Source organism: Shewanella indica, assembly GCF_033842865.1.
Classification (GTDB): domain Bacteria; phylum Pseudomonadota; class Gammaproteobacteria; order Enterobacterales; family Shewanellaceae; genus Shewanella; species Shewanella indica.
Map to the genome: position 1 here is coordinate 1 of NZ_JAWXXR010000002.1, position 49438 is coordinate 49438.

The 49438-nt window shown below is 56.3% G+C and carries 55 protein-coding genes; 33 read left to right on the plus strand and 22 right to left on the minus strand.

Annotated elements, in window-relative coordinates; translation table 11 throughout:
- Nucleotides 1–96: 96 nt before the first annotated feature.
- The 15 genes from SIL79_RS20385 to SIL79_RS20455 all read right to left on the minus strand — a co-directional run bounded on the left by SIL79_RS20385 (nucleotide 97) and on the right by SIL79_RS20455 (nucleotide 13201).
- Entirely contained in the window at nucleotides 97–531 is a 435-nt protein-coding gene (locus tag SIL79_RS20385; protein ID WP_319619980.1) for an OmpA family protein, read from the minus strand.
- A gap of 1 nt (nucleotide 532) precedes the next feature.
- Entirely contained in the window at nucleotides 533–856 is a 324-nt protein-coding gene (locus tag SIL79_RS20390; protein WP_319619981.1) for a hypothetical protein, read from the minus strand.
- Complete coding sequence (locus SIL79_RS20395; protein ID WP_319619982.1) at nucleotides 856–1389, minus strand: lysozyme family protein; 534 nt, start codon at nucleotides 1387–1389, stop codon at nucleotides 856–858. Before SIL79_RS20395 ends, SIL79_RS20390 begins: the two co-directional genes overlap by 1 nt.
- A 511-nt stretch (nucleotides 1390–1900) precedes the next feature.
- Nucleotides 1901–3730, minus strand: coding sequence for a P-type conjugative transfer protein TrbL (trbL, locus tag SIL79_RS20400; RefSeq protein ID WP_319619983.1), 1830 nt, complete (start codon nucleotides 3728–3730; stop codon nucleotides 1901–1903).
- 12 nt (nucleotides 3731–3742) lie between these two features.
- A complete protein-coding gene (trbK, locus tag SIL79_RS20405) occupies nucleotides 3743–3997 on the minus strand; it encodes an entry exclusion lipoprotein TrbK (RefSeq protein ID WP_319619984.1) in 255 nt (84 codons plus the stop codon).
- Between the two features lie 10 nt (nucleotides 3998–4007).
- Complete coding sequence (gene trbJ / locus SIL79_RS20410; RefSeq protein WP_319619985.1) at nucleotides 4008–4802, minus strand: P-type conjugative transfer protein TrbJ; 795 nt, start codon at nucleotides 4800–4802, stop codon at nucleotides 4008–4010.
- Between the two features lie 18 nt (nucleotides 4803–4820).
- Nucleotides 4821–6194, minus strand: a complete 1374-nt coding sequence (locus SIL79_RS20415; RefSeq protein ID WP_319619986.1) for a TrbI/VirB10 family protein — start codon at nucleotides 6192–6194, stop codon at nucleotides 4821–4823.
- A 4-nt stretch (nucleotides 6195–6198) separates the two neighbouring features.
- Entirely contained in the window at nucleotides 6199–6663 is a 465-nt protein-coding gene (locus tag SIL79_RS20420; RefSeq protein WP_319619987.1) for a conjugal transfer protein TrbH, read from the minus strand.
- Nucleotides 6644–7579, minus strand: coding sequence for a P-type conjugative transfer protein TrbG (gene trbG / locus SIL79_RS20425; RefSeq protein WP_319619988.1), 936 nt, complete (start codon nucleotides 7577–7579; stop codon nucleotides 6644–6646). Before trbG ends, SIL79_RS20420 begins: the two co-directional genes overlap by 20 nt.
- A gap of 17 nt (nucleotides 7580–7596) precedes the next feature.
- Nucleotides 7597–8367 carry a conjugal transfer protein TrbF gene (locus SIL79_RS20430; RefSeq protein WP_319619989.1) on the minus strand — a complete coding sequence of 257 codons (771 nt, stop codon included), beginning with the start codon at nucleotides 8365–8367 and terminating at the stop codon, nucleotides 7597–7599.
- Nucleotides 8364–10907, minus strand: coding sequence for a VirB4 family type IV secretion/conjugal transfer ATPase (locus SIL79_RS20435; protein WP_319619990.1), 2544 nt, complete (start codon nucleotides 10905–10907; stop codon nucleotides 8364–8366). The genes SIL79_RS20430 and SIL79_RS20435 overlap by 4 nt, the downstream gene beginning before the upstream one ends.
- Nucleotides 10904–11215 (minus strand): conjugal transfer protein TrbD, encoded by a 312-nt coding sequence (locus SIL79_RS20440; protein WP_275099875.1) that lies wholly within the window; start codon nucleotides 11213–11215, stop codon nucleotides 10904–10906. Before SIL79_RS20440 ends, SIL79_RS20435 begins: the two co-directional genes overlap by 4 nt.
- Before the next feature lie 2 nt (nucleotides 11216–11217).
- Nucleotides 11218–11634 carry a conjugal transfer system pilin TrbC gene (gene trbC, locus SIL79_RS20445; protein ID WP_405130446.1) on the minus strand — a complete coding sequence of 139 codons (417 nt, stop codon included), beginning with the start codon at nucleotides 11632–11634 and terminating at the stop codon, nucleotides 11218–11220.
- A gap of 13 nt (nucleotides 11635–11647) precedes the next feature.
- A complete protein-coding gene (gene trbB, locus SIL79_RS20450; RefSeq protein ID WP_319619992.1) occupies nucleotides 11648–12610 on the minus strand; it encodes a P-type conjugative transfer ATPase TrbB in 963 nt (320 codons plus the stop codon).
- Between the two features lie 180 nt (nucleotides 12611–12790).
- A complete protein-coding gene (locus tag SIL79_RS20455) occupies nucleotides 12791–13201 on the minus strand; it encodes a transcriptional regulator (protein WP_319619952.1) in 411 nt (136 codons plus the stop codon).
- Nucleotides 13202–13692: 491 nt separating this feature from the next.
- Here SIL79_RS20455 and SIL79_RS20460 point away from each other — a divergent pair, with 491 nt between their 5' ends.
- The 14 genes from SIL79_RS20460 to SIL79_RS20515 all read left to right on the plus strand — a co-directional run bounded on the left by SIL79_RS20460 (nucleotide 13693) and on the right by SIL79_RS20515 (nucleotide 24042).
- Nucleotides 13693–14415 (plus strand): N-6 DNA methylase, encoded by a 723-nt coding sequence (locus tag SIL79_RS20460; RefSeq protein WP_319619951.1) that lies wholly within the window; start codon nucleotides 13693–13695, stop codon nucleotides 14413–14415.
- Between the two features lie 44 nt (nucleotides 14416–14459).
- Nucleotides 14460–14717: a helix-turn-helix domain-containing protein gene (locus SIL79_RS20725; protein WP_405130423.1), complete on the plus strand. Its 258-nt coding sequence runs from the start codon at nucleotides 14460–14462 to the stop codon at nucleotides 14715–14717.
- 1 nt (nucleotide 14718) lies between these two features.
- Nucleotides 14719–15738: a replication protein RepA gene (locus SIL79_RS20465; protein WP_319619950.1), complete on the plus strand. Its 1020-nt coding sequence runs from the start codon at nucleotides 14719–14721 to the stop codon at nucleotides 15736–15738.
- A 710-nt stretch (nucleotides 15739–16448) separates the two neighbouring features.
- Nucleotides 16449–16883 carry an antirestriction protein gene (locus SIL79_RS20470; protein WP_319619949.1) on the plus strand — a complete coding sequence of 145 codons (435 nt, stop codon included), beginning with the start codon at nucleotides 16449–16451 and terminating at the stop codon, nucleotides 16881–16883.
- A 48-nt stretch (nucleotides 16884–16931) separates the two neighbouring features.
- Nucleotides 16932–17918, plus strand: coding sequence for a klcB (locus SIL79_RS20475; RefSeq protein WP_319619948.1), 987 nt, complete (start codon nucleotides 16932–16934; stop codon nucleotides 17916–17918).
- A 396-nt stretch (nucleotides 17919–18314) separates the two neighbouring features.
- The gene (locus SIL79_RS20480) at nucleotides 18315–18554 is read left to right on the plus strand and encodes a hypothetical protein (RefSeq protein WP_319619947.1); all 240 of its coding nucleotides are present in this window, start codon (nucleotides 18315–18317) and stop codon (nucleotides 18552–18554) included.
- A 145-nt stretch (nucleotides 18555–18699) separates the two neighbouring features.
- Nucleotides 18700–19065, plus strand: coding sequence for a KleE stable inheritance protein (kleE, locus tag SIL79_RS20485; RefSeq protein ID WP_319619946.1), 366 nt, complete (start codon nucleotides 18700–18702; stop codon nucleotides 19063–19065).
- 77 nt (nucleotides 19066–19142) lie between these two features.
- Nucleotides 19143–19448, plus strand: a complete 306-nt coding sequence (locus SIL79_RS20490) for a transcriptional regulator KorA (RefSeq protein WP_319619945.1) — start codon at nucleotides 19143–19145, stop codon at nucleotides 19446–19448.
- A complete protein-coding gene (locus tag SIL79_RS20495) occupies nucleotides 19445–20209 on the plus strand; it encodes a ParA family protein (protein WP_319619944.1) in 765 nt (254 codons plus the stop codon). Before SIL79_RS20490 ends, SIL79_RS20495 begins: the two co-directional genes overlap by 4 nt.
- Nucleotides 20209–21051: a ParB/RepB/Spo0J family partition protein gene (locus SIL79_RS20500; protein ID WP_452580760.1), complete on the plus strand. Its 843-nt coding sequence runs from the start codon at nucleotides 20209–20211 to the stop codon at nucleotides 21049–21051. The genes SIL79_RS20495 and SIL79_RS20500 overlap by 1 nt, the downstream gene beginning before the upstream one ends.
- A gap of 44 nt (nucleotides 21052–21095) precedes the next feature.
- A complete protein-coding gene (locus SIL79_RS20740) occupies nucleotides 21096–21215 on the plus strand; it encodes a transcriptional repressor KorB C-terminal beta-barrel domain-containing protein (protein ID WP_452580758.1) in 120 nt (39 codons plus the stop codon).
- A gap of 141 nt (nucleotides 21216–21356) precedes the next feature.
- Entirely contained in the window at nucleotides 21357–22298 is a 942-nt protein-coding gene (locus SIL79_RS20505) for a DNA-binding protein (RefSeq protein ID WP_319619943.1), read from the plus strand.
- Between the two features lie 73 nt (nucleotides 22299–22371).
- The gene (gene kfrB / locus SIL79_RS20510) at nucleotides 22372–22719 is read left to right on the plus strand and encodes an IncP plasmid survival protein KfrB (protein WP_319619942.1); all 348 of its coding nucleotides are present in this window, start codon (nucleotides 22372–22374) and stop codon (nucleotides 22717–22719) included.
- A 27-nt stretch (nucleotides 22720–22746) separates the two neighbouring features.
- Nucleotides 22747–24042: a phosphoribosyltransferase gene (locus tag SIL79_RS20515; protein WP_319619941.1), complete on the plus strand. Its 1296-nt coding sequence runs from the start codon at nucleotides 22747–22749 to the stop codon at nucleotides 24040–24042.
- 5 nt (nucleotides 24043–24047) lie between these two features.
- Here the strand turns inward: SIL79_RS20515 and SIL79_RS20520 are convergent, their stop codons facing one another.
- Genes SIL79_RS20520 through SIL79_RS20530 form a run of 3 tightly spaced genes read right to left on the minus strand, consistent with a single transcriptional unit; the run spans nucleotide 24048 to nucleotide 25581 of the window.
- Entirely contained in the window at nucleotides 24048–24482 is a 435-nt protein-coding gene (locus SIL79_RS20520) for a conjugal transfer protein TraM (RefSeq protein ID WP_319619940.1), read from the minus strand.
- Complete coding sequence (locus SIL79_RS20525) at nucleotides 24482–25207, minus strand: nucleotide-binding protein (RefSeq protein WP_319619939.1); 726 nt, start codon at nucleotides 25205–25207, stop codon at nucleotides 24482–24484. The genes SIL79_RS20520 and SIL79_RS20525 overlap by 1 nt, the downstream gene beginning before the upstream one ends.
- Complete coding sequence (locus SIL79_RS20530) at nucleotides 25207–25581, minus strand: TraK family protein (protein WP_319619938.1); 375 nt, start codon at nucleotides 25579–25581, stop codon at nucleotides 25207–25209. The genes SIL79_RS20525 and SIL79_RS20530 overlap by 1 nt, the downstream gene beginning before the upstream one ends.
- Before the next feature lie 338 nt (nucleotides 25582–25919).
- On the opposite strand from SIL79_RS20530, the gene traJ reads away from it, so the two are divergent.
- Genes traJ through SIL79_RS20565 form a run of 7 tightly spaced genes read left to right on the plus strand, consistent with a single transcriptional unit; the run spans nucleotide 25920 to nucleotide 37209 of the window.
- Nucleotides 25920–26291 (plus strand): conjugal transfer transcriptional regulator TraJ, encoded by a 372-nt coding sequence (gene traJ / locus SIL79_RS20535; protein WP_319619937.1) that lies wholly within the window; start codon nucleotides 25920–25922, stop codon nucleotides 26289–26291.
- A gap of 31 nt (nucleotides 26292–26322) precedes the next feature.
- Nucleotides 26323–28533 (plus strand): TraI/MobA(P) family conjugative relaxase, encoded by a 2211-nt coding sequence (traI, locus tag SIL79_RS20540; RefSeq protein WP_319619936.1) that lies wholly within the window; start codon nucleotides 26323–26325, stop codon nucleotides 28531–28533.
- On the plus strand, nucleotides 28530–30428 hold the full coding sequence (locus tag SIL79_RS20545; RefSeq protein ID WP_319619935.1) for a type IV secretory system conjugative DNA transfer family protein: 1899 nt from the start codon (nucleotides 28530–28532) through the stop codon (nucleotides 30426–30428). Before traI ends, SIL79_RS20545 begins: the two co-directional genes overlap by 4 nt.
- A complete protein-coding gene (traF, locus tag SIL79_RS20550; protein ID WP_319619934.1) occupies nucleotides 30425–30949 on the plus strand; it encodes a conjugative transfer signal peptidase TraF in 525 nt (174 codons plus the stop codon). Before SIL79_RS20545 ends, traF begins: the two co-directional genes overlap by 4 nt.
- Before the next feature lie 10 nt (nucleotides 30950–30959).
- Nucleotides 30960–33038, plus strand: coding sequence for a DNA topoisomerase III (locus SIL79_RS20555; protein WP_319619933.1), 2079 nt, complete (start codon nucleotides 30960–30962; stop codon nucleotides 33036–33038).
- Nucleotides 33035–33394: a conjugal transfer protein TraD gene (locus SIL79_RS20560; protein ID WP_319619932.1), complete on the plus strand. Its 360-nt coding sequence runs from the start codon at nucleotides 33035–33037 to the stop codon at nucleotides 33392–33394. Before SIL79_RS20555 ends, SIL79_RS20560 begins: the two co-directional genes overlap by 4 nt.
- Nucleotides 33395–33396: 2 nt before the next feature.
- Complete coding sequence (locus tag SIL79_RS20565) at nucleotides 33397–37209, plus strand: zincin-like metallopeptidase domain-containing protein (RefSeq protein WP_319619931.1); 3813 nt, start codon at nucleotides 33397–33399, stop codon at nucleotides 37207–37209.
- Between the two features lie 62 nt (nucleotides 37210–37271).
- On the opposite strand, the gene SIL79_RS20570 is transcribed toward SIL79_RS20565, so the two are convergent.
- Complete coding sequence (locus SIL79_RS20570) at nucleotides 37272–37601, minus strand: hypothetical protein (protein WP_319619930.1); 330 nt, start codon at nucleotides 37599–37601, stop codon at nucleotides 37272–37274.
- Between the two features lie 116 nt (nucleotides 37602–37717).
- Here SIL79_RS20570 and SIL79_RS20575 point away from each other — a divergent pair, with 116 nt between their 5' ends.
- From SIL79_RS20575 to SIL79_RS20625, 11 genes are all read left to right on the plus strand, one after another.
- On the plus strand, nucleotides 37718–37942 hold the full coding sequence (locus SIL79_RS20575) for a ribbon-helix-helix domain-containing protein (protein WP_319619929.1): 225 nt from the start codon (nucleotides 37718–37720) through the stop codon (nucleotides 37940–37942).
- Nucleotides 37926–39074: a DNA cytosine methyltransferase gene (locus SIL79_RS20580; protein ID WP_319619928.1), complete on the plus strand. Its 1149-nt coding sequence runs from the start codon at nucleotides 37926–37928 to the stop codon at nucleotides 39072–39074. The genes SIL79_RS20575 and SIL79_RS20580 overlap by 17 nt, the downstream gene beginning before the upstream one ends.
- Complete coding sequence (locus tag SIL79_RS20585) at nucleotides 39074–40006, plus strand: DUF4928 family protein (RefSeq protein WP_319619927.1); 933 nt, start codon at nucleotides 39074–39076, stop codon at nucleotides 40004–40006. The genes SIL79_RS20580 and SIL79_RS20585 overlap by 1 nt, the downstream gene beginning before the upstream one ends.
- Nucleotides 40007–40017: 11 nt before the next feature.
- Nucleotides 40018–40449 (plus strand): very short patch repair endonuclease, encoded by a 432-nt coding sequence (locus SIL79_RS20590; protein WP_319619926.1) that lies wholly within the window; start codon nucleotides 40018–40020, stop codon nucleotides 40447–40449.
- A gap of 48 nt (nucleotides 40450–40497) precedes the next feature.
- On the plus strand, nucleotides 40498–41097 hold the full coding sequence (locus SIL79_RS20595) for a hypothetical protein (protein WP_319619925.1): 600 nt from the start codon (nucleotides 40498–40500) through the stop codon (nucleotides 41095–41097).
- A gap of 345 nt (nucleotides 41098–41442) precedes the next feature.
- On the plus strand, nucleotides 41443–41901 hold the full coding sequence (locus SIL79_RS20600) for a helix-turn-helix domain-containing protein (RefSeq protein ID WP_319619924.1): 459 nt from the start codon (nucleotides 41443–41445) through the stop codon (nucleotides 41899–41901).
- Complete coding sequence (locus tag SIL79_RS20605) at nucleotides 41898–42440, plus strand: hypothetical protein (protein WP_319619923.1); 543 nt, start codon at nucleotides 41898–41900, stop codon at nucleotides 42438–42440. The genes SIL79_RS20600 and SIL79_RS20605 overlap by 4 nt, the downstream gene beginning before the upstream one ends.
- Before the next feature lie 346 nt (nucleotides 42441–42786).
- Complete coding sequence (locus tag SIL79_RS20610; protein ID WP_260292388.1) at nucleotides 42787–43020, plus strand: hypothetical protein; 234 nt, start codon at nucleotides 42787–42789, stop codon at nucleotides 43018–43020.
- A 352-nt stretch (nucleotides 43021–43372) separates the two neighbouring features.
- The gene (locus SIL79_RS20615; protein WP_319619922.1) at nucleotides 43373–43645 is read left to right on the plus strand and encodes a helix-turn-helix domain-containing protein; all 273 of its coding nucleotides are present in this window, start codon (nucleotides 43373–43375) and stop codon (nucleotides 43643–43645) included.
- Nucleotides 43646–43998: 353 nt separating this feature from the next.
- Complete coding sequence (locus SIL79_RS20620) at nucleotides 43999–45189, plus strand: hypothetical protein (protein WP_319619921.1); 1191 nt, start codon at nucleotides 43999–44001, stop codon at nucleotides 45187–45189.
- Between the two features lie 24 nt (nucleotides 45190–45213).
- Complete coding sequence (locus tag SIL79_RS20625; protein WP_319619920.1) at nucleotides 45214–47367, plus strand: putative bifunctional diguanylate cyclase/phosphodiesterase; 2154 nt, start codon at nucleotides 45214–45216, stop codon at nucleotides 47365–47367.
- 48 nt (nucleotides 47368–47415) lie between these two features.
- Here SIL79_RS20625 and SIL79_RS20630 read toward each other — a convergent pair whose 3' ends face one another.
- The 3 genes from SIL79_RS20630 to SIL79_RS20640 form a co-directional block, all read right to left on the minus strand.
- Complete coding sequence (locus tag SIL79_RS20630) at nucleotides 47416–48219, minus strand: hypothetical protein (RefSeq protein WP_319619919.1); 804 nt, start codon at nucleotides 48217–48219, stop codon at nucleotides 47416–47418.
- 212 nt (nucleotides 48220–48431) lie between these two features.
- On the minus strand, nucleotides 48432–48710 hold the full coding sequence (locus SIL79_RS20635) for a hypothetical protein (RefSeq protein ID WP_319619918.1): 279 nt from the start codon (nucleotides 48708–48710) through the stop codon (nucleotides 48432–48434).
- An 88-nt stretch (nucleotides 48711–48798) separates the two neighbouring features.
- Complete coding sequence (locus SIL79_RS20640) at nucleotides 48799–49143, minus strand: hypothetical protein (RefSeq protein WP_319619917.1); 345 nt, start codon at nucleotides 49141–49143, stop codon at nucleotides 48799–48801.
- Here SIL79_RS20640 and SIL79_RS20645 point away from each other — a divergent pair.
- The coding region (locus SIL79_RS20645; protein ID WP_319619993.1) for a hypothetical protein at nucleotides 49130–49438 on the plus strand (309 nt) is incomplete at its 3' end. The two genes, SIL79_RS20640 and SIL79_RS20645, sit on opposite strands and share 14 nt — an antisense overlap.

A 49438-nucleotide genomic window follows, 5' to 3' on the forward strand; every position in this document is an offset into this window, starting at 1 on the left:
AAAATCGAGGCCGGTCTCTCCCGGCGAGTCACACCACTAGGCAGGTGTCGCTGCCGCTAGGCCCAGGGCGAGCGGCATTCCCTTGCCAATCCAGCATCAATACATCGGTACATAGACCAGCTCGATATCGACCCGTTGATTTTCCAACTTCCCGGCCGGGGTGGTGTTGTCGGCTACAAAGTCGGTGGCTGATGCGTAATTGACCATGATCTTCAGGGGCGATACCCCGTGATCTATCAGGTACTGCCGGGCTGCAGCGGCGCGAGCGAATGCCAGGGCTTCATCCTTTGCGCTGGGCCTGGTCGTGCTGGTGCGGCCGCTGACATAGACCACAGACGCATCCTTGGCATCGGCCAGGATCTCGGCCACGTCCGGGGCTGGCTGAAACCTCGCGCTGGAATCCGGGTAAGACACCCGGACCAGGGTTGATACGGGTGCACCGGCAGCGGTGAAATACGTCTCTTGGGCGGCGGCGGATTGTGTAATGCTGCCCAGTAATAACACGCTCAGTAAAATAACCATTCGGCCCATTTCAAGCTGCTCCTTTATGTTCTAGTCTCCGGCGTTGCGAGCCTCGCCGGTCCTGGATGTTCTCCGCCAGTGTGGCGGCCTGGAACTCCATTAGCGCCTTCTTGGTGGCGGTCGGTACACTCGAATCGGCTATCGCTGCCTTGCAAAGCTGCGACTGGACAAAGACCATTTGCCGCTTCATGTCCTGATTGCTGGCAATACGATTGCTATTCAGCTTTGATACGATCAGTAGCGTGTCATGCCTCAGACGGTAGAGGGCGGCCTTTGCTAGAGGGTCTGCATGTTTCGTGATTCTGATCCGGGTTCTTGGCTTTTTGTCAGACATTACATTTCCCTTTTCACAAGCTGCCGGGGGATATAAGCGTGGTCCTGTGTCGATTCGATGGTGATGGGCGTTGTCGCTGTCTCCTCGATGACCACCTCATCCGGGCTCAGTCGGTTATCCAGCCAGTTGGCCCATTTTGTCGCCTTCTTCATCAAGTCCGCCCGATAGACCACGTTGTATTTTGGCGTCCGTGAGTGATAGTTAGCGGCCCGAGTCCACAGGTCGCCCTGGTCGTTCATGATGTGCTGCCTCAACCGCCAGGCGGCCAGGTCGAACGGGTAGCATCCGCCAGCTGCTACATCGTTCGCCTGTATCCCATACCGTTCCAGATCCCGCAGATATGCCGTATTGAATTGCATTGGACCCACATCGTGGGTGCCGTTTTTATTCCGGACCCACTGACCAGGCGCACCGCCTTCTTTCTCTGCAACTGCCAGCACGATGTTGGCGGGTATCTCATATTTCACTGCTGCCGAGACCGCGCAGGTGATGCGCTCTTGTTCCATGGGAGGCAGATCCGCAACGAATGGCATGTCGATTACCAGTAGAAAGTAGGCCCGGCCGGCGTGCCTTCGATAAAAACATCCCCGTACATCTTGGTTGCGATGCAACCTTGTGGGTCCGATCCGTTATCGTTCTGCTGGCATATTCTGCCTTTTATGTAGTGACCGGGAACGTCTCTCCAACCGTTACAATCACCGGCGTCTGTATTATCCCAACTGGTGCATATCCGATGCGGGGCGATTTCTGCCGCTGGGCCATAATCAAAGGTCATATGGCTGCCACTTCCGGGAGGCGGATTTACAGCACATGAGCTGAACGCGGGGAGGGGGGGCTGGCGATGTCTCACGCGACTGATCATTGCGGAATAGGCTGCACCGCAGCCGGCGGGAAATCCTCCCGGCATACAGATCCAAATGGAACATTCCGCTTGTGATGCCGCATTGGCTGAATAGGGAGGAACCGCTGTCAGAAGCGCAGCGATAACAGCGACCAGTCTGGTTTTTCGGATCTCCGTTGGCATTGTTTGTCTCCTTGATTGATTCACGTGTTTTGTGTGCCGTTATCGCGGTTCACAAAGGCGGCGACCTCCGACTGAGGATCTGCGTCCTCACCCGATAGGCTGTTGTCCCCGAAAGAGGGGGTGTTATCACTACCAGCTCCCGAGTGCTCTGCGAGAAAATCGCGGGCCTCGTCGGCCTGCAGTTGCTCTCTCAGCTCGCCGGCAGCGGCTATGTCCTGCTTATCTTGGCGTGCCTGGGTGGTTGATCCTGGGTTGCGGATCTCCGATGCGATCTTTCCGCCAGCAGTCTGGTTTATGGCCCCCTTCGCGGAATCCACGATATTGGCGGCTTTGTCCTTAACGATCGATCCGGAGCCTTTAGCCAAGTTCGCGCCGGCGTCGGCGGCTATCTTTGTCGCTGTGCTGGCTGCCATTGCAGCGGCGGCCATGAAACCACCTTTGGGTTGTTGTGGTGAACTGCCGCCTGAATCAGAGGCTGTCTGTTGCGTTCCTGGTCCGCTGTCGTCTCCATTGGAACCCCCACCGTCCGAGCTGGACGCGCCTCCGCCCTCGCCGGCGACCGAATATTGGCCACCACCACTATTGGCAGCAGTATCTCCGGAGCCGCTGCCCCCACTCGCAGCGGTTCCACCGTTATCGCCTCCAGCGGGGGCCGTAGAGCCCATCGGAGAAGAAAAGCCGGCCGCCTCTGCAAGTGGGGTATTTCCTGTGCCTGGTAGTCCTCCACCGCCAGATCCACCACCACTGGGGTCACTGCCACCTCCGCCGCCAGATCCTCCGCCCCAGAGGCTTGTTAGTACATCGCTACCTGATGCCACGTTGGCGTTGGCTTGGGAGAAGGCGGCCATTAATGCGGAAGCCCCACCAGCTCCTTGTGTGGCGCCCGCTGCCACCATTGCGCCCCCCACGGCTGCTGCTGCTGCTGCCATACCGGCAGCCCCCATCGCTGCGCCGGCACCAAATTGACCAATGCCCATTCCCCCCACGCTTGCTCCGGTGATGATCCCAGAGATAAGCTGCGGCACCTTGTTGGTCAGCACAAAGATTACGAGTACAACAATCATGACCACGGCCATTTCAGAGAAATCGATTCCTGATTCCATGTTGTTGTAGTAGTCAAAGATGAGGGATTTACCTATGCCAATCAGGAGGATCATGGTCATAATCTGGGCGGCAATCCCCAGTACGGTTTTGTAGTAATTAATGGCCATGTCCGAGGTCCAGCGAGACCCGCCGAAACCGAGGAAGAATATGCCGCCGTAGGCTAGAATCCATGCTGAAATAAGTAGCAACAGCATGTTTACTGCGATAAGTGCAGAGAGCGCCAGAATGAATAAAGCCAAGATGACGCCAATGAAGCTATCTATCGGCGAAAGGGGGGATATTTCATAAAACGCCTTGCCTAGCAAAATGAACCCGATATCGACAATACTGGAGGGAGAGAAAGAGCCTGTTAATCCAGTCATTGATGCAGCCGCTCCACCCAGTCGCATCAAGGAATCAATAATAGACATGGCAAATGCCGGTCCGTTGTATAGAAGCCACCAAAAGAACCCGGTGAAGATGGTGAATCGAGTGAACTCGGCAAAAAATTCGCCAATGTCGGCCTTCCGTAGAGCCATCATGCCAAACGTCCAAACCATAGAGATCACTACCAGTATCCAGAAGAGCCTGGTAGCTGCCGCTTCAATTTTAGTGGCCCAGGAACTGGCGTTGTCCTTGAACTTTTGTACTATGTCATCCATGAGGTCTACGCTATCAATGGCCGCACTGGCATCCGCCGTGAACAACAACAGCACCAGGAGTAGCGGCCATGAGGCGTTAACGAAACGAGAAAGAGAGACGTTCACTGGCACAGCTCCTTAATAAAGATCGCTTGGTCCCCAGGTTTTTCCTGTGCTCGGTTTGAAAGTGCCCCGTCTAGCACATTTTCCGGCGAACTCTTCTCGGGCTGATTTAGGCTCAATGGCCATAATTATTTCTTTTTTGCAATTTGCATTGTTCACTTCAGGTAGCACAGTCACAGTTTCCGCGCCTGTATCTTCCGAAAAGCATCCAGACAGAAGGGCGGAGAAACTACCGATAATAAACACGAGCAGAAATTGATTTGCTTTCATAATTGTCTCCTTAATAAAGGTCGCTAGGTCCCCAGGTTTTTCCTGTGCTAGGTTTGAGATTGTCAGTGCTTGCCCGATACTTTTTACTTGCTGCCGCCAGTCTCGCCTCTTCCGCCATCTGTGCCTGCATTCGCGTGGTTGCCGCATTCTGTTGGGCAATCAGAAGCCCCCGGATCTGCAGAAGCTGATTAGCCTGCTGGCTGGCGAGCTGGTTGGCATAACCGATGGCCTCCATCTGCCCCGTTGAGCTTTGGGCGGCCGCCTGGAGCTGTTCTAGGCGGATGGCATCAGCCTGCATGGCGTCCTGTTGCGCATCGAGGCCGCGGAATAGGGCATCATTCGCTCGTTTCTGTGATGAGAAGCCAAGTCGGCGGGCGTCTTCCAATTTCTGCCATTCAGCCGCTGTACAGGTTCCGTTAGGATCAAGGCAGGGAGAGCTTTCGTAGTAATCGAGATCCCCGTACTGCGCCAGGTAGGTATCTACGTCGCCCAGGGTGGTCTTGTAGTACGCCAGGGAGTCGATGGCATTACGTAGGTTGTTCATTGTGACGGTGGCGTTGTCCCATATGTACGTGGACGGGGCCATCGTGTTCTGCAGCATGTTTTGATACTGCTGTAGTTGAGTTTGGTACTGCTGAATCAGCTTAAGGGTCTGGCTGACCGATTCCGAGGCGCTGACGGTAGTTTGCACGATGTTGGTTACATCGATAACCGGGATGCCGCCGGCTTGAACTGCCGGCAGCATCGGGCCGGTGGTCAATGCAATAGCCAGTGCGATTTTAGCGGCTAAATTTTTCCATATCATTGGGCTTCTCCCTTGGCGTTAATAATCAAAAGACTGGTACGGCTTCGAAAATGTCAGGTCCTTGGTGACGATGACGTTAAATCGAAAACCCGGGCGTATTTCCAGGGTTGGGGCAATACTCAAGTTCTTGGCGACCATCTGCCCGGTTACCTGGCCGAGCTGCTGCCCCAGTGCCTCGCTCAGGGCATCACTAGACCGTTGGCTATCGCTGCTGCTACCGGAATCATCCTGACTCAGGGCAATGCCTGCCGTGACTCCTGACATGAGCAGTGCGGAACCGAAAATTCTGAGATAATGATTGTTCGTCTTGTCGTTGAACCCTGCATATCCAGCGCCATCGGCACCAGGCATTGAACCAATGTCCAGGGCCTTGCCGTCCGGGAATACGACCCGTTGCCAGGCGACCAAGACACGTGACTGGCCGTAGGCCACATCACTCGAATAGGTCCCGACCAGGCGGGACCCTTGCGGGATCAGAAGATGGCGCCCGGTAGGCGTGTCATAGACGTGCTGAGAGATCTGGGCCACGATCTGTCCTGGCAGCTCCGAGTTGATGCCGGAAATCAGCGTGGCCGGCATTACGAAGCCTGCCCGCAGCTCATATGGAGAGCGAGGGGCTGCCGTGCGGGAGCCCAGCCGCCAGCGATCCTCGCCGCTGGCGCTATAGCTATCGGGTACTGTGGCGGTCTGCAGGAGCGCAGGTGCTCCCGTTGTGCCCGTGCCACCGGCACCGCCTGCTTGGTTGTCTATCGTGCTTTTTACCTGCTCCAGGCGAGCCTGGTAGGCGGCGGTAGGGTCATCCCGTGTTGCTGCGTTTATCTGCTGCCGTACAGCCGCCAGGCGCTCGATCATTTCCTGTCGAGTCCGGGGGGTGTTGTCGGGCACACTGGATACCGATGGCGCACTACGTGGTGCGGTCATCTGTACATTGGTTTTCGACTTCGCGGCCTCCTGGAGCATCTGCAGCTTTGCCATCCGTATGCGATCCGCCTCTTCGTCCCTGACCGGTGCCTGTAGCGGCGCCGGTTGATTCAGAGTCGGCGGAGGCACGGGCGGGAGATCCGGATTCTCTGGCCTTGCGATGATCAGCTTAGGGGCTTCTTCTTCCGGCACAGGAGGCGCTACAGCCGGTATGAATCCGTCTGTACGTGACCCCGCAATGTCTTTTGCGAAAACAGAGGTGGAGCCCCCTTGCTTCTCCTTGGTGTCTGCCGGCTCATTTTGCTGGGCGGCACGATCTGCGGCGACCAGCATCATGATCAGCAGGAACGACCCCATCAGTGCACCGAGGATGTAGACCGGCATGTTGTTGACCCGGCGAACGCCTCCCTTTTTGCTGACTTTGCCCGGAGAGGCGTCCGGTGCCATCTGGTCTGCGGTTGTATCCGTCATTCCATTACTCCTTGCGTGCCCAGTACCCGGCGGGGACAACGGTGCCGTTCTCCTGCCGGTATGGGCGATTAATGGCCTGGCCGCCGATCTGGAGGGTCAGTCGATATAGGTGGTCATCCTTCGCCTGGTCGAGGACGTACATCAGCGGCAAGCCTGCATCCGTTGCATCCGGTTCGTGCTGTGCCTTGGGTGAATACTCCTGGATCGCATAGCCAGCCTCCCGCAATCCATTCACCAGCTCGCTACCGAATACATCCGGGGTGGGTTGTTTTAGCGTGAGGCGCGTCTTTGCCGGCGGATAGAGCATGGCCAGTTGTTTCAACGCATCATTGGCGATCAGCTGGTCAACGCTGATCGGCTGATCCTTCAGGTAGTTGCCATACTGGCTCGGCCTACTCATTGTTGCACAGCCAGTCGCGGCCAGCGCCAGGATCAGGATGGCCATCCTGCTAATACTGAACATGGTCATATCCCCCCGCTTTTCGGTTGTCGGTTCCCCGGCTGATCGTCACGCGGTCCTGATTGCTGCCGACGCCGGCTATCAGGATCGCCTTATCAAACACCTGGTCAACGATGTAACGGTCTCCCTGTACGCGGTAGTTGACCAGCACGGTTTCGTCATCACTGAAAAAGCCCCCGGTCTTGCGGACCACCAGCAGACTCGGCGCTTCTGTCTGCGCCATTGCGTCAGGCATCTGAATGATGGTCTTTCGTCCGTCGTTATAAACCCGTACAGGCTTCCAGCGGGCCTCTCCGGACAGTTCATAATCGAAAGACAGGTTGCCCAGGTACTCGCCGGTCTGGGGGATGGTTCTGGCCTCGCGCTCTTGCGTTTCTCTGGTACGGACCGCATCCCATTTGGCTAGGGTGTCCTCCGGATAGGAGAATGCCACTTGCGGCATGTACTGGGTCCGATGTGACCGCAGCCGCAGGTGATAGGTGCGGCGATTCGTGGTGACGACCAAGGAGGTTTCCAGGCCTACATCCATCGGCTTGATGATGAGGTGCTGGGTCTCGCTTGCTCCGCTGCCGGTGATTGCCGGTTCCACCATCCAGCGGGCGGTATCGCCCAGGTGGATCGAGTTGACCAGCTCGCCGGGCTGCAGAGCCACATCACAGATCTGCAGGACCGCACAGACAATGCTGGGCTGTTGGGCACCGAACAGGAACCGTACTGATCCATCGGGACCCGCGACGGGCTTCATGCCGGTGGGTGTGCCGGCGGCCCACCGTTTGGCAATGCCAATAGCCGCCTTTTCCTGTGCGGTCAGTGTGGGATTGTTTTTAGAGAAAAACTTCTCTGCCAGGTCGCCATCGGCACCGGCCAGGGCCACGGTGGGCACCACCAGCGCGGCACCCAGGACTGCAATAAATCGCTTCTTCATGGTGGTTTGCCTCGTGTTCAAAGGAGTTTCGACCAGGAGTAATCACGCACGTAGATCCCGGTGGGATTCATGCGGATCTGTTCCTCGGTGGTTTGTGGAGTAGGTGCGGTGGTGTAAACCGTGATCAGGGCTCGCATGTTCACGGGCTTTCCGACGGCGACCCCCTGCCGGTCTCGGGTCGTTTCCACCCAATCCACCTGCCAGGTGTCCGGGGATTGCGGTATCACCGATGTGATCTCGGTACTGACCATGACCTTCGCGGCCCGTTGGAACGGGCTGGAATCTTCCGAGCCGTTCAGCCACTCGTTAGTTTTTGCCGTGGCCGGATCATTGGCGGCCAGCTTGGCGTAGATGCGGAAGATGGCTTTACGTTGCAGGGCCACATCCGGAGAGACCATGCGAGCATCGGTAATGAACTCCGCTACCGAGGCATGTATCACGCGCTGATCCACGGGAGAGGCTGCCGTTACAGGACCGGCCGATATGGCCTGTCCCAGCTTATCCACCTCAATCACATAGGGGATGAACCTCGACTGAGCGCCGATATGGATGATCCCACCTACAGCGGCCAGCACGATCATGAGGGTCAGGATCGCTACTACCTGCCACATCCGGCGCGAGGCAACTTGAGCGCCTACGTGATCATTCCAGGTGCGGCGTGCCGACAGATAGGGGTTCTCGCTTTCCCCCTGCCGGCGGCCGCCGGCAATGGCGTGTTCTCCACGCCGTGGGTCGGCGTCGGCGGGCTTCTTGAATACGATGCCCTTCATGGTGTCGCTAAAGCTCATGCTGCCTCCAGATAGTTGTTCAATTTCAGCCCCCGGGCGGCCAGCCAGTGGTCCACCCACTGATCTCCATACTTGGCTTCGAGGTGTTGAATAGTTGCGATGGATTCCTTGTCGGTAGCGCCGACGAACGCCAGAGCCAATGGGCCTAATGCCAGCTCATAGAGGCGGCGGCCCGCTTCCGAGACGCAGTAATATTGGCGCTTGGGTATGGCGGTGGCGAGGATCTCGATCTGGCGGTTGTTGAGGCCCATGCGCCGATAGAGAGCGGCGGTTTCCTCATCCCGTGCGTAGACGTTCGGCAAGAATATTTTTGTTGCCGTGGATTCCACGATCACATCCAGGATGCCGGAATTGGCGGCATCGGAGAGGGATTGAGTAGCCAGCAGCACTAGGCAATTTTTCTTTGCAAATGCCTTGAGCCATTCCCTGATCTTGTCCCGGAATACCGGATGGCCGAGCATGATCCAGGCTTCATCCAGCAGAATGGCGGCCGGCTGACCTTTCAGGCTGCACTCGATGCGCCGGAACAGGTAGAGCAGCACAGGCAGGGCGAACTTCTCGCCCAGGTTCATCAGCTCCTCGATCTCAAACGTGGTGAAGTCGGCCAGCGCCAGGCCGTCCTCTTCGGCATCCAGCAGGTGCCCCATCATGCCGTCGATGGTGTACTGTTTCAGGGCCTCGCGGATCTTCTCATCCTGGATCGTTACCGTGAATTCCGACAATGTGCGGGCACCGCTCTGGTGCATGCTTATGATGGCGTTGCCGATCTCGTTGCGTTGCGCCGGGCTGGTCTCCACGCTGTTCAGGGCCAGGATGGTATCGATCCACTCCATTGCCCAGGCACGGTCGCCCTTCGATTCCAAGAACTGCAGCGGGCAGAACGCCAGCCGGCTATCGTCAGAGGCTACAGAGAAGTGCCGGCCACCCACCGCGGCGGTGAGCGGATACATCGACATGCCTTTATCGAATGCGTAGATCGACATGCCCTGGTAGCGCCGGAGCTGCGCCGCGATCAGGCCGAGGTGGGTGGATTTACCGGCCCGTGTCGGCCCGAACATCAGCGCGTGGCCCAGGTCCCGTACATGCAAATTGAGCCGGAAGGGTGTGCTGCCGCTGGTTACACAGTGCATCAGCGCCGGGGCCATTGGTGGATACATCGGGCATGGCGCGTGCTCGCTGCCGGTCCAGATGGTACTGATCGGCATCAGGTCGGCCAGATTCATGGTGTTTATGTGTGGCCGCCTGACGTTCTCCACGCCGTGGCCTGGCAGGCTGCCGAGGAATGCGTCAACGGTGTTGATGGTTTCGATCCGGGAGGCGAAACCGAGGGAGTCGATCGCTTTGGCGACCTGGCGGGCGGATCGCTCCAGTTTCTCCCGATCTTCGTCCATTAATACGACCGCGCTGGTGTAGTAGCCACCGGCTACCAGCCCGCTGTTGATATCGGCAATGGCAGCTTCCGCGTCCGCAACCATCGATAGAGCATCCTGGTCTACGGCACCCGAGTTCGTGTTGAACACCTGGTCGAAGAATCCGCGTATTTTCTGCTTCCACTTCTTGCGGAATTTATCCAGGTGCTTCACCGCTTCATGCTGGTCCATGAAAATGAACCGTGATGACCAGCGATATTCACTGGGCAGCTCAGACAGTGCGCTCAAGATCCCCGGAGTCGATTCCAGCGGGAACCCGTCGATAGCGACTACCTGGATATACTTTCGGCCGATCTTGGGCACCACGCCGCCCCAAAACTCCTGCCCACCGATGATGTTATCCAGGTACATCGGATTGTTGGGCAGCATGATCGGCTGGTTATTACCCGTGGCGCAGAATTGCAACCAGCTCAGGAAATCATCGTGGGTGTGCCTGCTCCCGTCCTCGTCAACGACTTGGTGCCCCTGCAGCCGCGTGAGCTGCACGGCAGCCGATAGGCGGGATTCGATCGTCTGTATCTCATGCTTGAACTGTTCGATGAGGCCCTTTGTCCGGGCCTTGTGATTTGGCACTGGCGTATCATCGTCAAACATCAGCTCAACGAATTTCCGTTGCGCCAGCATGGGCGGAAACCAGGTCAGGGTGAGGATGAAATACCCCTCGTACATGGTCCCTGCCCGCTCGAAAAGTGCGCGGCGCTCTTCATCGATAGCGGCGGATACCGGGTCCGGAAAATGTGACAGCTCACGTTGCGAATACCGAGGGGCTGGCCGGCGCGGTGCATCGATGTGGATCATCCAGCCACTGCCGAGTCCGGCAAGCGCCTGATTGATACGAGCGGATACCATGTTGCGCTGTTCGTCGGTGCTGCTGCCGTTGTCGTCGCCCTGGTACAGCCAGGCGGCCATGAATGCGCCGTTTTTACAGACGATAACGCCGTTATCGACTTCGGCGGCATAGTTGAGCAGGTCGGCGAATCCCTCATCCTTGGACCGATGTTTCTTCAGTCGTGATTCTGCCCCGGCGACCTGTATACGACCGTACAGGATCAGCACCAATACCACCCCGAGGGTAGCAATCGTGTAGCTCACCATTTCTAGTTCAATCATCTGTAACGCTTCCCTTGTGTTGCCGTGTTTTCCCGGAACGGTGTACTGCGAGGCGGGTAATACCCCTGATATCTCCGGTGGCGGAGGTAGACGAATCGCATTTTCGGATCGGACTTCGCCATGATTCGGCATGCGAAGAGCGCACCGAACCACAGGACGAGGCCGAATACCGTTGCCCGGAGCTCCTGGGCTGTGAAGATCAGTGCGCCGGCCAGGAGGCCGGCGAACATCACCAGCTCACGGTCCCCGCCCATAAACAGGTTTTCGCGGTTGCCAGCTCTACGGATGGGGATCGTGCGGAGCGCCATGATTACTCACCCTCCCCCGCCTTTCGGGCTGACGCCACCACCTGGTGGGCCGCATCATTGGCCGGTGCCGCGATCACTGCGCCACGGCCGAAGAATGTTGACATCATGTTTTGTGCGCCGACCAGCAGCGCCATAACCAGAACAATGAAAATCAGGGTCCGGAAGAAACCGTTAAGCTCGCCGCCAAAGATCAGCACGCCGCCGGCTACAACAATGCCGATGATCGCCAGGGCGAAGGCGACGGGGCCGGTTACGGAGTTGCGGAGATCGGTCAGCCAGCTCTCATAGGGGAGAGATCCGCCCGTTCCCACAGAAGCCAGCGCCTGCTGAGGGATCATCATGATGGCCACGGCCAAGGCGGCCAGGGCGAACGCCCACATCATGCGGTTACTTTGGGCAAAGGGGTGAGACAGTTGCATTTGGTTGTTACTCCTAAACGGTTTTGGTGAGGTATTGGCCATTGTCGAATCCGGATACCTCGATGATTTCCTGGATCTGGCGGCCGCTACTGGTACGGGCGATATGAACGACCATATGAACCGCCTCGCCTATGAGCGGTTCGATGGGTTTGGGTGAATCAGGGTGCATGCTGATCAGCATGGCGAGACGATCCAAGCCGGACTTGGCGTTATTGGCGTGGAGCGTGGCGGCCCCGCCTTCATGCCCAGTATTCCAGGCCATGAGCAGATCCAGAGCCTCGGGTCCGCGCACCTCGCCGACCAGGATGCGGTCGGGGCGCATCCGCAGCGTGGTTTTCAGCAGCGCCGTCATGGTTACGTCCAGGCTGGTGTGGTACTGCACATAGTTTTCGGCCGCGCACTGGATTTCCCCTGTGTCCTCGATAATGAAAACTCGTTCGGTGGGATCGTTGGCAACCATCTGATTGATGATTGCGTTTACAAGAGTAGTTTTGCCGCTGCCGGTTCCGCCGATCACCAGGATGTTTCGGTGCGCCCGCACGGCGTCGATCAGCACGTCCCGTTGCTGTTCGTTCATTACGCCGCTTTCGACATACTGATTGAGGGTAAAGATGGCCACCGCCTTTTTTCGGATGGCGAATGTGGGCGCTGGTACGACAGGTGGGAGCTGGCCGGCGAACCGGGAGCCGTCCAACGGCAATTCGCCCTCCAGGATCGGTTTTTGGCGGGTGACCTCTTTGCCGTGGTAGCCGGCTATGGTCTCGATGATGGCCTGGGCCTGCGCCGTGCGTAGCGAGCCCATGCAGCGCATCGGCTCGCCGAGGCGCTCTTGCCAGAGGCGGCCATCAGCATTCAGCATTATTTCTACGGTTTTCGGGTCTCTCAGTGCGGCCAGTAGCTCCGGCCCCATGTCGCGTTCGAGCTTGCGCTTCGCACGTTCCTTGATGCTATTCGTTTCGTTCTTTCCTGGTGTCATCCCGGTTCCTAGACGTTATTTCCTATCCTTCTGGCGAACATACGATATAGCGAAACTATTCGAGATGCAATACTTCGTGCATATCGAATGGGTAGCGCCCTTTCGATGTATGTTCTTGTCAGTGGGAATCGCCTAATTTTTAGACCAAATTAGACAAATCGATTTAGGTTTTTTTAGCGGCTAAAACGCGGGGTTTGGGCGTTCGTTCCGTGAAACTGTGGTATTCCTATTTTTTTCCTCTAGCTTTTTTTTGGTCTCATCGCCCCATTTTTTGACGATGAATGCTTTGTGCTCGGGTAGTACGGCTGTAACTCGTTCGTACCCTGCCGGCAGGCTTTTTATGGCCGGGTGTCCGGCCAGTTCTTCCAGTGTCTTGCTATCCATATCGGTAGACTCCAGCAGCATGGGCAAGGCAACGCCTAGTGCCGTCGCTAGGGATTCCATCACCTTCAGACTCGGGTTTGCCTTGCCGGTCGTTAGATCAGAGAGGAACGAGATTGACACCCCTGATCGTTTCGACAGCTCTTGCTTGGTCATGTCGCGCTCTTCTAGGATGCGCAGCACATTCGTGAAGAAAATGAAATCGTACACTGGGCCTCTGCTTGAGAGCGGTTTATTTTAGCGGCTAAAATTTTCCGCGTTATTATATCGATATATCGAAGTATATCTTTAGCCGTTTATTCTACCTTTTATGCACGTTCTGCGCATCCCCCGCGTTGCGGGTCGGGCTGCTCCAGGTTCCGCTTCGCACCATCCCCTCCGCTTCGCTTCAGGGACAAGCCTTCCGTATCCCTGATGCCTCCGCGCTCCGCTTGGTTAATAAAGAGCCAATAGACCCTATCGGGACTATTGGCCGGCTTTTGTTTGTATGCCCCAAACAGATGCTTCGCAACTGTCCGGGGCTGATAAGGGGCTCTGCCCCTCGCTCACGCAAGGGGTCTCCCCAACCTTCCGCGTTTCGCTGCGCTTCACTTGTGCAGGCCGGGCGATCCCCCTCCCCTTGCGTTCTCTACCCCCGCACTTCGCCAGTGGGTCAGGAGCGCAGGCGCTCAAATCCAAAACATCAAAAGCAGGGGGAACCAATGGACGTATTGACCAAGGAACTGATTCGTTTGCATGGCAAGGAAGGGCTCAGAGCCGAACAGTGGTTTGATTTGATGATCGATGACGTAATGGCGGGGTTTGGCCTGAAACTGACTGAGATCCCCGCTGACGCGGTGCGAGAGGTGTTGTTCAATCTTTCCGGGCTGTATGCGAAAGAGGCCATAGCCGCCGCTCCGTTTACGGATATCCTGGGGCCTGTCCACATGGAGTTGGTCAGCCGATACCACCAGAAAGGGACGGGTCAATTTTTCACGCCAGGCGAGATTTGCCAGCTGTTGGCCAGGCTAAATATGGGCAATAGTCCCTTGCCCTCTGATCGTCTTACCCGTATCTGTGATCCGGCTGTGGGCGCTGGGGGGCTGATGTTGGCTGCTGCAAACCACATTTGCGAGACGCACGGACCGGAAGCCCTGAAGTTGGTTTCCTTCACTGGCGTGGATATTGATAGGCGCTGTGCCCGGATGTTTCCCTGCCAAATGCTTTCCACCCTATTCCTTAACCAGATCCAGCTTGGTGAACTGGTCTCTTATCATGGGAATACTCTGGGCGATCCTTCCGGCTGGTCTACCTATTGTAACTACTCTCGGGCCGATCTACCGATGCCTGTAGCGCCCGCCGATCAGCCGGAGGTTAAGGCGTCCGTGGCCGCGTCTATCGCTATCGGTGGGAAACCAGTCCGGGAACAAATGCCGCTATTTTAAATCCTATTGTGTATGTTTATCGAATTTGATAATGTGCGGTTCTTATGAACACCGTAGACTCTAGGCAGCCCGATAATCTCCGGATACGCGCCGAACTAATGAACGAGATCGCCCGGCTTTACTACGAAAGCGGCCTATCCGGTCGAGAGATGGCGAAACGCCTGGGCACCACAGGGCCGCGCCTCAGCGACGTGCTTAACGGGCGTGTTGAAAAATGTACCGTTGATCGATTGATCAAGATGCTGGCGGCCGTTGGATGCCGTGTCTGCCTCTCTGTTGATCGGCCCGACTTGGAACTTTGATATGGCAAATAATCGCAACAAGGGCGACAAGACATCTGACATCCTTACCGTTGATTACCGTAAACCCGTGCCGGACTGGGTGCGGGCGGCCATCGATGAGCACATGGGCCAAGACCTTGAGGACGCAAAGCACGCCGGCGCGCTGGGTTTCATGGCCAGGGCGTTGGTGATGGCCACCATGCCCTACAAGGACCCGAAAACAGACGCCTTCACCCGCAAGAACGGAGAATTCCGGCTGCGCATCCTCGCCGGTTATGAAGGTGGTATCCCCTACGGCATCTATCCTCGCCTGCTGCTGTCCTGGGTGACCACAGAGGCCGTTCGGTGTCAGTCGCCTGTGATCGAGCTAGGGGACTCCCTGCGCGGATTCCTCCGCGAGGTGATGGAGCTGCGCTCCAGCAGCGGCGGTTCCCGTGGAACCTCTACGCGAGTCTCCGAGCAGATGAAGCGGCTCTTCGGTGCCCTCATCACCGCTCAGTACACCGGCGACCTGGGCAACGGCCGTAAGGGTTTCAAGTTGCGCAATGTGATGATCGCCGATGACCTCAGTCTCGATGGGGAGGACTGGGCGCTTGACGGGGACAATGATCCCAGTAGCGCCCTGTGGCGTCCACAAGGACAGGACGAGGCCGGTACGTGGCAATCCACCGTCCGGCTGAGCCAAAATTTCTTCCAGGAGTGTATCGACCGACCGATACCGATCGATCTGCGGGCCTATAAGTCGCTACGCGGTTCTCCGCTCGCCATGGACGTGTACACATGGCTCACTTACCGGATGAGCTACACCGAGCGCCGGACCCGTCCGATCCCCTGGGCCAGCCTCATGCTTCAGTTCGGCAGCAACTTCAAAAACGACCAGGCGGTGCGCGACTTCAAGAAGGCTTTCTTGAAGGCCCTTAAGGCGGTGGCCGTTGTGTATCCTCAAGCACAGGTGGATGTGAAAGATAATGGGCTGGTGCTGATTCCCTCCCCAACACACATACAGCCGGTGGGTCAGCCGCGACAGAAAGAACTGTTCTGATGCTGCGCTGAAGAACTCCCGGCCGGTGCATTGAGACCAAGTGCGCTGAAGAACTCCCGCCCCTGTTCTTGTGAATAACCCTGTGAGTATCAAGAGTTATCCGCGCTGAAGAACTCCCGCCGTTAAATGTACTGTATAATCAATGCGTTAGTTATTTTATTGTTGAAAGCCGTGCGCTGAAGAACTCCCGCCTCGTGCGCTGAAGAACTCCCGCTGCAAAGGCCGATAATCTGCGCTAAGCTATTGATATACTTTAATAATACTCACATTTTCTCACCTTACCCTATATCTATCTTCCTTTAAATAAACCTGTAGTTAGTGCCTCCGATCTGTGGATAAGGTAAAAATCAAAATCGGCGCTCGCTGCATACAAAAGCGCCTGCCCTTCGCCTTCCATGGCTTCGCCCCGCGCAAGCGCGGCCTGGGCTGGCCATCCATGGCCAGCTAAAGTTTGCACGCTTACAAAGGGGCTTCGCCCCTCTGCACACCCCATGGCGTTCAGACTACGGCACCCCAACACGTACAGTGCCGCCACCTAGCTCCAGAGCTTTAATCAAGTCCCAGGTTTAACACCAAGGGAAGATCGGCGGTGATTGCCCCCCTCAAGTGTCAGGTAATCAATTACTGTGCTTGACTATTAGGGCATTTTGCCCTAATATGTGTCTTGAAGGCCGGGCTTCTCGCCCTGGTCAATTACCGGAGAATTTCCGATGAATGAAATACAAGAACAGGTCCCTGTTTCCGCGTCCCTGGTTGCTGAAGATAACCGACTGGACTTCCTTCCTACTTCCTTCACTCCGCGCCTGATGATGCACGGTGAGGCCTTGGTCTATGCCTGGATGGACCGCCTTTCCGAAGACTACAAGGGCGGGTATTGGCATTTTTACACTCTGTCGAATGGCGGCTTTTACCTGGCGCCGGCTTTGGAAAGCCCTATGCGCGTGGCAGTCGCCGGCAACTGGTTCGAGGGCGAATTGTCGGCTGACGCTGCCGGGATCGTCGCCACGCTCTTCGCATTGTGTCAGCTTGCGGCTGATGCGCAAGGGACTGACGCGGGTGATCTACTGATCGACCGCTATTACTTCCTGCGCGATTTCGCTGCCGAGCATGCCGAAGGTCCGGCCATTTTCCGCGCTATTGACTGATGAGGGGCGGCCCCGGTTTCAAGCCGGGGCCAAACCAAGGGGCAGGGGATGAGTGAGCGGGACAAACAAGCCGCCGAATTGGCGGCCTCGATGCCAGATGATCAAGCGGCGCTGCTGGATGTGGCGATGATAGCCGTGGACGATCTGCATGCGGCGGCCATTGGCGGAGACCAAGAGGCGGCCAGGGCGGCGGCGGATAGATACGAGGCGACCGTCTGGAAACTGAACGGAGGCACTTTCTTTGGGTGTATGGCCGATGTGAATGCACCGGGCCACCTGGTTGAGCGGCATTGTCGGGCCGTGCCTGGTGAGGTTCCCAAATGGGGGCAGTCAGGAGATTTTTTGATCGAGGTGGAGGGTATTCGTGCCATGGTAGAGTTTGGCGACGGTATGGGTGTGCTGCACACGGAGTTCATTTTCCATGCAGTGGACTTGGATAAGCTTTTTATTTCAGAAACCGGCTACCGTTGTCACTACGATGATATTTACTTGAGGCAATGCGTGGACGAAGCTGCAGCGGCCGTATTTGCGGCCTACCTCAAGGATAAGAAACACCCAATTGATGAAGAATATCGGGATCGCCTGGCAAGAGAGTTGCTGCCGGCCTGGCTGGTGCGCCTGGACCCGCCGGCGCACCGATCCCCGGCGACTATTTCAGTGCCACCAGGTCACGAACTGGTGGATGTGATACTGCCCAAGCACCGGGCGTTTATAGCCAGAAAATGGGCGGCGCAGGCTCAGGAGAGACTAGCGGCCAAGGCCGCAGATTTGTACGCCAAGAAGGGGATGTTTAAGCCCGGATTGCGATGTGAAGTTGTTAAGGTCTATCGGCGGTGTTTTGCTAAGGAATTGGGGAAACCAGTGATAATTACGCGGGTTGATCCTGGTTCCAGGCAGGTCTGGGCATATATGGATCGCCCGGTTGAATATAAAATTCGCAAGGGAAGGCGTGAAATATTTTATGATCCGAAGTGCAGAACATACCGTTTCCACTTCGATCAGCTGCGTCCTTTTCCGGATGGCGAAGCAAACTAAGAGCAAAAGAATATGACCGATACACCAAATATACGCCTGGAGTGTTTACGACCAGCAGAGACCTGGACGCAGCCGAGCGGGGAAGAGGTGAGGGAGGCGCTTCGTTTGGCGCATTTCACCGGCAGCAGAGCGGCAAAGGCCCTGGGGCTTGGAGCTAGGGGAGACAGAACAGTCCGGCGCTGGATCGGTGAAGACTCTGCGATACCTTACGCGGCTTGGGCGCTTCTTTGCGACTACGCCGGGCTAGGTATCATCTGGAGAAAATAATTTTAGCGGCTAAAATTCCCCTTGCTCTTTTCTGGAGGTTTAGCTAAACTATGCAGCATAGGGCATTATGCCCTATTGTATATCTGAAGGCCGAGCTTCTCGCCCTGGTCAATTACCGGAGAATTTCCGATGAACTCACAGAAGAAAACCATCCAGGGAGATACCCTGTCCACCGAGCAATGGGATGCGCTTTGTCGTTTTGCTGGTTATGAGGGGCGCCAGTGGAAGTCGGTGCTGGCTCAGTGTTGGCGGAATGGTTGTTATCCCTGGCATGTAAAAAACACCTCTAACGACGAAGCCTATCTTCAGCAGATCCGCAACCGGCGTGGATCTGGTTGGCTCATGAAGTGCAACCTTCGGCTTGATTGAGGTAGCAGGGATCTGTTTGTTTGGGTGGTTGGTGACGCCCCGGATTAACCGGGGCGTCTGGCCTGGCGCTGGCACACCAAGACCATGCTTCCCAGGGTGGGAGAGCTATCAGCATTGAACACGCAAGTTCATGGAGGGTCAAGTTATGTCGAATATCGTACAGTTTCCTAAATCGCCTCAAGTCACGGAAGAGGTTAGCACCGGGCCGGTTGTTAACAGCGATGACTCAGCTAAGCGACCTGGTAGGATCTATCGTGCTGGTAGGGGAATATTGCGTTTTCTATGGCTGTTGCTGGTTCTGTTCTGGCCTCTGTTGAGGTTGGTGGTTATTGCTGATGTGACCTTCCAGATGTTCCGGATGATCTACTACTGGAGTTCTCCAGAGATGAATGCCGGATGGGTCTTTTTGGGGCATTTCTCAGTGCTTACTCTACTCACCTATCTGGTCGCCTCGTACCCAGCGGATGATGTTTTAGCGGCTAAAAAAGTTGACAGAAAAAGCAATGTTTAGCTAAACTATCCATTCTATTGGCGGCTGGCACCGCTATTTTTTAGACAATCAGGGTGGCGTGATTATGGGTGCAGTGTATGAAAAAGCAGCTAACCGAAGCCCAGTTCCAGGCGGCAGTAAAACACTTGGATATCGGCCAACAGACCGTCGATATAGCGCGGGGTGTGTTGGTCGAGGGCAGAACGCAGGCGGAGTTTGCAAAGGCGCTAGGGCTCACCAAGGGGGCGGTTTCCCAGGCAGTGAAGCGGGTTTGGTTGGCGCACACGGCGGAGAATCTGCCGGAAGGGTACGAGCGGGTCACGGTCGTACTGCCGGAACACAAGGCGTTCATCGTCAAGAAATGGGGCGAGGACGCCAAGAAAAAGCAGGGAACAGAATCATGAAAACAATGGTCACCGCGAATCAGAAAGGCGGGGTTGGAAAAACGGCAACGCTGGTGCACCTGGCGTTTGATTTCGTGGAGCGCGGCTTGAGGGTTGCGGTAGTCGATCTGGATACGCAAGGGAACGCCTCCTATACGCTACAGGCCTTCGCCAGTGGTTGTACGGCGAGCAGGATGTTTAATGGGGCTGAGGGCCTGGCTGACCATTTCGGGGATATGGGCGATGGCGGTTTGATGCGATTGATCGAATCAGACCCGCAAATGGCGGATATGGAAAAACGGAGTATTTCCGAGGCTGGTGCCGCTTTCCGGGCTAATATCGAGGCATTGGAAGCGGCTGGCTTTGATGTGGTGTTGATCGATACTGCGCCATCGTTGGGCGTGGGACTGGCTGCTGCGCTACTGTCCGCGGACTACGTGCTATCGCCCATCGAGCTGGAGGCGTACAGCATCCAGGGCATTAAAAAGATGGTTACCACGATTGCCAATGTCCGAAAAGCTAACCCCAAGCTGAAATTCCTTGGGATGGTCCCAAGCAAAGTTGATGCACGTAACCCCCGCCATGGCCGGCATCTGGCCGACCTGGAGCAGGCCTATCCGCAGTTGCTCATACCTGCCGGTGTGGGACTGCGTAGCAGTATTGCCGATGCGCTGGCGAGTGGGGTGCCTGTTTGGAAGATAAGAAAGACGGCAGCCCGTAAGGCCGCGAAAGAAGTTCGCGCACTGGCTGACCATGTGATTACAAAAATGGAGATCGTTTGATGAGTGCCAAGACAGCTACTAAAAAGCAATCGCCTGCAATGTCGGGTTTGGGCCTGGATGGCATCGGCGATCTGTCGAGTCTGTTGGGTGATCCTTCGACCGGGGGTTCTTCAGGTGGTCCACTTGAGATACCGCTGGATTTGATCGATGAGGACCCGAATCAGCCGCGCCATGCAGATAATCCAGGTTTCTCAAAGGAGAGCCTGGGCGAGCTGGCCGCGACGATCCGCGACCGGGGCGTTAAGTCGCCGATCTCGGTGCGCGAGCATCCCGAGGCGGAGGGCCGCTACCTCATCAACCACGGTGCCCGCCGCTATCGCGGCTCGAAGGTGGCCGGGAAGGAAACTATCCCGGCTTTCGTTGATAACGACTACAACGAGGCCGACCAGGTTATCGAGAACCTGCAACGTAACGAACTGACGGCCCGCGAGATTGCCGATTTCATCGGCCGCGAGCTGGCGACAGGGAAAAAGAAGCAGGCGATTGCGAAGGAGATCGGCAAGTCCCCGGCGTTCGTCACTCAGCACGTCACATTGCTGGATCTGCCGGAACCCATTGCAGTTGTGTTCAATGCTGGCCGGGCCAATGACGTTACCGTTGTTAATGAGCTTGTCAAGGCCTACAAGAAGAACCCGGAAGAGGTCGGCGCGTGGCTGGATGATGATGACCAGGAGTTGACGCGGGGATCGGTCAAGCTGCTACGCGAGTACCTGGAGGACAAGCGGCAGCATGAAGAGAAAAACGAGGACCCCAATCCAGGTAACACCGAGGAAGAGGAAGAGGGGGAGAAGAGCCCACAGGAGAGAAGAAGCCGAAAAAAGACCCTGATCCGGATCAGCTGAAAAAGGCTATCGTGCTGGTGACGCATGACGGCAGGGCGGCGCGTTTGATTCTCAATCGTCGTCCCCCTACCGATGGTTTCGCCTGGTTGAAAGACGAACTGGATGGCCACGAGTACGAAGCAGACCTGACCCAGGTGCAGTTGGTATCGATCATGGAGGGGTAACAGGCCCTCCACTAGAACACCCCTCCTTGACCCCGCCAATGTGCGGGGTTTTTTTTGCCTGTCGAATAGAATAAAGGTTGCATAATAATAATAATTATATTATTCTTATTATTATCTTATCAGAGTCAGGAGATTACCCGTATGAATCAACCCACTATCCCCGCTGACGTGCGTGAGCGCATCGTCGCTGTTGCCGATCAGCTCTATCAGGAGGTCGAGCGCGAACGGTTCCCTACTGTCGATCAGGTGCGCCGCGCTGCCAAGGTGAATATGAACGACGCCTCCGCCATCATGAAGGAGTGGCGCCGGGCGCAGACCGCCCAGGCCGCCCCTGTAGCCATCCAGGTCCCGGAGGCCATACAGCAGGCGAACGCCGCAGCCGTGGCCACCCTCTGGCAGCAGGCCCAGGAGTTGGCGAACGAGAGTCTGCGTGCCGCTCAGGCCGGTTGGGAGGCGGAGCGTGGTGAGCTGGACGCCATGCGTCAGGAACTCGCCGAGGCCTACGAGACGCAAGCCCGCGAGCTGGATCAGGTGGAGGTGCGCGCCGCAGCCGTCGAGCAGGCTGCCCAGGAGGCCGCGAAACGGGCAGCCGACGAGATCGGCGCTGTCCGGACCGAGCTGGTCCAGGCCCTTACCCGTGCCGAGCGTGCCGAGGCCAAAGCCGACGAAATAGAGCGCCGGGCCACCGATCTGCGCACCGAGTTGGACCACGCGCACCGGGAGCAAGAGCGCCTAGCTGCAGCTGCCGAGGCAGATCGGTCCCGGGTCGCGTCTGTGATCCAGGAGCGTGACCGCCTGGCCGCCGAGGTGGCCAACCTGTCGGCCAAGCTCGATACTGAACGGGATTCTCACCAGGAACAGCGTAAGATCTCCGCCCAGGAGGCTCACCGGGCCACCGAACGTCTGACTAAGGCCCAGGCGGAGCGCGACGAGGGACGTATGGTTGCGTCTACTGCGCGGGAAGAGGCGGCTGCCCTGCGTGGGGAGATCGATGCCTTGCGCCAGCAGCTCGCCAGCCAGCAGGAGTTGTTGCGTGGCCTCGCCGGCCCCAAAGGTGACGGTAAGGCTGATCGGCGCAAGTGACGTGGGCTGTCGAGGGGGTCAGTGGTAATGTAGTCTATTAGACTAACAACCCATAACGGGAAAATAGAGAATTATGAAACAACGTCTTGTGGTGATGAACGGTCAGCGCATCGTTCAAACAGAGCAGGGAGGAGCATGGAAGAATGAGAAGGTTGATAAGGCCGGCGCATTGAAGCCGGGTATGTACAACCTATATATGGCCCAGGAAGCCGATAAAACCAAGTCGTATGACGGTCAGATCGTCCATGCTGATAGCAGTGGAGTTTACCAGCAGTTCGGCAAAAAGTTTGTCATGCACTCACCCAAGGATTTCGATATAGTACCTGCTATCGGCAGCGCGAAATCCATTAATTATGATGCGCAAGGGAAGGCCCAAGTGTCCGCGATGGCGGCGCAACGGGGGCGCAGCCGATCACGTTAATTTTAGCGGCTAAAAAAGGGAGGTTTGATGAAAGGTCTGGGAAGAGGGGAGCGTTCACGATGGGGTAAGTTTCCTCGTGTGATCCGGAATGGAGACCTGGGGCAGCTCAAGGAGCAGCCAGAATACACGGCAGCCAAGGGGGGCGATGCCGGCGCGGCGCTGGACATGGTGGATCGCTTGGTCACTGATGAAATGATCGAGCAAATAGAAGCTCTACTAGAAGAGAACAAGAATGTGCGAGTGCTCCCTGTGCTGGCTGCAGAGACAGCCGGGAACAACAAAATCCCCGTGGCGCTGGCGGAGGTGCTGAGTGACCGGTTAGGCATGGAGGTGGAGACAGGGATCGTGCAGCGTGAAAAGATTCAGCGTACTGACTCCAGCGCCGATTATCGCTTGGCGTTCAACCCTACATTTGACGGATCAGTTAAGCCTGGTCAAAAGTACCTGGTTGTTGATGATACGCTGACTATGGGCGGGACCGTGGCATCGTTGAGAGGCTATGTTGAAAACCGGGGCGGTAAGGCTGTTGGCGCCGCTGTTATGACTGCACACCCTGGTGCACTGGATCTGGCTGTGAAACCCTCGATGCTGGACGCTATCGAAAAGAAGCACGGCAAGGCAATGGATAAGTATTGGACGGAGGTATTTGGTTATGGCATCGATTCACTCACCCAAGGAGAGGCGGGACACCTCAAAGCGGCCGCGTCTGTTGAAGCAATCAGAGATCGAATCTCTGCGGCACGACATGCAGGCATCGAGCGCCTGGATGAAGGCAGAGCTCAAACGACGGAAAGAGGTGGGGCGGACCTGATTGATTCCGCCCTGGGCCTGGAACGTGAGCAGCAGGCTCTTTTGGAAGCGGCGCCTGTTGAGCAGAGCTATCAAGAGGCCTTATCCCTGTATGTGCAAGCTAAGCATGAGCAGGTAGAACACATTGAGGAACGCCTAGAGGGCTTGATAGACAGACAGCAAGCCAGTCTGGCGCAGTCGCGATCTAACCCGCCTGGCTTGTTATCGAGGCCTAGCACTAAGCGGGCCTGGCAAACACTGCAGGCGCGACAGCGTGCGCGTATACAGACGCTCCACAGCCGGCTAGATGCTGTTAGGGAGGTTAAGGAGGGGATGGGTCTGCACTCCCCCAGGATTGAAGAGCTGGCCACCCGAAAGCTACGGGCCGAACGGCCCGAGCTGGCGGCTGACTGGGATGCGATGAGGGAATCACTGCGCCGCCATCAAATGGTGGTGCGCAAGCAGGAGCAAGAACAAAAACAGGCGCGGGAGCACAGTCGTGGCCAGTCCTTGGCCATCAACCGGCCTAAGTAGTTATCCTATCCTGCCGCCCATAGCACCACTCCAGCAGCCAACAATGTCATTACAGCAGCGACTATGTTCATAGTCGCTGCTGCACGAACACTGCCGATGGGCTGGCGGATCTGAAGGACAGCATCTTTAATCTCTTTTTGAATGACCACTGTCGCTGCGGTGGCCCCTTCCTTCATCGCTGATGCCATCGCCTCTTTGCTGGCCGTGAGTGCCGCATTTAGCATTCGCTCAGCCTTACTCTTGGCATCATCGCCCCAGCGGTGCGCAATCGACTCCAGCTCCTCCTTGAATCGGTCCAGAATCTCTTGCTGGGCTGCTGCGCTATCTTGCATCAGCCTTTCGTTAATGGTCTGCAGTACCAGGATCGGGTCATCACGGCCCACGGCTATGCCGTGTTTAGCCGCGATTTCCTTGATGGTCTCCTCGATCTTGTCGGTCATTACAGTACCGCCGCGTTATCCATTTGCCCGAATAGCTGCTTGCGGATGATTTTAAGCCGCTGGCGAGTCATGATCGTGAGCGATTCCATTGCCAGCGCCTCGTCGAACGTCAGGCGGGCTTGTAGCATTTCAGCGAAGTCCCGGCCGTGGGTCTCTTTCTTGAGTTCGGGGATATGGATGATGGCGGAAACCCGGTCTTTGTTGTTGGTGTATGCCTTCATTTGCTCGAAGGCCTTACCCTCGTGCTCGATGGGTCCCCAATAGGGGTTCAGCCAGGCCACAAACAAGCACTCTTCCGGGTATTGCCCCGCCAGTTGGGCGAACCCGCTCACCGTGTCCAGAAGGGCCTGGCCGCCGGTAATGACCGTATGCACAACCAGCTCATGCCCCATTTCTTGCAGGATTGCGGGTACTTCATTGGTGATCAAGTAGTGGGAGAGTGGTACGAAGCTGCTGGCGCCGTTGTCTATGATCACGTCATCCTTTGATGGGGCGATCAGTTCGACCAGGGCATCAAAATTGCGGCTGTTTATTTCATCATCTTCCATGATGTTCAGCCGGCGCACGTTGAGGGCCTTGTAACCCTCGAACGTGGCATTGACCGGATCGGTATCGATGCACAGGGGGGTCTGTCCCTTGTCCGTCTTATACTGTGCCAGAGTGGCCGCTATGACTGATTTGCCGACGCCGCCCTTTCCTTGTAGAACCATGTGAACCTTTGCCATTAGATCAAATCCTCTTTGTTGGGTGTTGCATTGTATTCAAAGCCGCCCTTCTTGGGCTGCTCCTGTTTCGCCTTGGCGGGCTTGGCCTTCTGTTCAGTCGGCTCTCTCTTCGCCAGGTTGGTGGAGGGGAGGGCTGCCGAGCCTGCCTTAATGTATCTCCGCACGTGCCGGCGGAATGTCTCATAGCTGCACTTAATCCTTCCGGTTTCGTGCATATGCTCATAGATGGTGGTTAGTGCATAGCCGGCCGCCATTGCCTCACTCACATTCGCCTTGACCGCTAGGAATGCCACGGCAACCGCGTCTTGCCGACGCTTTTTCTTGGCTCGTTTCTCGGCCCACTCAGCTAGCTCTTCTGTGTATCGCTTGCTCATCGCTGTTAGTCCATATTGTGCATTTTGCGTGTATTTACTGTGTAAAGCACAAGTATAACGCTTGGAATATAAGCGGTAAGCTCTGTATATCACGCGGTTTCCCCGCATTCTAGCCCATGTTTCGATATATACGCTACTTTTCCTTTTTGTATACACGTCTTTAGGTGTAAACTTTCCTTTGGAGTTACACCGCTGAAAGGCGGGCAGGATGGGCGAAGTAGGCCCACCCGTAAACGGGTGTTCCTTCTTCGCTGTCCTTATTCGCACCTGCGGTGCTCAACGGGAATCCTGCTCTGCGAGGCCAGCCGGCTACCGCCGGCAGAATCAGAGATTGAACGATGGGAAAACAAACAACAGTGACTCGGAAGAACAGTCCACCAATAAAGGTGTACTGCCTGCCGGAAGAGAAAGAAGAGATCGAGCGTCATGCGCGGCAAGCAGGCCTCAGCGTTGCACGGTACTTGCGCGAGGTCGGCCAGGGCTACGAGATCAAGGGCATCACCGACTACGAGCACGTCCGCGAGCTGGCCCGCATCAATGGCGACCTTGGCCGACTGGGAGGCCTGCTGAAACTCTGGCTGACCGATGACGTGCGAACCGCCCACTTCGGGGAGGCTACCATTCTGGCGCTGCTGGGACGTATCGAGGCCACCCAAGACGAAATGGGGCGTGTCATGAAGGCCGTGGTACGACCTCGGGCTGAGCCGTGACTTTAGCCGCTAAAAAAACAGGCGGTGATCGATGATCGCCAAGCACGTTCCCATGCGCTCATTGGGCAAGAGCGATTTTGCCGGCCTGGTGGAGTACATCACAGACGCGCAAAGCAAGACCGAGCGGCTGGGCCTGGTCACGGTCACGAATTGCCAGGCCGGCACCGTCCAGGCCGCGACCGATGAAGTGCTGGCCACCCAGCACATCAACAAGCGGGCCAAGGGCGACAAAACCTTTCACTTGCTGGTCAGCTTTCGCGCTGGCGAGAACCCCGGCGCGGACACGCTCAAGGAGATAGAAGAGCGGATTTGCGCGGGTCTGGGATATGACGAGCATCAACGGGTTAGTGCGGTACATCACGACACCGACAACCTGCACATCCATATCGCCATCAACAAGATTCATCCTACGCGCAACACTATGCACGAACCCTTCCAGTCCTATCGGACGTTGGGCGAGCTGTGCGCCGTCACGGAACGGGACTATGGGTTGGAGCAGGACAATCACACCCCGGCGCGAACCATTGCCGAAGGCCGGGCTGCTGACATGGAGCGACATGCTGGCGTGGACAGCCTCTTGGGGTGGATCAAGCGCGAGTGCCTGGACGAGATCCGGGGGGCGCAGTCTTGGGTCGCGTTGCGCCAGGTTATGCGTGAGAACGGCCTAGAGCTACGACAGCGAGCCAACGGTTTCGTGATCGAAGCGGGCGACGGCACGATGATAAAGGCGAGTACCGTGGCCCGCGACCTGTCCAAGCCGAGGCTGGAAGAACGCCTTGGGGCATTCGAGCCATCCCCGGAGCAAGCCGAACGCACACAAGCGCGGCGCGAGTATGCGAAGCAGCCTATACGCTCCAGGATCAATACCGTAGAGCTTTACGCCAAATATAAAACTGAACAGCAAACCCTGGTCGCTACCAAAAAAGCGGACGTGGAGCGGTTGGGGCACTGGAAAGATTCGGAGATCGAGGCTGTGAAACGGTCGAACCGGCTGCGCAGGTCGAGTATCAAGGTATTGGGGCAGAACAGGGCCAACAAGAAGTTGTTATATGCACAGGCGAGCAAGTCACTACGGGCGGATATTCAGGCGATTAATCGGGAGTTCCGGATCAAGAAAGGCAGGCTATCCGATACCCATAGACGGCGAACTTGGGCCGATTGGCTAAAGAAGGAGGCATTGCGCGGTAATGCCGAGGCCTTGGCGGCTCTCCGTGCCCGTGAGGCGGCCCAAGGCCTCCAGGGGAACGCTGTGAGAGGGGAGGGAGGTGCAAAGCCGGGACACTCCCCAGTGATGGACAACATCACTAAGAAGGGCACGATCATCTATCGCGCCGGCAAGAGCGCGGTGCGTGATGATGGGGACAAGCTGCAGGTTTCTCGTGAGGCGACAGAGGATGGTCTAGTCGCTGCACTTCGTCTGACAAGCGAACGTTACGGCAATCGGATAACGGTCAACGGTACGGTTGAATTCAAGGCGCAGATCATCCGAGCTGCTGTTGTTGCGCGTTTGCCTATCACCTTTGCCGACCCGGAGCTGGAGCGCCGCCGGCAGTCACTATTAACCAATGAGGGAATACATGACAGACCAAATCAAGATCGAGGACGAACTGGACGCGGCGTTGGCCGCGCTGGATCAGGAGCCGCTACCGGCCAGCACGACACCCGACGCGGCGGCAGTGTCGAGCGAGGACCTGGACGAGCAGCCGCCAGCGCCCCAGGCGAGCAGCGCAAGCCCAACGTTGGACGCATTGGACGAATCCCGCCGCCCCAAGGCCAGCACCGTCTGCGAAGATTGTCCGAACTCGGTGTGGTTCGCGTCGCCAGCGGAGGTGAAGTGCTATTGCCGCGTGATGTTCCTAGTAACCTGGAGCAGCAAGGAGCCAAACCAGATAATCAACTGCGACGGCCTCTTTCTGGGGCAAGAGCAGGAGTAACCCCGGAGGCATTGGCAGCTGCGGCTAAATACATAGCGGAGCGCGAGGCCAAACGCTTAAAAGGCTTCGATATACCGAAGCATTGCCGATATAATGGGGAAGTTGGTGCATTTTCCTATGCGGGCTCCAGGAACATCGAGGGCTATTCGTTGGCCCTCCTGAAGCGTGGTGATGGTGATGATGTGCTGGTGGTGCCGGTAGATCCGGCCACGGCGCGGCGCGTAAAGCGTGTTTCGATAGGGGAGAGCGTCACAGTTAACGCGAAGGGTTCGATTACTACATCAAAGGGACGAAAGGGAAGAAGATGAAAAAACAGAACAGCCATGCAGGGCCTCAAGTACGTAAAAAACAGAGCAACAATAAACTATTGCCGGCATTGGGCGCTTTGTCGTTAGGTGCGGGCCTACAGTCCGCTACACAGTTTTTTGCTCACTCATTCGATTATCAAGCGGTCCTGGGTGGTCATCTGTTCCATATCTATGCCCCTTGGTCAATTCTGGGGTGGGCGTCGAAATACTATACCCAGTACCCAGATGAGGTTATGCGGGCTGCCGGTGTTGGCCTGGTGGTTGCTACTGCTGGCCTGTTGGGCGTAGCTGTTACAAAAATTGTTTACGCTAATTCGTCCCGGGCCGATGAGCATCTGCACGGATCGGCACGGTGGGCCAAGAAAAAGGATATTCAGGCGGCTGGCCTGCTGCCCCGGCCACGCAAGCTGCTTGATGTGGTCACGGACAAGGAAGCCCCTACCCAGACCGGCGTGTATGTGGGTGGTTGGGAGGATGAGGATGGCAGTTTCTATTACCTCCGGCACTCTGGCCCAGAGCACGTATTGACCTATGCGCCGACAAGGTCCGGTAAGGGTGTCGGCCTGGTGGTGCCTACGCTCCTGTCTTGGCCGGCGAGCTGTGTTATTACCGACTTGAAGGGCGAATTGTGGGCGCTGACCTCTGGATGGCGGAAGCTGCACGCCGGTAACAAGGTGATGCGGTTTGAACCAGCGTCATTGAATGGCTGCATCCATTGGAATCCGATGGATGAAATACGAGTAGGAACAGAATACGAGGTGGGCGATGTTCAGAATCTAGCGACCCTGATCGTAGATCCGGACGGGAAGGGCATGGATTCACACTGGCAAAAAACGGCGTTCGCGCTCCTGGTCGGCGTGATTCTGCACGCACTCTATAAGGCTCGCAACGAAGGTGCGGCGGCTACTTTGCCTGCTGTAGATGCCATGCTGGCAGACCCGAACCGTGATATTGCCGAACTGTGGATGGAAATGACCACCTACGGCCATGTTGACGGGAGTAATCATCCGGTGATCGGTTCAGCCGCACGGGACATGCTCGACCGTCCGGAGGAAGAAGCGGGATCGGTGCTATCTACCGCGAAATCCTATCTTTCCCTGTATCGTGATCCGGTTGTGGCGCGGAATGTCAGCGAGTCCGAGTTCCGCATCAAGGACCTGATGAATCACGATGACCCTGTGAGTCTATATATCGTCACTCAGCCGAATGACAAGGCGAGGCTAAGGCCCCTGGTGCGGGTCATGGTTAATATGATCGTTCGACTGCTGGCCGATAAGATGGATTTCGAGAACGGCCGTCCCAAGGCGCATTACAAGCACCGCATGTTGATGATGCTGGACGAGTTCCCCAGCCTGGGCAAACTGGAGATCCTGCAAGAGTCCCTGGCATTTGTCGCCGGTTACGGCATCAAGTGTTACCTGATAGCTCAGGACATTAACCAGCTCAAATCCCGCGAAACCGGCTATGGCCACGACGAAACGATTACCTCCAACTGCCATGTTCAGAATGCGTATCCGCCCAACCGGGTAGAGACAGCCGAACATTTGTCTCGCCTGACTGGGCAGACCACGGTGGTAACGGAGCGGGTGACGACCAGCGGCCGGCGCACGTCTGCCATGCACGGCCATGTCTCCCGCACCTTCCAGGAGGTGCAGAGGCCGCTTCTGACGCCTGATGAGTGTCTACGCATGCCAGGCCCGACCAAGACGGCCACGGGCGAGATTGAACAACCAGGTGACATGGTTATTTATGTCGCCGGCTATCCCGCCATCTATGGCAAGCAGCCGCTCTATTTTAAAGATCCGATCTTCCAGGCTCGCGCCTCAATCTCCGCTCCACGGTCAAGTGATGTGTTGCGGCGGGTTCCGGTGGGATCTGGGGCCATTGCCCTGTGAAGCGGCTTGCAAAGGTGGTGGCCGGGTCGGGTGTACTTGTCCTGTGCTTTGGCGCGTTGGCTTATGCGACTGGAGCCCGTATCAACACTACCCGCAGTATCCCCGTGGGCCTGTACTGGACGACCACTAAGCCCGTGGAGCTGGGGGCTTATGTGGTTGTCTGCCCACCTCAAAAAGCGGTCTTCGATGAGGCGGTCCGGAGGGACTATCTCGGCGCGGGTATGTGCCCTGGTGGCTACGGTTACATGATGAAGCGCATTTTAGCGGCTAAAAATGATCTGGTTTCGGTGTCCTCCGAGGGGGTACGGGTTAACGGGGATCTATTGCCGTGGAGTGTCCCCTTGGATGCGGATGGTGCGGGTCGCCCTATGCCCCGTTTTCGTATCCAAGAGCACAGACTGAGCGCGGGTGAGTTGTTGCTGATGTCGGATGTTACGGCTGTTTCTTTTGATGGGCGTTATTACGGACTGGTTGATCGATCGCAGGTGGTTTCGGTGATTCGCCCGGTTTTTACATGGTAGGAGTCAAGATATGACAAGGTTGTTTATCGCGGAAAAGCCGTCTGTGGCCAAGGCTATCGCCGGAGAGCTGGGGGCGACGGGTAAGGGTGATGGTTATATAGAGTGCGGTGCCGACAAGGTGACATGGTGTTTCGGCCATATGCTGGAACAGGCCGGGCCGGATGAGTACACGCCCGAGGACGTACCACGCAACAGCAATGGCCGTAAGGTCTGGCGGATCGATGAGCTTCCGATAATACCTTCCACCTGGTTGTTGCAACCCAAGCCCGACGCAAAAAAACAGCTATCGATCATTGGGAAACTTATCAAATCCGCCAGTGAAATCGTCAATGCCGGCGACCCCGACCGAGAGGGTCAATTACTGGTTGATGAGGTTCTGGCGCATTTCAGGAACACTAAGCCAGTGCGCCGCTTTTGGGTGTCGTCTCAAGATTCGGTGACCGTCAAGCGCGGGCTGGCGGCGCTCCAGGACAACAGCGCCTATGCCGGCTGGGCTGACGCTGCCCGTGGTCGAGGGCGTGCCGACTGGCTCATTGGCATGAATCTGAGTCGTGCATTCACCCTACGGGCGCAGCGTGGTGGATCACGGTCATTACTCACCGTGGGGCGGGTGCAGACCCCGACGCTGGCCCTGGTGGTTGCCAGGGACCGCGAAATCGAGGCATTCAAGCCGGTGCCGTATCACAAGATCCGGGCCGAAATAACCCATGCCGGCGGGACGTTTATCACCGCGTGGAAAGCGAAAGAGGATCAAGCCGGCCTCGATTCTGAGGGCCGCCTGGTCGATACCGCCGTTGCAGACGCCCTGGTGGCCGCTGTCACCGGCCAGGCCGGCAGCGTGGACGAGTACAAGCAGGAGGCCAAGAAACAAAACCAACCGCTGGCGTTCGCCCTGTCTGACATAACGGCTCTGGCTTCAAGCAAGTTCGGCTATAGCGCCGAGGACGTGCTGAATACCTGCCAGGCGCTCTATGAAACCCACAAGCTGACCTCGTACCCGCGTACCGACTGCGCCTATCTGCCGGAGTCCCAGCACGCCGACGCGCCGCAGGTGCTTGAGGCCATCAAGCACGTCAACCCGGAGTTGGCCGGAATCGTGGACGGTGCGGATTCACGTATCAAGTCCAAGACCTGGAACGACTCGAAGATCACCGCGCACCACGGAATCATTCCGACCATGCACAAGGGCAGCGCGGGGCGCCTCAGCGACATGGAACGCAAAATTTACGACCTGATCGTCCGTGTCTACCTCGCACAGTTCTACCCGCTGCATGAGTATCTGAGTACCACGGTTGGCATCGAGGTTGCCGGCGAGACATTCGCCGCGTCCGGCAAGGTTGTCACGCGCAACGGCTGGCGTGACGTGTTCCAGGACAACGACGACAGAGACAAGGACCAGGACGAAGGCGGCAACCAGGTGCTCCCTTCGATGGCCCAGGGCGATGCCGTGACCTGCAGGCAGGCCACGCGGAAGGATGCCAAGACGAAACCACCGGCCCGCTTCACCGAGGGCACGCTGATCCGTGCGATGGAGAACATCCACAAGTACGTCACCGAGCCGGAGCATAAGAAGATGCTGCGCGACGGCGACGGCATCGGCACGTCCGCTACCCGCGCCTCGATCATTTCCGAATTGAAGCGCCGCGAGTTCCTGGAAACAAAGGGCAAGCAGATCATCAGCTCCACCTTGGGCCGTAGCATGATTGACGTATTGCCTGAAGTGGTGAAAAGCCCGGTATTGACAGCCCTTTACGAGCGCATGTTGAAAGGCATCGAGCAGGGTGCCGCCAGCCTGGAGGCATTCATTACCAAACAAGAGGAGTTTATCCGTAGCCAGGTTGCTAAAGCGAATGATGGCGCGGTGACGATTGCCGGCGGCAAAGAGGCGGCCCCGGTGTCGTCTCTGCATAAGTGCATGAGTTGTGGCAGTGGTCTATCGCGGAGGCCAAGCAGGAAGAAAGGGCAATTCTGGTGGGGCTGCAGTAACTACCCTACCTGCAAGCAAACGTATCCAGACCTGAAAGGCAGGCCGGACTATAGCAAGGGCCGTAATGGCTCTACCAGCGACAACAAGGAGAAGTCGGTATGAACAGCAAAAAAGACACTGACGCGGTTAGCGTATTTGATGATGAGGCGAATGCAGCCGAAGCATTATATGAAAAATTGGCTGATGCCCAGACGCCGGGCTATGAAGCCGAGTTTGATCCGGAGGAAGCCGAGCGTGCCGGCGCGTTCGTGGAGGATGCCTTGAGCGAGCAGGACGCTCAAGAGAGCACCGAGGATCTGGCGGAGTTGGGGGAGGAAGAGCCGGCATTTCTGGACGATGAAGGCCCGAGCGATGATATTCCGCCCTTCATCACCACTACCAATTCCCGCGAGCTGTACGGGCTGCAGGATGGTGAGACGGTCGCCGAGGCCATCGAGCGCAAGGCCAAGGAGGGCTAATCATGCCCATGACCAAAGCCGAGGCGATAGGGGTAGCAAAGCTCTTCCTCAACGACTACCCCGGCGCTGTCGAGCTTGCCTATAAGTTCAGGGAGAACACGACCGAGCTGTATGGCGCGCGTGCGGGTGAAGTTCCCAAAGGCATGAAGGGCGGCTACCTGCCGAGGCCGACCGAGCACAATGGACGTTCCTACAAAGGCCAGATTGATGTTTCCCTGGAGAACATCACCGATGCCCGCGATTTGCTGGTGTCGCTCAGGCATGAAGTGCTGGGCCACTACGGCGCGAACACGTTTCCGCCGGCAGAGAAGCGGGCCTTGCTTGATGGCCTGATCGCGGCCCGCGAAGAGCCGAGTCTGAAGCCCTCATGGGATGAGATCAATCGACGGTACTCTGACTGTTCGCTTGATGTTCGGGCAGAAGAAGTCTTTGCGCTGCACTGTGAGGGCATCACGCCACTGCACCATGTCGGTAATGACCTGGTGCAGCAGCGTGGACAGCAGTCGTTCATGGAAACCTGCATTGCTCGCGTGAGGCCCATGCAGATCGGTGATTTGCAGAACATTACGTGCATGGTCGCCCAGGGTCTTCACGACCGATCCAGAACACAGCAGACCTTTCCAGGGATTAACGAATTATTTAGAAGGGATAACGGCATGAAACAGAAAAAACCGTTTCACGAAGTGGTCGCGGAGCGACTGATTGAACAACTAAAGGCGGGCACTGCTCCGTGGCAAAAGCCGTGGGAGCCTGGTGCGGCCAGTACATATCTACCGATTAACCCGACAACGGGCAAACGCTACAAGGGCATTAATGCAATGTTTCTGATGAGTCAGGGACGATCTGATCCACGCTGGATGACCTATAAGCAGGCGGCTGCAGTGGATGCCCAGGTGCTGAAAGGAGAGAAAGGTACTCTTGTCCAATACTGGAAGTTTACCGAGGAACAGATAAAACGGGATGATCAGGGCAAGCCGGTGCTTGATGGCAACGGCAAACCTGTGAAGATGATCGCCGAGCTAGAGCGGCCTCGTGTATTTTTTGCCACAGTCTTCAATGCAGAGCAAATCGACGGCCTGCCGCCGCTTGAGCGTAAGGAGCAGCCAGAGCATCAATGGGATGCCGTGGAACGGGCAGAGCACATTCTGAAGGCCTCCGGGGCGGCGATTACCCACGCACCAGGTGATCGTGCGTTTTATCGGCCAGTAAGCGATAGCATCACCTTGCCGGAACGCGGCCAGTTTTCCAGTGCAGATCGGTACTATGCCACGGCACTGCACGAGCTGGGGCACTGGACTGGCCATCACTCTCGGCTGGACCGGGATCTGTCGCATCCTTTTGGTAGCGCGGGATATGCCAAGGAAGAACTGAGAGCGGAAATCGCCTCGATGATCCTGGGTGATGAGTTGGGCATCGGTCACGATCCAGAACAGCATGCGGCTTATGTAGGGTCCTGGATCAAGTCCCTTGAAGAGGACCCGCTGGAGATTTTCCGGGCTTCTGCAGATGCCGAGAAGATCCAAGGCTATGTATTGGCCTTCGAGCACCAGCAGGTCCAGGAGCTGGATAACATGCAGACACAGGAGAAAGGGATGGATCTACCGATATCGAATAAGGAGCAGCAGGATCGGTTGTTGGCTGCTATGCCGACCGAGGTGTCGGCCAACCTGCAGGCCGTTTCTGAGGCTCGTAGGCAGTTGTCGGTCGCAGAGATCGGCGGCACTCAATTTGAAAGCACCGCCAGTGAGCGGCTAGGTGTGAATCTGCCCAGTCACTGGAACGGCGGCGTTCAGGTACAGGGCAACGTGTACGAAGAGGCCGAAGGCCTCGATGGGAAAGAGCGCCATGTTACCCCGGCTCATGTCCTTGGCGTAGATCCTGAGTTTTGGGGAGTATATGCGGAAGCCGATGATGGCACCCATTTGTGGGTTGCCGACTTCGATAGCCAGGAGCAGGCCGAGGATCTGGCGGATCAATTGGCTGTAATCGATGCTCTGACAGAGAGCAACGAGCACGAGCAAGCTGCCAAATTGGCGCGTATTGCCGAGAATCGTATAAGGCGCGACCCGAATAGCAGTGATAGTGAGATTTCCACCGCTAAGGAGGATCGCAAGGCCGCGGAGGCGGTAGCCATACTCAACGATGCTGATTTACAGCGCCGGATTGCCGAGCTTGAGCGACGAGATAGCGAGCAACAACCGCTGGAGACAGGCGTACAGCCGCCCAGGGAAGAGAAGTCCGAACGGGCCTACATCAATGTATCGTTCAAGGATAAAGACGAAGCGAAGGGGTTAGGCGCTCGCTGGGACCGTCAGGAACGTTCCTGGTATGTGCCCCCCGGCGCGGATACTACCCCGTTCGCTAAATGGATGGGGAAAACACCCGAGGCCGGCCAGTCGCCCGAGATACAGCAAGCTGCCACTGTCGAGCATCAATATTTGGCGGTGCCTTATGGGGAGCGCAAGGCGGCCAAGGCTGCGGGTGCCCAATGGGACAAGGCGGCGAAGTCCTGGTATGCCGGCCCAGGTGCCGACATGGAGAAGCTGCAACGCTGGCTGCCTGATAATGTACCTGGTCAACAGGGGCCGGCCATGTCGCCCAGGGAGGAATTCGCGGAGGCCCTGCGGTCTCTTGGCTGTGAAGTTAGTGGGGTACACCCGATCATGGACGGTAAAAAACACAGAATCAGACTCGAAGACGATAAGAGTGGTGTTAAGCATGACTTCGGGGCTGGGTTCTATGTTGGGCACCTGGATGGCCATCCGGCCGGATACATCAAAAACAATCGGACGGGTCTCGATATGAAATGGAAATCCAAGGGCTATTCGCTCGATCCCCAGGAGAAGGCCAAACTACAGGCTGAGGCTGCCGAGAAGCTGGCCGCCCGGGCGGCTGAACAAGAGCGTCTGCATGAGGCCACTGCACAACGTATCAGTAAACAAACGGCTGGCCTGGTTGCGCCAGCCGTGCCTACCTCGTATATGCGGGAGAAGGGCATCCAGGTTCATGCCGGAGCTCTGACCGACAAGAACGGACAGACCACCTATATTCCAGCTATCGACGCCGGCGGGAAACAGTGGACAACGCAGTATATCCAGGCGAACGGCACTAAGCGGTTCGCCAAGGACAGCCGCAAGGAAGGTTGCTTCCACGCCGTTGGTGGCATCGAGGCGGTTGCGGCAGCTCCAGCACTGGTGATCGGCGAAGGGTACGCCACGGCCTCCACACTGGCCGAGGTGTGGGGTCATGGTACCATCGCAGCGTTTGATTCTGGAAACCTGAAAGCAGTGGCGCAAGACTTGCGCGAGAAATTCCCTGATAAGCCGGTTATTGTGGCTGGTGACGATGATCGTCAACTGGTTCTGACACAGGGGGTTAATAGCGGTAGAGAGAAGGCACTGGAGGCTGCTAAGGCGGTCGGCGGTCAAGCTATCTTCCCGGTGTTTGCGCCGGGCGAGAATGAGTATCCGAAGGAACTGGAGCCTGTCACTCCCCAGGTCTACCGGAATCACTCTCTGGCCGCGAAGGCACTGGCAGATGCAGAGAAGGACCCGGAGGGGGTTAAGCTGACCACCGAGGACCGGAACAAGCTCCAGGGCGATTTGCTCAGTGAGGCGCAGCTGGAGGCCTTGGCCAAGATGAAGCGCCACACGGATTTCAACGATTTGGCTAATAACAGTGTGCTGGGGCGTGAAGGGGTTGAACGCCAGGTAAGGGCTGCTGTGGGTCTGGCCATCGAGAAGGCCGAGCAAAAGCAAGAGAAGAGGCAGGTGCAACGTCAGGAACAGAAGCCGCGAAGAGCGGTGCGTATTTGACCCTACCCTATACAAAGGCTGATAACAAACACCCCGCCTAGCTGCGGGGTGTTTTGGTTTATTTAGGCGTTCTGCTGTTTTCTTGCAGAGTGAGCGTTTTTCATAGCCCTGGCCGCGTCTGGGCGGCTAGGGCGTAAACTGCCCTGTTTAGGATTCCATTGCGTGATATCAAAGTCTCCAGTCGCGATGCCCACTCCGCGCAATAGCTCCATAGCTTTGCGGGGGTCAGCAAAGCCACGCGGTTCCTTGCTGCGAGTCAGCACAAGTACAGCTTTCCCCGCTCGGGTGGTCACCGCGACATAGAACACACCGCCTTGGGCTTTTAGCGTTACGCCAGTTACCCCGCCGGCGGCAGTTGTTGCACGAAGCTGCTCAAGTGTTAAGGTCTGCATTTGGCGCTTCCTCTTGCCGGATGTTGTTTAGCATATGTTTGACGGTTACCTATTATTCGTCAAGTTTTTGCGGGGATTTCTCGACAAAATGCCAATGTGGCGCCACACTGACACAAATGAAATCCTACTTAAAAGACCTGCACGCCTCCTTGAGGCGTTTTAGTGTGCGCCTTCCGCCGGAGATGCTGGAAGCCATCGACACCGAATGCGCTCGCCGTGCTGGCTGCGTATCACGCAATACTTGGATTGCCGAAGCCATTCAGGAGAAGTTAAGTCGGGAAAGTTCAACGAACCGCCTTGAAGGCGAGGGAGAAGGGGAGAAAAATGGGCAACTTTTATGAGTTTTTCGCCGGCGGGGGCATGGCTCGGGCTGGGTTAGGCTCCGAATGGGACTGCCTGTTCGCCAATGACTTTGATTCTAAGAAGGCGGCCAGCTATGCGGCGAACTGGGGCGCAGATCATCTGCGCGTCGGTGATGTGGCTGCGTTGACTACGGATGACCTGCCGGGTCACGCAGATTTAGCTTGGGCATCGTTTCCTTGTCAGGACCTTTCCCTTGCCGGCGCTGGCGCCGGACTTAAAGGGGATCGATCCGGCACGTTCTGGCCGTTCTGGAAGCTGATGAAGGCGCTGGATGACGAAGATCGCGCTCCGCATATGGTTGTGCTTGAAAATGTCTATGGGGCTCTTAGCTCTCACGAAGGAAAAGACTTTGCCGCGATCTGCTCCGCCCTTGCCGGTGCAGGCTACCGCTTCGGCGCAGTTATTGTGAACGCTGTGAAGTTTCTTCCGCAATCCCGGCCGCGACTGTTCATCATTGCCGTTAAAAAACCTGTAACGATCCCACGCGAATTAATCACCGAAAAGCCCGGGACGGAATGGCATCCGGCGGCACTTATTGATGCTTACAAAAAGCTGCCAAAACGCTCGAAAAACTCGTGGGTTTGGTGGCAGATGCCCTCACCTCCTGCCCGCTCCTCTATTTTTGCCGACCTGGTAGAAGACAAGCCACAAGGCGTCACTTGGCATACAGCAGCAGAGACCAAGAAACTGCTTACCATGATGAGCCCGCTTAATCTTGCGAAGGTGGATGCTGCAAAAAAAGCTGACTGCAGGATGGTTGGAACTATCTATAAGCGTACCCGTGCGAATGGCGTCAACGGTGAAAAAGTGCAGCGTGCGGAAATCCGCTTTGATGATATTGCGGGGTGCTTGCGTACCCCGTCGGGCGGTTCGAGCCGCCAAACCATCATGGTCATAAAGGGCAAGCGCGTTCGGTCGCGCCTCTTGTCGCCTCGTGAAGCTGCTCGCCTGATGGGGCTACCTGATACTTACCTGCTACCTAAAAACTATAACGAAGCCTACCACCTCGCTGGTGATGGCGTGGCTGTGCCCGTGGTCCGTTTTCTCGCCGAAAATATTCTTGAACCGATGCTTTCTGCTGCCTTAACAGCAGCAAAGAAGGCGGCGTAATGACGGATTTAGTGGAAGCGCTACGTGAATTCAACAAGGAGCAAAAGTTCAGCCGCAAAGGTCCGTTATGCGTTGCTCTTGTTATCACTCAACACGCGCGAAGCAAGGGCCTCCCCCTTGATTCTGAAAGCCTGCTTACTGGAGGCGGCGGCCAAGTTCTCGGCCTGGGCAGAGGTGCCGTGCAGACGGTGCTGAAACGCCACGACATCACCCGCGTTTTAGCCGCTGAAGGCGGGCGTACCAGTCGTGGCAGTATTGGGAACATGCGCGAGTATGTGGTTTTCCTCAATAAGTTGGCTGACAGTGGAGTCGTTGATCTGGATGCAGTAGAGGCATTTTGGATCGAGCGCGTACACGAGTTCTTTTCGGCGAAGCCTTTCAAGATCAAGCTTGATGCGTCTCGCAGTCTTCGCACATTGGTTCGTCACGTGATTAGCCAGGCCGAAGACAGGCAGCGGAAAACGCCGGGTATGCAGTACGCAGGTGCAGTGCTGCAGCACCTGGTCGGTGCGAAGCTTGATTGCGCTCTTGGCAATGGCTCCTTCGAGCACAATAGCTTCTCCACGTCTGATGCACAGACCGGCCGGGCTGGCGACTTCTTCATTGGTGATGTGGCTATCCATGTCACCACCGCTCCTGGCGAGGCTGTAGTCCAGCGCTGCCAGGAAAACGTCGATGATAACCATAGGCCTATTATCGTAACCACGGCTCGCGGGCTGACTGCCGCCGAGGTTCTGGCAGAAAATGCTGGGTTAGGTGAGCGGATCGACGTTTTCGAAGTTGAACAGTTCATTGCCCTTAACCTGTATGAACTTGGCAAGTTTGCAGCGGAAGGGCGGCGTGTTGCTGTTGGGGATCTGGTCACGCGTTACAATGAAATTATTGAAGACGTTGAAACCGATCCCAGCCTAAAGATCGAATTTCGCCAATAATCGGGTAGAGAATGAAGGAAACACCGGAGCAGAGAAGCCGCACGATGCGGGCTGTTTGCTCCCGCGACACCACGCCAGAGATGGCTGTTCGCCGCTTTCTTCACTCCGCCGGATTTCGTTACCGACTTCATGACCGGCGCTTGCCCGGTACTCCCGATCTGGTCTTTCCAAGTCGCCGTATTGCACTGTTCGTGCATGGCTGCTTCTGGCATCAGCATCCTGGCTGTGGGGCGGCCAAGCGTCCGCGTTCGCGCCTTGAATACTGGACGCACAAACTTGATGGCAACATTGAGAGAGATCGCCGTCAGTGCGCCGAGCTGTCGGCGGCCGGCTGGGAATTTATTGTGATATGGGAGTGCGAAACGCGCGACCCCTCTGCCCTGGCAAAGCTGGCTGACGACATTCGGTCGCGCCCGCTATCTCGACCTCGATGTCAGCGCTGACGAGCCGGCGCGCCTGAACCCGGGGGTTAGCCACACAGGAAAAGCGGCATGAGTGAGCAAGAACGAAATAAAGAGAGGTCAGAGCACAGACAATTTCTAATGACAATGTCTGGCGGGGTGTATGAAAGAGAAGATTTGGAAGAAATATTCAGGATACAAGAAGGCAATTGTTACTTTACTGGAACACCTCTATCCGATGACGAAAAGAACTACTCACTGGATCACTTGAAACCTGTCTGCCGGGAAGGTAGCTGTTGGCCAGAAAACCTGGCGTATGTGCTAAAAGCAGTCAATCAAGAGAAACACGATAAATCAAAAGGCGCCTACTGGAGTGTCCTGGAAAAAAGGCATGGCACAGATTGGGTTAATGAGCGGAAAAGCATAGCGAAGGAAATTGATAAAAAGCGCAAACTTATTGACAAAAAACGCAAGCTCACAGTCGATATGCTGTTGAAGTCATTCCAAGGCCATTTATCCGATAAATATCCAGGAAGCGAAATTGATTTCTCTCTCACGCAGCACGGCCTTCGGTTGATGGTGAACGACGTGGTGGTTTTCTTTGATCCTGGGTTTATCAGGAAAAAAAGAAAATTCAAGGATGCAAGTTACTTTGAAGGTATTGTTCAGAGCATTATTGGAAGGGGATAGCAGGGCATAGCCATTTTCGCCTCCTTGGCGGGCTGTTCCGAGCCGGGCGACCATGTTGGCAAGTGATTATACCGATACTGCTCAAACCCATATGCATTTTCGCCTATCCCCCATATTGGATTACCCATACCTCCCCATGCGATAATAAACAGGCTCCGTAGTTGCGGATAACCACCAAAGAAGATTCCAGGTGATACAGATTCATCGGATCACACGCAACTCTATGCCAGAGACATAGTATATATATTGCCCCGTGCTTGTTATTGCATAGGGGGCATCCATTGTGCCCCCGTATTGGCGGCCTTATGCTGGAAGCATGAAAGAAAAATTACCAGGATTACCGAAATGGGTGAAATCGTAGAACTGCCAGTACCAGCCCAAAAGCTGAAAGCCCTTGAGCACAAGTGGGGCAAGGCGACCCTCGATGTGGCGGGTTGGACAGCCATTCCTAATCTGTTGCTGGAGCGCCAGCAGGCACTCGGCATTGATGCCGTGAAGCTCAATATTCTACTGGTGCTGCTCAAGCACTGGTGGGAGAAGACGAAAATGCCGTGGCCATCAAAGGCCACCATTGGCGAGATTGTGGGACGCGATAAAAGCACGGTACAGAAGCATCTGAAAGAGATGGAGACGCGAGGACTGGTTAAGCGGAAAAGCCGCTATCAGAGTGCCGGAGGTCAAACGTCCAACGAATACGATCTAACAGGGCTGATAACCCAGCTCAAGGCACTGGCAAAGGCGGAGTTGAAGGAACAGAAAAAGCGTGGCGAAGAGGACGCACGGAAGCGCCGGGGGCATGTGTGATGAAATGGAGGCCGTTTACATTCCAGGGCACTACGTACGATCTTAGCCACCTCGATCCCTTCGATTGGCACTATACGACAGAGGCCACCGATAAGCTGACCGCAATCAAGTATAAATTTCAGGTGACATTTTCGATGCACTGTTTTAGCAGGAAGCCGCTGGTCAATGAGCAGGTTACAGGCAATATGTGGTATCCATGGCCGAGAGAGCAGCGGATATTCTGTTTTGACCGCTACGAGTTCTCAAAGCAGCTGCCGGACATCATTCAAGACCTAGGGGGGCGCAATTGTTGGCATACCCACCACGGGACCTTTTTCACCATTGAAGTCACTACTAAGGGCGTCCAGAAGACCGAATATGAGATCTATTTCGATGTAACTAAAGCAACCCGGAAGGGGAATTGGCTGAACCTGGTTATTCAGAGCGCCTATGAGCGAACTGACGCATATGCCAGCACACGCCCGAAAAAACGGAAGATCCGGCTACACGTGATTGCGCGTAACAAACAACAGGGTAGGGAGGTTAGACCGGCCCGGTGAATCTCAGACAAAGCAAAGCCCGCTCAGAGGCGGGCTTTTCCGGGACTCTTCGATATCTCCAGACCAGCTAGAGACCTGTTGCCAGGCGGTACAACCACACTGCCGAGGCAGCTCCGTTCATATGATTGCACTAACAGTATGCGAGAAACACGTTTACACGTCAACCTGTAAACACGTTGAGAATTTAGGCTGTCGGGTTGCGAATAACGGGCGCTATGTTAAATCACCCCGCCAACAGCGACCGCCCCGGCCTCTCCTGACTGCTTGATCTGGTTACCAATACTATATATATTGGTTTCCAGTTTGCTATTTTACCAAAAACGACACTTTTGGCAGACCCTACCCCATGAACGAAGTCGAAATCCGTACCCTAGTCCAGGCCGGCGTGGATCTCCGCCTGGCGGCCGTGCCCCGGCCCCTCGATCTCCCCGGCTTTACCGTGGTGATCAACACCGGCCGCCTGGAACAACGGGAAATGAAGACCCGGCGCGGCCAGGTGCGGGTGTTCAAGAAGCTGGAAACTCTGTGGAAGCTGTGCAAGGAACTCGGGATCGCGGGGTTTGAGGTGCGGGTTCGATAGGTAGGCGCACGGTAGAGTAACCGAGAATCCCAAACAAAGCACTTTGGCGAGGAGAAGGTATACATGATCAAGAAGGGCGACACAGTTGTAATCAAGCCGGAATGGCGTGATCCAGGCGATGAGGGTTTTCATTGGATAGCACTAGAGGACGAGGACGGGGGGCGGGTGCGCATTGCACCGACCGATACGGGTATGGCTATAGAGCCAAACTACGTCGTCGAAACGAGCATGTTAGAGAACGAGTGAGCTGGCGGGTATCACCATGACTGCTAACAGGCCCTAGTACAACATTCAGAGCATCGAATTAGCCGCCCACGCGGCATAGGAAAAGACTGGTTAGAAAGAGATGATAGTGGATAAGAAGCAGCTTGTTAAACTCATCCAGAACCACGAATCAGCCGAAGCCGGGATCGGCGAACGGTTACGAACATTAAGAATGGCCAATGGACTGACGCAAGGACAGCTTGGAGACCTTGCCGGATCAAATAAGGCCGCGATCCAAAAGATCGAAATCGGCAAATCTATGCGACCCAGATGCCTAGCAGCACTGGCTGCTGTCCTTGGCGTTAACCCGGCTTGGCTTGCCTGGGGTGCTCCGTATGCCTCGCCTGAGATAAGGAGTTAGTCAGCGTATCAATCAGACGACATTGCAATAACGAATGGACTTGGTTGGTGCTTGAAATCAGCCCTGAAATGGGTGATTCTGAGCGCGGCGGATTGAAAATACTAAAAGGAATCGACCGCAAGGGCGGGCGAGAGGGAGGGGCGAATGGCGGGGATATTGCTGCGGGATGCGACTCTGACGGCTGGCGAGGTGTGTCAACTCGCTGGGAGTTGGGCGGTTGACCTTATTCGACCGGGGTTCCGGCGCTTCAATGGGCGGACGAGCCGTACCGGCATCGGATTAATGTATAGATTCAATAATCCGCGACTTATGTTGCAGGATTCAGTAGTAAGTTATTTTTATGTCGGCGCGTCATGCCTGAAAACAACAAAAAGAACTTCCGGCATGCACTTGAGCCGCACCAAGTGGGGTGCATCCGGCTGGCCCGCACCTTGGAGCTTCGTCCTCGCGCATTTGAACGGTGGGTACGGGATATCGAATCTTCGCCGGAATTTGCAGCGGCGAGGACGTATGTGCATGTGGGACAGACAATGAAGCCGGCTTTCGCCGGGTCAGGCTGGAGCGGCCGAGGTCAACTGTCACCCCGGGCGTTACACGTGGCCTGGTTTGACCGGTCCACACGATTTTATTTTGGTTCCGAGTTGTTTTCCCGATATTACGAATATGATCCTGCCAGGTTTTCCGACGTCGGTCAGAACCAGTCATGCCTCCTGCAACAACTGCGCTCCGTGAACAGCCGCAACCTGTTGACGCTCGCGCTTCTGCGTGCGTTGGCGGCGCTTCAGGCGTCCTTCCTGAAAAGCGGTGATGCGTTGCTGCTACGGCCTTTGACGCTGAATATGCTCGCCGGCAGCATCAATGCTGATCCGTGCTGTCCGGTACAGGCGGACAGCAGTCGCCTGTCGCGGCTGATGCGCCATCTTCCCGTGGGGGTGCTGGGCGATACGGATATCCGCGAAGCCCGTGACCTGTGCCCCAGGCCGCGGCAACTGCACCGGCGCTACGTAGACGCCATTGTTCGCGCGGAGCAGGCCGGGTTGATTGACCAGCCGGGCAGAAAACCGCTTGACGATACGCTGTTGGCGCAGGCGATCGAGGCGGAATTCGGCGAGTGTCTCTCCCGGCGAACGGTGGCGAACATCCGCCGAGACCTGGGTATTCCCTGCAGCCGGCACCGTGGCGATAACGCCGGCTATCTCGGTGCCACGCACGGTTTCAGCGTGCTGCACCCCCTTGAGCGCCAAGTGGTGCGGTCGATTGCGCCGGTGGCGGGGGGCGTTTATGAACTGCACACCCGCCGCCTCGCTACGGGTCCGGCCGATGTTATTTATATCGGCAGCACCGGCGATCTGCGCAAGCGGCTGACGGACCATATCCGCGGCTCCGGCACCAACGCGTGCCTGGCCGACCATGTCGCCGATGGCCGTGTCTGGTTCCGCTTTCGACCCGTGGCCGATCGTTGGCGCGATACCGAGCGGCAGTTGTACGTGGCGTTTAAACAAAGCTTTGGCAATCGGCCTGCCTGCAACCGGATGAGCCCCTGAGGGTTCCAGGAGTATAGGGTGGAGGTGACTGGGCAACTCAAATTGCAGGATTTCAAGGAATATGCCGAGCGCGTGTTCGCCAACATACCCAGCGGCCTGATCATCCTGTCGACCCGTCTGCGCATCTTGACGGTCAATCGCGCCTTCCTGCGGATGTTCGATGTCCCATCGGATGCGGTGGAGAGGCGTCATGCACTGGAGGTTATCGAGGCGGAAGGGTTTGGTGATCAGCTGTCGGCGGTTCTGGGCGGCGCCACGGCGCGAGCCGATGGCATGCTGGCCATGCGGGTGTGTGGGGGCGACAGCAGACTGATCCGTTATGCCGTTACTGGAATGTATCTTGCAGAAGAAGAAGAAGAAGAAGAAGAAGCGCGTTTGCTGATAGCGCTTGAGGATATCACCGAACAGGAGCGCGCTTTCCAGGACCTGGCCCGCTCCGAGGCGCGCTTGGCGGAGGCCCAGCGTATTGCGCGCCTGGGGCATTGGGAATGGAATGTGAGATCCGGGGCGTTGTGGTGGTCGGACGAGGTCTATCGCATCCTTGGGCGGTCGCGGGAGACCTTCTTGGCCACTATCGACTCGTTCCTCGCCCGCCTCCATCCGGATGACCGGATCCGTGTCGAATCGGAGATCATCAAGTCGCTTAAAGACGGCAGCGATTACCGGATCGACCACCGCATCCTCTTGCCTGGCGGCGATGTTCGCCACGTCCATGAGCAGGCCCGCTGCATCCGGGGCGCGGATGGTAACGTGGAGCGGATGGTCGGCACGGTTCAGGACATTACCGAGCGCAAGGAGTCCGAGGCGCGCCTGTTCCATCTGGCACACCACGATCCGCTGACCAGCCTGCCTAACCGGATGCTGTTGCGTGATCGTATTATCCAGGCGATTGCCTACGGCCGCCGACACGATCGGCTGGTGGCCGTGCTGTTTCTCGATCTCGATCACTTCAAACGCATCAACGATAGCCTCGGTCACGCCGTGGGCGATCGCCTGCTGCAGGCGATTGCCGACAGGCTGCGAAAGACAGTGCGCGATGGCGACACGGTCGCCCGGCTTGGTGGTGATGAGTTCGCCATCGCGCTGACCGATGTCGCCGACCCGGACGATGTGGCCAAATTGGCGAGCAAACTTCTCGTAACCATCAATCAACCGGTGACCATCGATGAGCGCAACTTCCGTGCCTCGGCCAGTATCGGGATCAGTCTCTTCCCCCACGACGGGTGCGACGTGGAAACCCTGTTGAAAAACGCCGATACCGCGATGTACGAGGCGAAGGATGCCGGACGTAACGCCTATCGTTTCTTCCGCGAGGAGATGGATTTAAATATACGTTCGCACCTGGAACTGGAGCAGGCGCTGCAGGTCGCATTGGAGCGCGGTGAGTTCGAAGTGCGGTATCAGCCTCAGATACGCCTGGGCGATGACGTGCAGGGAGGCACAAATGCCGCGGGCGCAGGATGCACAGGAGCGGTGGACGGGCTGGAGGGCGCGGAGGCCCTGTTACGCTGGAACAGGCCAGACGACAAAACGATAGGTCCCGACCAGTTCATCCCTATTCTGGAAGAGACCGGTCTTATCGTGGAAGTTGGCGCCTGGGTACTGCGTCAGGCCTGTGTCGAGGCGGTGCGCTGGCATAAGCGGCTCGACCGCTACCTTACCGTGGCCGTGAATCTTTCGAGGCGCCAGTTTGATGACGCCGGTCTGGTGGATACGGTCAGGCAGGTGTTGCAGGAGACAGGCCTGCCTGCGAATTACCTTGAGCTGGAGGTTACCGAGGGTGTCGTGATGCCGGATCCCATTCGCGCCGGGCAAGTCATGCAGGAACTCAGGGAGATCGGTGTGCGACTGGCGATGGACGATTTCGGGACCGGCTACTCCTCGCTTGTGTACCTCAAACGCTTTCCCCTTGATCGCCTCAAGATCGACAAGGAGTTCATCCGGGATATTGGCGTTGATCCCAATGACGATGCGATTGTGCGCACCATCATCACTCTCGCCGCCAACCTGGATCTGGAAGTTGTTGCCGAGGGCGTGGAGACGGAAGTGCAGCGTGACTTTCTCCGCCAGCAAGGCTGCCAGTATGCGCAGGGCTATCTGTACAGCCGGCCGCTGTCCCTGACCGAGCTTGACGGGTTTTTCTCCGACAAAGCGGTCTTCACGGATTCGCGGAGGTAATGATGAAATATTTGAGTATATTTCACTACCCCCTGATGCCCCCACTGGCTAATGTTCCTTTATTTTCATCATTCCTCTTTTCACAAGGTCAAGTGTTTGTAGTGTTGTTACGGAGGTTAGAACACCTAATACTGTCTTCGTGAATACATTACCCTTCTCTCTATTTATTATTATATTTATGGGCCTCACCAACGGGTTCGGCATTCGTATGCATTCAACATTTTCTGGTAATGGTTCTATTGACATTCGCGGTAACATCGGTTCCTTTATTTTCATCATTCCTCTTTTCACAAGGTCAAGTGTTTGTAGTGTTGTTACGGAGGTTAGAACACCTAATACTGTCTTCGTGAATACATTACCCTTCTCTCTATTTATTATTATATTTATGGGCCTCACCAACGGGTTCGGCATTCGTATGCATTCAACATTTTCTGGTAATGGTTCTATTGACATTCGCGGTAACATCGATATTCCTAATTTATTACTCAAGTTTCGGAGTTCAAAATGGCGAAAACCGGCCCCAACTTTCCCTTCTGTTTCAGTGACAAGGCGAAAGGTGGTCCGCCGGGCTTGGGCCTCCTGTTCTCTCGATAGGTGAGTGGCAACCTTACCAACCAGTTTACCGTTTCGATCCGTGATGATATGCCCGCCGCTGCCCAATCGTCGAAGATCATTCGCCAACGTGGAGTTCTCGATGCCGGCGGCGGGCATGTAGAAATGCACTGTATAACCTGCCGCTTGAACTCGTGCCAGGGCCTCATCTGACTCCCTCTGCATTCTCTCGGCAGCTGTTTCGGGTAGAAGTCTCTTCATCCACTTGGCGATTCTACGCCCGTGTTTGTTACCGATCATGGCCCTTTCTCTGTTCAAAACCATCGTGGTGTTCGTACCGCTGGTCTACGATCCAGCAGTATCGGTTCCCGCCCACGGTGATAGTCCCGCGAACGGCGTCCTTTTTGGAAGCTCTAGCCGCGACCTTGGCGGCGGTGGCGATGTTGGTGGTATCGACTACTATCGATCCTATATAGGTGGCCATGATCTATTTGCTCCTGATCGCTGCGATTTTACATATATGCAGTACGCACCAGGTTAATAATCGCGGCTGCTTCCTGCATTGATAGGGTTATTTTACCGCCGGCATGAGAGAGAATGACTTCTCCCCCGTGCTCGAAAAAGCCTTGATCGGGGCTTGAGTTGTAATTATTCACGTATTCAACCGCCCGAGCTTTGTCAATTCCCACCGTCCAGGCTCCGGTGATCCAGATCCCGAGATCGGTGGTTCGTGCCAATAGATATTCTATCTTACGATCAAACTTAAGTTCATTCGGTTGTTGGTCATTCATATTAGCGCCTCTTTGGTTGGGTCAGGTGTGTAACCACTATACCGGAATGTGTCGATATTCCTGAATCGTTCCAAGGGTCCGTATTTACCTACAGGTGGGTGCTGACGGCCATCTGGATGAAGAGATACGGGTAGGTCAATGGCCATAGGGCAAACATGTGGGTTTTTGCGTTCGCGGTGTTTTCAATAGTGTTGTACATCGGGTGCCAGACTACTAGCTTTCGGAGCACTTTGATGTTCAGTGTAACACCGATGGCCAGGTAGCCAATCAGCAGAAGAACAAATAACCAGGGGAGGTTTGTCCCCGCCACATACTCTATGGCTGCCGATATCAGCCACAGGCCGGTGAGGGCGGCCCAGGCAAGGCCATAGAACAGCCAGGCTCTTTTTAGGGTCATGTTGGGTGCATTGGTAGCGTCGATGTTGTTATCCATTATTGTTTCCCTCTTTGTTAGTTTGCATTTCCTTTCTCTTTGCCCACATTTTTCTTATGAAAAAACCCGACCAGAAGGCCGGGCAAAAGGCGGGGTTTGGGCCTTTTATTTATCCTCTTTCTCCGCGAATACTGGGTGTATTTTGCTGCCAAGCAGTATCACAGTTACCAGGCAAACCAGCCATAGAATGGCGGCTGGTAGTGGCATGGCAGATGAAAATGGGGTGAGTAGTGCGCAGAATTCCATAGTCGTCCAGTTGGCCATATTTCGTCCTTTCTCTATTATCCAAAAATCG

Excerpts from the sequence above, each read along its gene's own strand:
- trbK (WP_319619984.1), bottom strand. The coding sequence starts at position 3,997 with ATGAAAGCAAATCAATTTCTGCTCGTGTTTATTATCGGTAGTTTCTCC.
- kfrB (WP_319619942.1), top strand. The coding sequence starts at position 22,372 with ATGAAACAACGTCTTGTGGTGATGAACGGTCAGCGCATCGTTCAAACA.
- SIL79_RS20600 (WP_319619924.1), top strand. The coding sequence starts at position 41,443 with ATGGGTGAAATCGTAGAACTGCCAGTACCAGCCCAAAAGCTGAAAGCC.
- SIL79_RS20530 (WP_319619938.1), bottom strand. The coding sequence starts at position 25,581 with ATGAGCAAGCGATACACAGAAGAGCTAGCTGAGTGGGCCGAGAAACGA.
- trbB (WP_319619992.1), bottom strand. The coding sequence starts at position 12,610 with ATGACACCAGGAAAGAACGAAACGAATAGCATCAAGGAACGTGCGAAG.
- SIL79_RS20635 (WP_319619918.1), bottom strand. The coding sequence starts at position 48,710 with ATGAATGACCAACAACCGAATGAACTTAAGTTTGATCGTAAGATAGAA.
- traI (WP_319619936.1), top strand. The coding sequence starts at position 26,323 with ATGATCGCCAAGCACGTTCCCATGCGCTCATTGGGCAAGAGCGATTTT.
- trbJ (WP_319619985.1), bottom strand. The coding sequence starts at position 4,802 with ATGATATGGAAAAATTTAGCCGCTAAAATCGCACTGGCTATTGCATTG.
- SIL79_RS20555 (WP_319619933.1), top strand. The coding sequence starts at position 30,960 with ATGACAAGGTTGTTTATCGCGGAAAAGCCGTCTGTGGCCAAGGCTATC.
- SIL79_RS20465 (WP_319619950.1), top strand. The coding sequence starts at position 14,719 with ATGGCAAATAATCGCAACAAGGGCGACAAGACATCTGACATCCTTACC.
- SIL79_RS20570 (WP_319619930.1), bottom strand. The coding sequence starts at position 37,601 with ATGCAGACCTTAACACTTGAGCAGCTTCGTGCAACAACTGCCGCCGGC.
- SIL79_RS20630 (WP_319619919.1), bottom strand. The coding sequence starts at position 48,219 with ATGATCGGTAACAAACACGGGCGTAGAATCGCCAAGTGGATGAAGAGA.
- SIL79_RS20610 (WP_260292388.1), top strand. The coding sequence starts at position 42,787 with ATGAACGAAGTCGAAATCCGTACCCTAGTCCAGGCCGGCGTGGATCTC.
- SIL79_RS20505 (WP_319619943.1), top strand. The coding sequence starts at position 21,357 with ATGAATCAACCCACTATCCCCGCTGACGTGCGTGAGCGCATCGTCGCT.
- SIL79_RS20580 (WP_319619928.1), top strand. The coding sequence starts at position 37,926 with ATGGGCAACTTTTATGAGTTTTTCGCCGGCGGGGGCATGGCTCGGGCT.
- SIL79_RS20575 (WP_319619929.1), top strand. The coding sequence starts at position 37,718 with ATGAAATCCTACTTAAAAGACCTGCACGCCTCCTTGAGGCGTTTTAGT.
- SIL79_RS20480 (WP_319619947.1), top strand. The coding sequence starts at position 18,315 with ATGAACTCACAGAAGAAAACCATCCAGGGAGATACCCTGTCCACCGAG.
- trbG (WP_319619988.1), bottom strand. The coding sequence starts at position 7,579 with ATGAAGAAGCGATTTATTGCAGTCCTGGGTGCCGCGCTGGTGGTGCCC.
- SIL79_RS20520 (WP_319619940.1), bottom strand. The coding sequence starts at position 24,482 with ATGACCGACAAGATCGAGGAGACCATCAAGGAAATCGCGGCTAAACAC.
- SIL79_RS20395 (WP_319619982.1), bottom strand. The coding sequence starts at position 1,389 with ATGCCATTCGTTGCGGATCTGCCTCCCATGGAACAAGAGCGCATCACC.
- SIL79_RS20515 (WP_319619941.1), top strand. The coding sequence starts at position 22,747 with ATGAAAGGTCTGGGAAGAGGGGAGCGTTCACGATGGGGTAAGTTTCCT.
- SIL79_RS20460 (WP_319619951.1), top strand. The coding sequence starts at position 13,693 with ATGGACGTATTGACCAAGGAACTGATTCGTTTGCATGGCAAGGAAGGG.
- SIL79_RS20620 (WP_319619921.1), top strand. The coding sequence starts at position 43,999 with ATGCCTGAAAACAACAAAAAGAACTTCCGGCATGCACTTGAGCCGCAC.
- SIL79_RS20500 (WP_452580760.1), top strand. The coding sequence starts at position 20,209 with ATGAGTGCCAAGACAGCTACTAAAAAGCAATCGCCTGCAATGTCGGGT.
- SIL79_RS20440 (WP_275099875.1), bottom strand. The coding sequence starts at position 11,215 with ATGGCGCTCCGCACGATCCCCATCCGTAGAGCTGGCAACCGCGAAAAC.
- SIL79_RS20490 (WP_319619945.1), top strand. The coding sequence starts at position 19,143 with ATGAAAAAGCAGCTAACCGAAGCCCAGTTCCAGGCGGCAGTAAAACAC.
- SIL79_RS20525 (WP_319619939.1), bottom strand. The coding sequence starts at position 25,207 with ATGGCAAAGGTTCACATGGTTCTACAAGGAAAGGGCGGCGTCGGCAAA.
- SIL79_RS20385 (WP_319619980.1), bottom strand. The coding sequence starts at position 531 with ATGGGCCGAATGGTTATTTTACTGAGCGTGTTATTACTGGGCAGCATT.
- SIL79_RS20390 (WP_319619981.1), bottom strand. The coding sequence starts at position 856 with ATGTCTGACAAAAAGCCAAGAACCCGGATCAGAATCACGAAACATGCA.
- SIL79_RS20430 (WP_319619989.1), bottom strand. The coding sequence starts at position 8,367 with ATGAGCTTTAGCGACACCATGAAGGGCATCGTATTCAAGAAGCCCGCC.
- SIL79_RS20585 (WP_319619927.1), top strand. The coding sequence starts at position 39,074 with ATGACGGATTTAGTGGAAGCGCTACGTGAATTCAACAAGGAGCAAAAG.
- SIL79_RS20420 (WP_319619987.1), bottom strand. The coding sequence starts at position 6,663 with ATGACCATGTTCAGTATTAGCAGGATGGCCATCCTGATCCTGGCGCTG.
- trbC (WP_405130446.1), bottom strand. The coding sequence starts at position 11,634 with ATGCAACTGTCTCACCCCTTTGCCCAAAGTAACCGCATGATGTGGGCG.
- SIL79_RS20560 (WP_319619932.1), top strand. The coding sequence starts at position 33,035 with ATGAACAGCAAAAAAGACACTGACGCGGTTAGCGTATTTGATGATGAG.
- SIL79_RS20595 (WP_319619925.1), top strand. The coding sequence starts at position 40,498 with ATGAGTGAGCAAGAACGAAATAAAGAGAGGTCAGAGCACAGACAATTT.
- SIL79_RS20435 (WP_319619990.1), bottom strand. The coding sequence starts at position 10,907 with ATGATTGAACTAGAAATGGTGAGCTACACGATTGCTACCCTCGGGGTG.
- SIL79_RS20725 (WP_405130423.1), top strand. The coding sequence starts at position 14,460 with ATGAACACCGTAGACTCTAGGCAGCCCGATAATCTCCGGATACGCGCC.
- SIL79_RS20545 (WP_319619935.1), top strand. The coding sequence starts at position 28,530 with ATGAAAAAACAGAACAGCCATGCAGGGCCTCAAGTACGTAAAAAACAG.
- SIL79_RS20640 (WP_319619917.1), bottom strand. The coding sequence starts at position 49,143 with ATGGATAACAACATCGACGCTACCAATGCACCCAACATGACCCTAAAA.
- SIL79_RS20415 (WP_319619986.1), bottom strand. The coding sequence starts at position 6,194 with ATGACGGATACAACCGCAGACCAGATGGCACCGGACGCCTCTCCGGGC.
- traJ (WP_319619937.1), top strand. The coding sequence starts at position 25,920 with ATGGGAAAACAAACAACAGTGACTCGGAAGAACAGTCCACCAATAAAG.
- SIL79_RS20470 (WP_319619949.1), top strand. The coding sequence starts at position 16,449 with ATGAATGAAATACAAGAACAGGTCCCTGTTTCCGCGTCCCTGGTTGCT.
- SIL79_RS20475 (WP_319619948.1), top strand. The coding sequence starts at position 16,932 with ATGAGTGAGCGGGACAAACAAGCCGCCGAATTGGCGGCCTCGATGCCA.
- SIL79_RS20565 (WP_319619931.1), top strand. The coding sequence starts at position 33,397 with ATGCCCATGACCAAAGCCGAGGCGATAGGGGTAGCAAAGCTCTTCCTC.
- kleE (WP_319619946.1), top strand. The coding sequence starts at position 18,700 with ATGTCGAATATCGTACAGTTTCCTAAATCGCCTCAAGTCACGGAAGAG.
- SIL79_RS20590 (WP_319619926.1), top strand. The coding sequence starts at position 40,018 with ATGAAGGAAACACCGGAGCAGAGAAGCCGCACGATGCGGGCTGTTTGC.
- SIL79_RS20495 (WP_319619944.1), top strand. The coding sequence starts at position 19,445 with ATGAAAACAATGGTCACCGCGAATCAGAAAGGCGGGGTTGGAAAAACG.